Origin of the sequence: Flavobacterium sp., from assembly GCF_043756175.1 — a bacterium.
Lineage (GTDB): Bacteria > Bacteroidota > Bacteroidia > Flavobacteriales > Flavobacteriaceae > Flavobacterium.
On record NZ_JAYURN010000170.1, the window covers coordinates 1 to 57,671 of the forward strand.

Genomic DNA, 57,671 nt, shown 5'->3' on the forward strand with positions numbered 1-57,671 from the left:
TTTCAATAAAAGCATTACCAAAATCCGCCCTAAAAACAGTAGGTTTTATAGGAGTAGGTTTTGGATACGGTTTTGGTACTATTATATGTAGCATTTTTAATTGTGATGCTGGTTGTAATCCTCAATTTATAAACCAAAGTTTGTCACAGTTTATTCATAATTCGATGGGATTCGTAACTTATATGATTGTTCCGTTTTCAATTATACTTATCGGTATTGCTTCTCGAAAATGGAAAAATGGTGCTCAATTATCAACCATAAGTTATCTGGTTTTTATAATAAGTTTTCTATTTGTGATGATTCTTAATGCTAATCTAGATTCTCCTTACAAAGGATTAATTCAAAGAATAATTGAAGGAAGTATTTTATTTTGGATTATTTACAGTTCGTATTCATACAAAAAAATCTTATCAACAAATCGTAATTTGTAATTCATAATTCGTAATTTATATTTTACCTTTGATGCTTTAATAAAAATACGATTATGGTTTACAAATTCAGAGTAATTCTTGACAATGAAGATGATGTTTTTAGAGATATTGCAATACTTGACAACGATACTTTAGAAGATTTGCACAATGCAATTTTCAATTCATTTGGTTTCGACGGAATGGAAGTGGGCTCTTTTTATACCTGCGATGACACATGGAATCAGGAAGATGAAATTTCGCTTTTTGATTCTGGCGATGTACTTGGCGAGATGAAAATCATGAGCGATTACTTGCTTTCGGATATTTTAGACAAGGAAAACAGAAAGATAATTTATGTTTACGATTTTATAAACATGTGGACTTTTCTAGTAGAACTGGCCTCGATTGAAGAATCATCTGCTGGAGCAACTTACCCCGAAACTATTTTCTCGCATGGAGAAATGCCCGATGATTCTGGAGAAAAAAACTTTCTAGCCGATGAAGACGAGGAAAATTACAACGAATTTGAAGATGATTTAGATGAAGATGATTTAGACATGTTTAGCGGTGATGATAGTTTTGAAGATTACGGGTTTGAGGAGAATTGGAATTAGAGTTTGAGGTTCAAAGTTACAAAGGCGCAAAGATTCAAAGGTTTAAAAAAATAAAAAATGAGTACATTTAGAGATTTACTAATTTAGCAAAAATCTATGGCTTTAGTAACTGAGATATACCAATTAACGAATTCATTCCCTAAGGAAGAAATTTACGGATTAACATCACAAATAGGAGAAGTGCCATTTCTATTCCAAGTAATATATCAGAAGGTTATGGAAGAGATGGAAATAAAGATTATTTAAAATTCCTAAACATAGGAATTAGTTCTCTTTTCGAAATGCAAACACAATTAGAAATTGCGTACAATTTAAAATATATCAACGAAATACAATTTAACAAAATAAACGAAGAAAGTAAAGAAATTGAGAGAATGCTAAGTTCATTCATCAGAAAAATAAAAGAAAGAATTTAATTATCTGCTTTTTTCCTCAGCACCTTTGCACCTTTGTACCTTTAAAAAAAAATATGATTAATCTATTCAACACACATATCGAAAGCTTATCTATACATCGTGTAGGAAATGTAAGTCGTAACGAAGAGATGTTTTTATCTGAAAATCCTTATGGGCTAAACGACGAAATCATGCCGTTACTAAAAGAATATTTCTTAAAAGCATTTCGTGATAAGGAAGAAAACTATTTTCAGTTTGCGCACGAAGTAGATTTAGAATATAACGAAATGTTTAAATTTGCTGCCGAAATTTTTGAAAATCCAAGCAAAACTCATGACATTTCAAAAAAAATCACCAAACATCTTTTCGAACAATCAAACCATCCACATATAAAAAACGGGGAAGTTTATGTAACACATTTAACCAATATTTCTATAGATAATAATGTTGTTGATGCTATAGGGATTTTTAAAAGTGAACTAAAAGCAGATTTCCTTCAGTTTGAAGAAAAAGGAACAACACTGGAAATGATTTTGCAACAAGGAATTAATTTGAATAAGCTTGACAAAGGTTGTTTGATTTTTAATTACAAAAAAGAAGACGGTTATAAGATTCTTACTGTAGACAGTAACCGTTATGATGCACGTTATTGGTTAGAACATTTCCTATCTGTAGATGCTTTTCAGGACGAAAATTTTAAGACTAAAAAATATTTAAAATTCTGTCAAGACTTTGCAAAAGAAGTGGTTTTTCCTGCCGAAGACAAAAAAGAAGAAGTGATGTTTATGAATCGAGCTGTAAACCATTTTGCAAAAAATGATCAGTTTGAAGAATCTGTTTTTCTAAACGAAGTCATAGACAATCCAGATTTAATTTCAGAATTCAAAAATTATAAAGTAGACAAAGGTGAAAAATATAGCATAGAAGATTTAACTAGCTTTCCTATTGCAAACGCTGCTGTTTCGGATGCAAGAAGAACGATGAAAAACGTGATCAATTTGGACACCAATATTCAAATAAAACTAGATTTTATCAATCCTGAAAGTGCCGAAAAATTTGTAGAAAAAGGCTGGGACGAAGAAAAACAAATGTATTATTATTTGGTTTACTTTAATAAAGAGCAAAAATCATAGTTTTCATAAATAAATATAAAAACTCTCAATTACTTAAAGTGATTGGGATTTTTTTATATTTGTAATTATTAACCTACATTATTTTTAGATAATAAAAATGAAATTTAAACAATTTGCAGTAATACTTTCTTTTCTTTTAGTACAAAACATAAATAGTCAGTCCCAGTTTATTAATACTAATTTTGGCACGAACGGCTACACTTGCGTAAATCAACCTATTGGTTCGTATGTTTTTGGAGATTTAATAAATGTAAATGATGATTTTTATGCTTTTACCAGTTTTTCGAATTATAGTATAATTAAATTTGATACTAATGGTGACATCGTGCCTTCATTTGGTACAAATGGTATTCGTTCGTTAAATTTATATTCTGGTGGAGGGGAGTTAAATGACAACAGCAATTCTTTTATAAGAAAAACTCCGAATAATGAATTCTTAATGGTTGTTGATAATTACAGTTCAGTTTTTCCGGGCAATTTTATAGCAAAAACCGATATCAACGGAAATTTAATAAATAGTTTTGGTGTGAATGGCTATGTAAATAATTCATTTTTATCAGAAAGTATTGATTTTCATTCTGTAGAAATAATAAATAATGAAATAATTCTAATTGGAAACAATAATTCTTATACTTCAAGTAATCCAAATAAGTATATCATTATTATAAAATTGGATTTAAATGGAAATTTAATTTCCTCTTTTGGAAATAATGGAATATTAAAATTTAATTACAATTATTTAGAATACGATACCTATTTTTCAGTGTTTGATTCAAACCACAATGCTGTTTATACCCTTTTTAAAAAAATAAATAGCGGAAATCAGCATTATATAACTAAATTTAATCTGAACAACAATAGTGTTGATACTAACTTTGGTATTAATGGAAAGCTATTCATTGATAATATAAACAACAGCAGTTATTATATCAGCCCAGATGTTTTTTGCCTAGATGACTATGAGAATATTTATGTTTCAGGTTCATTTAATTATAACGCATCTACATTAGATTATTACATGTTTACAAGTAAATACAATAATACCCAACAACCAGATGCTACATTTGGAAATCAGGGAATGTTTCTAACAAAAATTGAAAGTGGTAATAGCTCTCCAAAAATGTATTCAATAAAAAAATCGTTAAATGAAGTGACATTAACTGGAACAACATATCAATGGGGTAATTATAGTTTCGAAAAATCATTTTTACTAAAACTTAATGATGACGGTACTTTAAAACAAGATTTCGGTTTAGGTGGCAAAATAATAAATTACTTATTTACTAGCGGAAATCACCCATACAAAACTATTGAACAAAATGGAATGTTTACGATTGCTACAAATTCAAGAGCTTGTATAAACGACAACAAACCAACAATAATTCAAATAAATTCAAACAATTCATTATCAATAAACGATAATTCTCATTCAAATGATTTTATCTTATCACCTAATCCTGTTAAAGATTATATGTTTTGTAAGGGTAACGAAGATGTAGTTAAAATAGAAATCATTGACATTTATGGTAGAATTTTAAAGTCAATTTATATCAATGATAATAAAGTAGACTTGAGTGAATTTAAAACTGGTAATTATATTTTAAAATTGCACACAAAATCTAAAATAGTAAATACAATGATAATAAAAGAATAACATCAGTAATCACAAATCTAATTTTGAACATAGACATACTCCGAATTATAATAACGATACTAATTACAATTCTTTTGATAATTATAAGAAGATCAATAAGAAGTCTTGAAAATAAATTAGAATCATAATCCACATCTAAAGTAAGAAAAGTAAAACCCAACGAGTTTGAAACCATTGGAAAACTAATTACAGAGAGAACTTCAAGTTTAGTAGAAATAACATAAATACAATCCTCAATTTTTATTGGGGATTTTTGTTTGTAACAAATTACTAACTCTTTCGTCTTACTTAAATCAATCAAAAAATAAACAGTTTTGGAAACCATTCATACAATTACCAACCTCAACAAAGTTTACAACAAATATGTGCATGCCGTAAAAAACCTTTCACTAGAAATTCATAAAGGCAATGTTTACGGGATTTTGGGACCTAATGGTTCTGGGAAATCGACAACATTGGGAATTGTTTTGAACGTGGTTAACAAAACTTCGGGAACATATAGCTGGTTTGGCGGAAAAATGCAAACGCACGAAGCGCTAAAAAAAGTAGGAGCCATTATCGAGCGACCCAACTTTTACCCTTATATGACGGCGAAAGAAAATTTAGAATTGGTTTGCAAAATTAAGAACATTAATTATACTAAAGTTCAAGAAAAACTTGAATTAGTTGGATTAATGGAAAGAAAAGATAGTAAATTCAGTACTTTTTCATTGGGAATGAAACAACGTTTGGCTATCGCTTCTGCCCAACTTAACGATCCAGAAATTTTAATTCTAGACGAACCTACAAATGGTTTAGACCCACAAGGAATTCACCAAATTCGTGATATTATTAAGCATATTGCATCACAAGGAACGACGATTTTGTTAGCCTCTCATTTGCTCGATGAAGTCGAAAAGGTATGTACTCATGTTTTGGTTTTACGAAAAGGCGAAATGCTATATTCTGGAACTGTAGACGGAATGACCAGTAACGAAGGATTTTTTGAATTGAAATCTAACAATCATCCAATTTTAAAATCAGTTTTAATAAATCATCCAGCTATTGAAAAAGTAGTTGAAGAAGAAGGAAAAGTTTTAGTCTACTTGAAAGGAAATCTGGAAGCAGCAGATTTAAACAAATATTTATTTGACAAAAATATTAGTTTAGAACACCTTGTAAAACGAAAAGTTAGTTTAGAAGAACAATTTTTAGAATTAACGGCTAATCAATAACAAAAGTCAATAGCAATAAGAATTTTGATTCGAAAAATCCTAATTCCCAATTCTCAAATCCTAAATAAAAAATGAAAAGATTATTATCTATAGAATTACAAAAAATCCGGAAAAATAAAGCCAGTCGAGTCTTGACAATAACTTATTTTGTTTTGCTTTCTTTTATCGCATTAATAGCATCAATCAAATTTGATTTAGGGATTTTTAAATTAAATCTTGCCGAAATGGGGATTTTCAACTTCCCTTTCATTTGGCATTTTAATACTTATGTTGCTGCAATATTAAAGTTTTTCTTAGCCATTGTAATCGTTTCTATGATGGCAAATGAATATAGTTATGGCACATTAAAACAAAACCTCATTGATGGAATGAGCAAGAAAGAATTTATTTTATCTAAATTTCTAACTGTTGTATTATTTGCTCTATGCTCTACTATTTTTGTTTTTGTAATGAGTTTAATCCTTGGTTATAGTTTCTCATCTTATACAGAATTGGGAATTGTATTTTCAGATTTAGAATATATTTTAGCCTTTTTTGTGAAATTGGTTGGTTTTTTCTCTTTCTGTTTATTTTTAGGGATTTTTGTAAAACGTTCTGCTTTTGCGATAGGCTTTTTATTTGTATGGAATATTGTTGAAGGAATAGCCAAAGGAATTTTAACTTTCAAAATTTTTCCTGATAATAATATTGCTCAAAATATCACGCAATTTTTCCCATTAGAAGCTATGTCTAATCTAATTGTTGAACCATTCTCAAGATTATCAGTCATCAAAACCATTGGCACACAAATTGGTGTTAATGACATTAAAGATTATAGCGTTCATTTTTCTGCAATTCTCATTGTTTTAACATGGACTGTTATATTTATGTTAATGTCTTATAAAATTCTTAAAAAACGAGATTTGTAGTATATTTGCAGTCTATGAAATTAAGACTCCAAATCCTTGTTTTTAGTGTTACTTTATTATTGTCAGGAAACACTTTTGCACAGTATATTCAGGTAGATGATACATACACCGCAACACAATTAGTACGAAATTTTTTTTCAGGTGGTGGCTGTGCAACTGTAGATAACATTAGCGTTTCTGGAGGAAATTTTGGAACATCGGAACAAAGTTTTGGTTTTTTTGACAAAAGTACAAGTCGCTTTCCTTTCGCAAACGGAATTGTATTAAGCACCGGAAAGTCAACATCGGCAATTGGGCCAAATTCAAGTATATTAAGTGACGGAAACGGCGATTGGGTTGGAGATTCCGATTTGGAAAGCGCATTAGGTGTTTCTAATACAATAAATGCAACGGTTTTAGAATTCGATTTTACGCCCATTACCAATAAAATTAGTTTTGATTATATTTTTTCTTCCGAACAATATTTATCAAATCCATCAGCATCACAGTGTGGTTATACCGATGGTTTTGCTTTTTTATTAAAACCTTTAGGAAGTAGTACTTACAAAAATTTAGCTATTGTTCCAGGAACATCAATTCCTGTTACTGTAAATAATGTGAGAGGTTCTGGCACCCGTTGCTCGACAGCAAATGAAGCTTATTTTGATGCTTTCAATGGTACAGATCATCCTACAAATTTCAATGGACAAACCGTAATTATGAAAGCCGAAGCAGATGTAATTTCTGGCACAACCTATCACATAAAATTAGTAATCGCCGATCAAGGAAATAATTTATACGATTCGGCAATATTTTTAGGTGGAGGTAGTTTTGAAAGCGCTACAGATTTAGGAATTAACCACTTAGTATCTACTAATAATGCATATTGTTCAGGAGAAAACATAACGCTAAACGCAACACAAACTGGAACAAATACCTACAAATGGTTTAAAGATGGGATTGATACTGGTATAACATCACCAACATTTCCGATTACTGATAATACAAACACAGCAGTCGTAGAGTATTCAGTCGAAGTTACCATAAATGGCGCTTGTATTTCAAAAGGAAAAGTGAAGATACAATTTGCTACTTTACCTGTATTAATAAATCAAACATTAGTACAATGTGATGATAATAATGATGGAAGCACCATTTTTAATCTTAACAAACTCGATAATTTGATCAAAAATCCAAATGACACTACATTAAGTGTTGTAATGTATTACGAAACTATTGGAGGTGCCGCAATTCCAAATCCATCAAGATATTCTAGTATTCCTAAAACCATTTTTGCCGAAGTAGCTAATTCTTTTGGATGTAAAAGCATTGCGCAAGTGACATTACAAATTGACAACACAGTCAATTTACCTTATTTACGTGAAAAATGTGATGAAGTAGGAGTCAAAGACGGAAAAACTACTTTTGATTTAAATGCTGAAATCACTCCTAATATTGCTCCAGGATTATTAGTAGAATATTATGCTACCATAAACAATGCGATAATTCAAAATAGTCCGTTACCAAATAATTACCCGAATGTAATTCCTAACGAAGAAACCATTTTTGCCCGAATTGTTAATGGTCCTGATTGTAACGGAATTGTTGAAGTAACGTTGAAAGTCAATTTTTTAAAACCTGCTAATTTTGAAGACAAAACTATTGGTTTGTGCCAAGGATCATCTGTTTTTTTAAATGTTGATCCAGTTTTCTCAAGCTACACATGGAACAATGGTGATGCTGATTTTGAGACTGAAGTATTTACTGCTGGTAATTATTCGGTAGAAGTTACAGATGCAAATGGATGTAAAGCAACTAAAAAATTTATTGTAAATCTTTCGGCACCAGCTACAAATATAGATGCTCTTATAAATGACCTCACAGGAAACAATAATAATATAACCATTACTTATACAGATAATGGTGGCGATTATGAGTTCTCGATAGATGGAAAAATATATCAAGACAGTCCTCAATTTTATAATGTATTGGCTGGAGAATACACCATTTCAGTCAGAGACAAAAATGGCTGTTTACCAACACCTTTTAAAACAATTTACGTATTAGATTATCCTAAATTTTTCACACCTAATGGGGATGGAATAAACGATACTTGGGTGATAAAAAACATTAAAACCAAACCAAATTCTACCATAAATATATTTGATAGATTTGGTAAATTACTAAAACAAATAGACTCAAATTCTCCTGGCTGGAACGGAACTTACAACGGAATAAACTTACCCTCTGGCGATTATTGGTTCGTTTTAACACTTTTTAACAATAAAACAGTAAAAAGTCACTTCACACTTAAGAGATAATTAACTACTTTTGGGGAATTTCTGTAAAAATCCCTATGAAAGCAAAATTTTTATTATTAGCGTTATTTTTAAGTTTTAATGGTTTTTCTCAATTTAGTAAGACACATTATATTCCGCCTGTATCAAATTCTAATACACAAGTGCCATTTGCACAGTTTTTATATATTTCTTGTCCTAGTTTGACGCCCATAAATTTCAGAATAATCCCATTAGGTGGAACAGCTATAAACGGAACAGTATCTAGAGACACTCCTTATGTTTTAGATATCGGAAGTAGTTCAAATTCTCAAATTTTAATTGATCAATCGCAAGCAAATACAATTTTAAATAACAAAGGTTATGTTATTGAAGCTGAAGACCTAGTGTATGCATCTGTAAGAATAGCCGCTACAAATCATGCTGGAAGTATAGTTTCTAAAGGTCTTGCTGCATTAGGAACCCAATTTAGAATTGGTGGTTTTTTAAACAAAGATACTCCGAATTATACAAATAATTATTACACTTTTGCAACCATATTAGCAACAGAAAACAATACAACCATTTCATTTTCGGATATTGCACCAGGAGTTACTTTAGTTAATAATGCAGGCGCTGGTAATTCTCCTGCAAATATCACATTAAATAGCGGACAGAGTTTTGCAATCGCTGTACAAGGACCAAATGCAGCAAATGCAGATGGTTTAATAGGAGCATTAATTACTTCGAACAAACCAATAGCGGTAAACTGTGGTTCGATTGCTGGTAGTAATAGCCCAACTCCAAATTTAGATTTTGGTCTTGATCAAATAGTTTCTGCCGAGCGGACAGGGAAAGAATACATTTTAGTAAAAGGTAGTGGTTTTGATGAAATAGAAAGACCGGTTGTAATAGCTCACGAAAACAATACCGAAGTATTTATAAATGGTAGCGCAACTCCATTCACAACATTACAAGCTGGTGATTATGTCGATTTTAATGGTACTCATTTTACAGCAAATAACAACTTATTTCTTCGTACAACTAAAAATGTGTTTGTATATCAAGCTATTGGTGGAGCCGATCAATTTGGAAGCCCTAGTTATGCCAACCAAAACATGCATTTTGTACCACCATTAAGTTGTGAAACACCAAAGATTATTAATAACATACCGTTTATCAATCAAGTTGGTAGCGACCCTCGTTTTAATGGGACTGTAGATATTGTTACAGAAGTTGGTGCTACATTAAATTTTATTATTGACGGAACAACATACACAATAGCGACACTTCCTGCCGGAATTAGCATAAGTGGGCCAAATACTGTTACAGGAAATACTAATTATGTAACTTATGAATTTGTAGGACTTACAGGAAACGTTTCGGTTTTATCTACAAAATCTGTTTACTTATCATATTATGGTTCTAGCGGTGCAGCAACCTATGGTGGTTTTTATTCAGGATTTACTTTCAAACCAGAAGTAACGCAACAAATTCTGATAGCTGGCCAGTTAAACTGTATTCCAAATGCAAGTTTAACCGTGAGTAGTATTACTGCTTTCGATGTTTTTCAATGGTATTTTAATGATGTTGCTATTCCCAGTGCAACAACAAATCAATATTTGCCAACACAACCGGGTTATTATAATGTACAAGCATCAATATCTACATGTCCATCACCACCATTAATTTCAGACAAAACTCCTGTGAGTTCTTGTCCCACAAATGGTGATAATGATGTTGCAAATGACAATATTGATATTGATTTAGATAACGATGGAATAACAAATTGCACCGAATCTTTTGGAAATCAAATCATAAACACACTTCTTCCAGGTAATACAATTACAATTCCGCAAAGTACAATTACTTATACAGGAACAGTAACCAATACAACTCCTGCAGCTCCTACTCCATTTTTAGGAAATACCGATGGTAGTTTTATCACCGAAGTATTGGCAGGAAAAGGATATAATGTGGTATATAATCTTGATTTTTCGCAACCGACAAATATTAAACTAGAATATCCAACTACAGCGAATACAAGCGATTTACTAAATGCAAATGCTGAATATATTGTAAATTCTGATGTTAATAAAAGCGTAACTGTTTTGAATCCTACAAATCAATTATTAATAGACACTAATTATGACGGAATTTACGAAAGTGGCGTAACCCAATATTCTTCTTTCGAAATTAGATTTAGATTAAACGGTACAGTACCTCTAGCAGCAGGAACAGGAACCTTTAGTTTCCAATCTTTTCAAACAGCTAGTTTCAAAATCACCCACAAAAATCTTACAGACTCAGCTGGAAACAAATCAACATTCAAACTAGTTGCAACTTGTTTATATAAAGACACTGATGCTGACAACATACCAGATTCTTTAGATATTGACAGTGATGGAGACGGAATTTTAGATATAATTGAAGCGCAAGTAAATGCTTCGGTTGCTATTTCAAATACCGATACAAATCTTGATGGACTTGACAATGCATTCGAGCCTGGATTTGCTCCAGTAGATACTGATGGAGATTTAGTTCCTGATTACTTAGATTCTGATTCAGACAATGACGGAATTACAGATTCAAACGAAGGGCCAACAGACACTGATGGTGATGGAATAAAAAATTACAGAGAATTAGACTCTGACAACGATTTATGTTTAGATGTTGAAGAAGCTGGTTATCCTACTGGAACGGCAGACGCTAATGGTGATGGCTTATTTGGACCAACTGCTCCACCTACAGTAAATGCAAATGGTTTAGTAACCAGTGCATCTGCCTATATCATACCAAATGCAAATTGTATAACTTTTGCACCCATTACAATTACAACACAACCTACAATTGCACCAACTTGTAACCTACAAAATGTGACAATCACACTTGTAGATAATGGCGGGAACACTTACCAATGGCAAGTATCTACTAATAATGGTCTAACTTGGTCTAATGTTACGAACGTAGCACCTTATTCTGGAGCAACAACAAACACATTAACAATAACAGCTGTTCCTTTTACTTTTGATGGTTATAAATACAGAGTGCAACTAAACAAAGTAGGTAATTCTTGCGGATTACTTTCGGCAGATGCAACACTTACTGTTTATCCTTTGCCTGTTGTAAATGATGTAACAATTATTCAGTGTGATGATGATTTAGATTTTAAAACTTTATTTGATTTAACCGACAAAAACAATGAAATATTAAGCCCAACACTAATTACTACCGAAGTATTTACTTATTATACTTCGCCATCAGGAGCAATTGCTGGAGGAGCAACAGATTTAATTTCAGATTATACTGTATTCCCAAATACAACATCACCTATGTTAGTCTGGGCAAGAGTTACTAATACAAAAGGATGTTTTAGAACGGCTCAATTAACGTTGATAACTTCTCCATCACAAATACCACTAACATATAGTTATACAGTACCGCCTGTTTGCGATGACACTTTGGCCAAAAATGGAACGGTATCAGGAAATCCAGAAATTAACAAAAGAGACGGTATTAGCAGTTTCAACTTGTTATTGGCTATGGCAGATGTTGAAGCTCAATTACCTCCACCGCTAACTAATTATAATATAAAATACTATCGTAATGAGGCCGATGCATTAGCACAAAATGACATTAATGGTAATTCATTAGCAATATTACCTACTGAATATGCAAATTTCAGAAATGATATTGTAAATACACAAGACATCTGGGTAAGAGTAAATAATAATCTACTTGCCACTTGTAGTGGTTTTGGTCCATTTATAAAACTTTCTGTAGAGAAATTACCATTTGCAAATCCCGTTCCAGAATTCAGACAATGTGATAACGACCTGAACATTCAAGATGGAATATATAATTTCAATACAACTGGTTTAGAAAACACGTTAAAAGGAAGTAATCAAACCTATCCAGTTATTATAACATATTTTGACAATGCTACAAATGCGCCGTTAAGAGATTCTAATGGAGTTTTAATTACAAGTCCATTTCCAAATAGTTTTTCAACAACATCAAAAACAATAAAAGCAGTAGTAACAAATATTACAGCTCAAAAATGTTATGACGAAAAACTTATTGTCTTTACAGTTGATAAATTACCAACTGCAACACCAATATTTCCATTAACTTTTACAGACATAAGAACAGTATGTGATGATGAAGCTGATCCTACAAAACAAGATGGAATTTTCAATTTTATTACACCAAATTTAGAAAGTGATATAAAAGGTTCGCAAACGAATGTTTCAATTACCTATTTTGACAGTCTAGGAAATCCTTTGTTAGATTTTTCTGGAAATCCAATTGTAAGTCCATTTCCTAATACTTTTAAAACTACATCTAGAACAATTAAAGCAGTTGTAACTAGCACAATTACAGGAACTCTTTGTCCTGTAGCAACAGTTGATATTGAATTTAAAGTAAATAAAATCCCAAATATCAATTTAGTGGATACTGGAGTTATTTGCCAAAATTCATCTTCTTTATATATCATATTAGACGCTGGCATCAATGACGGAACATCTCCCACTAATTATACTTACGAATGGTTTAAAGACAACGTGAAAATTATTGGCGAATCTCATTATACACTAACTGATAACAACCCTTTAGGAATAAACCAAGCAGGAATTTATACTGTTGTTGTAAAAACTATCCCTGAAGGTTGTCCTAGCACAAGAACCATAACGGTTGTAGCTTCAGATATGGCTTCGCTTTTATCGCCAACTATTATCGATTTAGCAGATAACAATACCGTTACCGTAAATGTTACTGGTCCTGGAGATTACGTTTATAGTATCGACGAACCTTATGGTCCGTTCCAGGAAAGCAATATTTTTACAAATGTTTCAGCAGGAATACATAAAGTTTATATTAAAGATTTAAATGGTTGTGGTACTGTTCCGCAAGAAATAAATGTATTGGGAATTCCTAAATATTTTACACCAAATGGTGATGGAATTCACGATTATTGGAATGTCGGAGGTGTAACCCCTTCATTTAATGCAAAAACAATTATTACTATTTTTGACCGTTTCGGAAAATTAATCAAACAAATTTCCCCTTTAGACCAAGGTTGGAATGGAACATATAATGGAACTCCATTACCAGCAACCGATTATTGGTATAATATTGAGTTTGAAGATGGGAAAAATGTAAAAGGTAATTTTGCTTTGAAACGATAATAAATTCAATTTTAAATAAGAAAGTCTGGCTAAATAGCCAGACTTTCTTATTTAAAATTGAATCTTTGAATTATTCATCAAATTAGCTTGCCCTCTAATTTTGGTTTGTCAGGTCAGCGATTTATAATTAACTAATCCGATAGAAGCACAAAATAACTAAAGTTAGTTTAATAATTGCTTTAGGATTTTTTAAAATTAGAAGAGTAACTCAAAATTTTATTAAAGCAGTTTATGAAAATGCCGTAGCGGATTTAAAGAAAAGTAACTAACTTTGGTTAATAAAAAAACTTCTTTTAACAAACCACAAATATATTCTTACAATATCATCAAAAATAAAATGATATTAAAATTCTAATTTTTATTTCCATTTTAAGCTTTCCATCAAAATTCGTAAATCATTTTTTATATAATCCGCTGCTGGCAATACAGAATCATAATTGGGTTTTGCATAAAAATAAACAGAACCTACAAGGAAATGTTTAGTACTATCGGTTAAATAAAATTGCGATTGAGAAGCTGCATTTCCGACTACTTCATAAAACATTCCGTACGCTTTTCTTTCTTTATTAGCATAAGGTTGTTCGCTAATTCCATCCGCTTTTATAACATGTTCATAAGTTAATTTTTGAGCATCTCGCAACAGCTCTTTTATATTGTTCTTTACTGGTTTGTAATTCAAATAAACTGTTGCTTTTAGTTTGGGATAATCGATGTCGAAATTGCAATTTCCTTTGTCTACAACTTTTCCAATTGTATTGTATTGAAAACTATAACCACATGTTTTATCAAAATTTGAATAATTTGGCTTTGGATAATCTAAACTCAAATAAGCTTTAGGTTTTGGTAAAACATCATCTTTACAACCAACTATAGCAGCTGTAATTGCAATATATGAAAGAAAAGTAAAATATTTATTAAGCATTGTTTGGGTTTTAAAAAGGCAAATCATTTTCTATAGTCGAATCGAAACTTGTTGTTTTTGGCGCTTCAGAAGTGGTTTTTACATTTTCAGAATCTTTTTTAGTATTCAAAAATGTAAACTCCGTTACTTGAATTTCGGTTGTGTATTTTGTTGTTCCGTCTTCAGCTTGCCATTGGCGTGATTTTATTCTACCTTCTAAATATATTTTATCGCCTTTAGACAAGTATTTTTCGCAAATTTCTGCAGCTTTGTTACGCACCACCACATTGTGCCATTCGGTCGATGTGATTTTTTCGTTGGTCGATTTGTTAATATAAATCTCATTTGTTGCCAACGGAAATCTCCCGATGCAATTGCCTCCTTCAAAATAATGCATTTTAACATCTTCTCCAAGATGACCTATTAACATGACCTTATTTAACGTTCCATTCATTGTGATTTCATTTGAGAGTATCAAAGATAAGGCATTTTAATTAAAACCTATTATTCTCGATAAAATTGTGAAGCACAATAGGAAAAGGAAATTTATTTAAACTTTCAAAATCAAGACCGTTTTCTAGCGTAATTTTTCTTTTAATTTTCCAAAATTTAATATGCAAATGTTGGTGCGTCAGTTTGTGCTTTATTGTTTCCGTTTCCATTAGAGATATTTCGGAAATGTCATCAAATTTATTGCGAATTAATTCTAAAATAACCTCGTCCGCTTCAAATATTTCGGTTTCAACCAAAGGGAATTCATATAAGTTATGCCAAATTCCTTTAGTCGTACGTTGGTTGATTGTCGTTTTGTTCTTGTTATCTAATATATATAGATAGTTCAAAAACCGATTTTTTACTTTCAATGTCTTAATTTTCAAAGGCAACTCACCAACTTTTTTCAAAGAAAGTGCAGCGCAACTTTCATTTAAAGGGCAAATGTCGCAATTTGGATTTTTAGGAACACATTGCAAAGCGCCAAACTCCATAATAGCTTGGTTAAACAAGGCTGGATTATCTTTTAAAATTACTTCTTGAGCCAAAAGTGTGAATTCTTTTTTGGCTTTCGCCGATGCAATGTCAGTTTCCACATTATAATAACGAGAAAGCACCCGAAAAACGTTTCCGTCTACAACAGGAACTACTTCATTATAAGAAAAAGAAGCAATTGCAGCTGCTGTATACTCTCCAACTCCTTTTAATTTGAGTAAATTTTTATAATCTGGCGGAAAAATTCCGTTCAAATCATGAGCAATATGTTTCGCTGTAGCATGCAAATTTCGAGCACGAGAATAATATCCCAAGCCTTGCCAAAGTTTCAGAACTTGTTCTTCGTTGGCATTAGCCAAATCGAAAACTGTTGGAAATTCCTTCGTAAAAGCCTCATAATAAGGTAAACCTTGCGCTACTCGAGTTTGTTGCAGCATGATTTCAGACAACCAAATACAGTAAGGATTGGTTGTTTTTCGCCATGGTAAATCGCGCTTATTTTCTAGATACCACGTGGTTAATGTTTTGCTAAAATTCATTGAAATTATTTGGTTAGCAAAAATAAAATTTTATGTGATTAAATTTTAATCAATTAGCTTGAAATATTGTTTATTTAATTTATATATTTGCAACCTCAAAAAATTACATAAACTTAATTACGTATTAATATGACAAAGGCAGATATCGTAGCGAAAATTTCAGAGAAATTAGGACTAGAAAAAGGAGATGTACAGGCTACAGTAGAAACTTTTATGGAAGAAGTGAAAAATTCATTAGAAACTGGTGATAATGTTTACTTAAGAGGTTTCGGAAGTTTTATTGTAAAAACTAGAGCTGAAAAAACAGGAAGAAATATTTCTAAAAATACAACGATTAAAATTCCAGCTCACAATATTCCAGCATTTAAGCCAGCTAAAGTATTCGTAGAAGGAGTTAAAACAAATAATGAAACAACAAAATAAATTATTAATCAATAAAACTACACATTATGCCAAGTGGTAAAAAAAGAAAAAGACATAAGGTAGCAACGCACAAACGTAAAAAACGTGCTAGAGCTAACCGTCACAAAAAGAAAAAGTAGTTTTAAACTACTTTTTTCTTTTTAAACGTTCATTGAAATTGAGAAAAAGGCAAATAAATAAAAGACGAATAGATAAAAGACAAAAGTTTGTTATCTAGAATATTTTTTATCTAAAAATCTACTTTCTCCCAGGTAAAACCTGTAATGTTTAATCCATCTGTACTAGTTTAATTTTAGATTACAGATTGTAATATTCTAGATTTTTTTAAATCTATTATCTTTCAATCTATTGTCTATTATCTAAAAAATGCAGATAAAAATTTACACATGAATAAAGAATTGATTATTAGATCTAGTTCTGACGCTGTAGATTTTGCCTTATTAAAAGATGGAAAACTAATTGAATTACACAAAGAAGAAGAAACAAGCAATTTTCAAGTTGGCGATATTTTTATAGCCAAAATAAGAAAACCAGTTGCTGGTCTTAATGCTGCTTTTGTAAATGTAGGCTTCGAAAAAGATGCCTTTTTGCATTATCATGATTTAGGACCTAATCTCGCTTCACAACTGAAATTCATAAAACTTGTAACAACAGGTAAAATAAAAGATTTCTCCTTAAAAAGTTTCCAATTTGATAAAGAAATTGATAAAGATGGAACAATTACTGATGTAGTTGCCGTTAATCAATCAATTCTTGTACAAGTAGTCAAGGAACCAATATCTACTAAAGGACCAAGAATAAGCTCAGAGCTTTCTCTTGCCGGAAGATTTATTGTTTTAGTGCCATTTTCAGACCGAGTTTCTATTTCTCAAAAAATAGATTCTAAAGAAGAAAAAGACAGACTAAAACGTCTTGTACAATCTATCAAACCAAAAGGATTCGGTGTTATTGTTCGTACAGTAGCAGAAGGCAAAAAAGTTGCAGAAATAGACAAAGACTTGCAAAACTTGATGGACAAATGGACATCAATGTGCAAAAGAATACCAACAGCCAATCATCCATCAAAAGTGTTAGGAGAACTCAACAGAGCATCATCAATATTAAGAGATGTTTTTAATGATACTTTTAGCGGAATTATTATAGATGACGAAGAACTGTTTAACGAAACGAAAGAGTACATTCAACAAATTGCTCCTAGTAAAGAATCTATGGTAAAGCTTTATCAGTCGAAAGACACTCCAATCTTTGAAAAATACAGTATCGAAAGACAAATAAAAACCTCGTTTGGTAAATCCGTATCCATGAGCAAAGGTGCTTACCTTATTATCGAGCACACCGAAGCCATGCACGTGATTGATGTAAACAGCGGAAACCGCTCGAACAAAGCGACCAATCAGGAAGATACATCTCTCGAAGTAAACATGATTGCGGCTGCCGAGGTAGCAAGACAATTGCGTTTGCGAGATATGGGTGGTATTATATGCGTCGATTTTATAGATATGTCTAATCCAGACAATCGCAAAGTACTGTTCGATTTCTTAAGAGAAGAAATGAGTGACGACAAAGCAAAACACAAAATATTGCCTCCTAGTAAATTCGGGATAGTACAAATTACTAGACAACGAGTTAGACCAGAGGTAAATATTGAAACTCGTGAAGAGAATCCTAATAATGAAAATAGTGACATTGAAGCGCCTATTTTAATCATTGACAGAATTGCTTCCGATTTAGAAAGAATTATAAAGTTGCATAAAAAAGTAGTACTTAACGTACACCCTTTTATAGCTGCTTACCTTGTAAAAGGGTATCCATCCATACGTTCAAAATGGTTTTTTGAATATAAAAAATGGATAAAAATTATTCCACGTGATTCTTACACGTACCTTGAGTATCATTTTAATGACAACCAAGGAATGGAAATTAAAGATTAAATAAAAACCGTCTCATTATTACAATGAGACGGTTTTTTTGTTTCTAGTATTTTCAATAATAATTATCAAAACTTTACGACTCTTTAACTTTGTCATTATGTAACTTCTTCACTATCTTTGCAATCTAAAATCAGTCTGAATAAAGACAAGAGATACGATATGAAATTAGATAGAAAAGAAATACTCAAAGCTTTAGAAACCATTTCTATAGCAGGCGAAGGAAAAAATATGGTCGAAAGTGGCGCTGTAACTAATGTAATCACTTTTGGCGACGAAGTTGTGGTCGATTTAGTGCTTTCTACACCAGCGATGCACATTAAGAAACGTGCAGAAGACGATATCCGTAAACTCATACAAGACACTTTTTTGGCTACAGCCAAAGTAAAAGTAAACATAAAGGTCGAAACCGCTGAAAAAGCAAACGAAATAAAAGGAAAAGCCATTCCTGGAATCAAAAATATTATTGCCGTAGCTTCTGGAAAAGGAGGCGTAGGAAAATCGACCGTTACAGCTAATTTAGCCGTAACATTGGCAAAAATGGGTTTTAAAGTTGGTGTTTTAGATGCTGATATTTACGGACCAAGTATGCCAATTATGTTCGATGTCGAAAACGAAAAACCTATTTCTATAGAAGTTGACGGAAAATCGAAAATGAAACCTGTCGAGAGTTTTGAAGTTAAAATACTATCTATAGGATTTTTTACAGCACCAAGTCAAGCCGTTATTTGGCGTGGACCAATGGCTGCGAAAGCATTAAATCAAATGATTTTCGATGCAGCTTGGGGGGAATTAGATTTCATGTTAATCGATTTACCACCAGGAACAGGAGATATTCACTTATCGATCATGCAATCATTGCCTATAACTGGTGCAGTTGTGGTAAGCACACCGCAAGCAGTTGCGTTGGCCGATGCTAAAAAAGGAGTATCAATGTTCCTGTCAGACAGTATCAATGTTCCTGTTTTAGGAATTATAGAAAACATGGCATATTTCACTCCAGAAGAGTTACCAAACAACAAATATTACATCTTCGGAAACGGTGGTGCAAAAAATCTTGCAGAAGATTTACAAGTGCCATTTTTGGGAGAAATTCCATTAGTACAAAGCATTCGGGAAGCAGGAGATTACGGTCGTCCTGCAGCATTGCAAACTGCATCAATAATTGAAACAATTTTCGAAGAAGTAACAAGAAATGTAGTGAGAGAAACCGTAGCTAGAAACGAAAACTTACCCGCTACCGAAGCAATTAAAATTACTACAATGGCTGGTTGTTCAGCAGTAAAAAAATAGACCATTTAGATTTTTAGACAACTTAGACGAACTAAGAAATCTGAAAATCTAACAGTCTAAAAATCTAATAATCTAAGTAGTCTAAATTATGACACCAGAAGAATTAATATTAAACGTAGAAAAAGCACTAGAAGAAATCAGACCTTTTTTGAATTCCGATGGTGGAGATATTGCATTGGTTTCAATCGAGGACTCTAAACACGTAAAAGTACGTTTGCAAGGTGCTTGTACTTCATGCAGCGTAAGTCAAATGACCATGCGAGCTGGTGTAGAAACCACAATCAAAAAATATGCACCACAAATAGAAACGGTGGTCAATGTAGCATAAAAACTTGAGCGTGACCCCGCTTTTAATGGCGGGGTCGGGTTTTCAGCTATATCTTTTTTTCGTTCCTCAAAAAAGGATGCCGCCTCTACCCCTCACGCAAATCAAACCCATAAATGATAAAAATCATACAATAGAAGTTTTCGTTTTAAGACCTTTATAACTTAAACGAATACACTTTTTACCCTAAACAAATGATTGAAACAGATATACTAATAATCGGAGCTGGTCCAACTGGACTTTTTACAGTATTTGAAGCAGGACTTCTCAAATTAAAATGTCATATAATAGATGGTCTTCCACAACCCGGAGGTCAACTAACAGAATTATATCCTAAAAAACCAATTTTCGATATTCCTGGTTACCCGTCGGTTTTAGCAGGCGATTTAGTCGATAATTTAATGGAACAAATCAAGCAATTTCAACCAGGATTTACTCTAAACGAAACTGCCGAAACAATTGACAAACTGGAAGACGGCACATTTATAGTAACCTCTAACAAAGGAACAAAACACCACGCAAATTCTATTGCTATCGCAGGAGGATTAGGAAGTTTCGAACCTAGAAAACCTATTCTAAAAGATATCGAATTTTACGAAAATGACAGAGGCATTGAATATTTTGTAAAAGATCCTGAGAAATTTCGTGATAAGAAAATAGTAATTTCTGGTGGTGGAGATTCTGCCTTAGACTGGAGTATTTTCTTATCTAATGTTGCTTCCGAAGTAACACTAGTACATCGTAGAAATGAATTTCGTGGCGCTTTAGATTCGGTAGAAAAAGTACAAGAGCTAAAAAATGAAGGTAAAATAAAACTAGTAACTCCCGGAGAGGTAATTGGATTCAGTGGTTCTGAGAAAATCGAATCGGTAGATATTCAAGTGGGTACAGCAAGAACTACAGTTGCTTGTGATTATTTTATTCCGCTCTTTGGACTTACACCAAAACTAGGTGCTATTGCAAACTGGGGATTAGATATTGAAAAAAACGCAATCAAAGTAAATAATGCTTTAGATTATCAAACCAATATTGAAGGGATTTACGCCATAGGTGACGTAAACACGTATCCTGGAAAATTAAAACTCATACTTTGTGGTTTTCACGAAGCTACATTAATGGTTCAAAGTGTTTACCAACGTATGAATCCAGGAAAAAAATATGTTCTAAAATACACTACCGTTTCAGGAATTGATGGTTTCGACGGAACAAGAAAAGAAGCGGAAAAACAAGTCGTAAAAGCCATCGAGTAAATTTTTGTAGTCTGAAAATACGATTTTACAAATAAATTGTAACTTTTTCAACAATCAAACGTAAAAACATAAAAGCAAATTCAACTTAGAAATTGATTACAAATTATTCCCCAGGATTACATAAATTAGTTACTTTAGAAGTTCAAAAAATTGAAAAACTTATTGAAAGCGCAAAATTTGTTGATTATACCGAGTCGATTTTAGAAAAGTATTCACTTGAAAAAGTGGGTATTTCAATTCACGATTTCGAAAACAATAGTTTTACAATTGCAGTTTGTTTAAAAGAATCGCATATTTGTATTCATACTTGGCCAGAATTTAATCAGTTAACACTCGATGTTTATTTATGTAATTATTTACAAGATAATTCACAAAAAGTAAAGACAATTGTAAATGATTATATTCAATTTTTTAATGCGTCAATAATAACTGATCACGAAATTTATAGGTAAGTTTAATGGAATGTACAAAATGCAATCATATAACGAATTTAGAATCTAAAATTAATTTTAGCCATTTTATTTGTCCTAAATGCTATAGTTTATTCCAACTTCAAGAAGAACAATTACTTTTTAAAAATACAATTCCAAAAACCAATTCCGAAAGTTTCTTAAACCTGGGAAAATCTGTTATTATTGAAAATGAAACTTTTTGTATTGCTAATTTTGTGATTAAATGTGCAAATGGCAATGAATATTGGACAGAATATGAATTAATCTCATTGTCAGGTAATAAAAAATATATAATTGAAGAAAATGGAAATTGGATTATTTCGGAACAAGTTGAAGTAAAGAGAGATTCTGATTCTTTAGAAATCCATCATAACGGTATTGATTATAAAATTTTCGAGAAAGGTTTTTCCACTGACGTTAGCGGAGCAGGATTTTTTCAATATAAATTTTCGAAAGATGTTATTGGTTTTAGAGATTATATAAACCCACCATATATATTGTCTGTTGAGATTGAGGACAAAAAATCAGTTTACTATTTAGGAACTCATTATTCAAGAAAAAAAATAAAAAAAATATTTAATATTGAAACACTTCCAAGCAAAGACAGTATTGGAATTGTAGAACCTTTTTATATCAATTTAAAAAATTTAGTTACAATTTTTTGTGTCGCTTCAATTTTAGTTTTGTGTGTTCATATTTTTTACTATCAAACTGCAAAAAACCAATTAATTTATTCAAATGATATTGATTTAATTTCTCAAATTGACAAAGAAATTGAGACTGATGTTTTCGAATTAGAAGGTCCAATTGCATCATTGAATATCTTTATTTCATCCAATGTAGATAATTCTTGGTTGGCGACCGATTTTTCATTAGTAAACGTATCGACAAACGAGTCTGTGTATTTTTCTAAAGATGTAGAACTTTATAGTGGTTACGAAGGTGGTGAAAGTTGGGCAGAAGGAAGTAACAATGAAGAATTTACAATTTGTGGTGTAAGTGCTGGAAAATATAAAATAACATTCAAGTCAAATAAAGATATCGATGATATTAAAAATTCTAGTATGCATCTTGAAGTATATTGGGATAAAAATAATAACTGGAATTTTATGATTGTCTTAATGACTTTTGTCGCAATAACAATATTTTTATATTATTTAAAAAATAATTATGAAAGTAGAAGATGGAACGACAGCGATTATTCAACTTATGACGATAATTAAATGAAAAATATAATTAAATATTGTTTAGAAAATAAAATCGCTTTAATAATTAGCGTCCTGGTTGTTGGAATATATTTGCAAGCAACTTTGGCAGGAAATAGAATTTGCGATTGCGAAAAAACAGAAAAAGATAAAAATACAAGAGTAAATAGATTTTATAATTCAAATAATTACCAACACAAATAAGTTTAAAACATGGAAGATTTTTTATTAAAACCACTCGTTAATTCAATTATTTATTCGTTTTTAGGGTTTGTAATCTTATTGATTTGTTATTTGGTGTTAGAAAAACTAACGCCGGAAAATACTTGGAAAGAAATTGTTCAAAACAAAAATTCAGCACTTGCCATAATATTTGCAGCTTTCATATTGGGCGTTTCTTTTATTATAGGAATGTCAATTCATGGATAAATGAAAATTGAAAGACTCATATTATTTACAATTTTTATAATTTCAACTTGCGGTTTAATTTATGAATTAATTGCTGGCACAATTGCAAGTTATTTATTAGGAGATTCTATTACGCAATTTTCATTGGTTATTGGAATATATTTATTTTCAATGGGAATTGGTTCTTTTTTATCAAAATTCATAACGAAAAACCTAATTAGTAAGTTTATTGAGATTGAATTATTAATAGGCTTAATAGGCGGCTTAAGTGCACCCATATTATTTTTAATATTTAATTATGTAGATTTTTTTGAGTTTTATCTTTATTTTATTGTGTTTTTAATTGGTTGTTTGGTAGGTTTAGAAATTCCTATTTTAATGATTATTTTGCAAGACAAATTCAAGTTTAACACTTTAGTATCTAATGTTTTTACATTCGATTATATTGGAGCTCTATTGGCTTCTATAGCTTTTCCAATTTTTTTTGTTCCTAAATTCGGATTGATAAATACGTCAATAATTTTTGGAATTATAAATGTTATTGTAGGTCTAATCATGTGTTATATTTTTAAAGATCTATTAAAAAATAATTTTTATATAAAAGTGAAAGCTTTCTTAATGCTAATTGTTTTAATTATAACTCTTTTAAATGCTGATAAAATATTGTCCTTTTCAGAAAAAGGTTTGTATGGGGAAAATATAATTTTCGCAAAAACAACAAAGTATCAACGGTTAGTTTTAACGCACGAAAACAGTGATTACAAATTATATTTAAACAATAATTTACAATTTAGTTCTTTTGATGAATATCGTTACCACGAAGCTTTTGTTCATCCTGCAATTTCTTTGTCTAAAAACATAGATAACATATTAATTCTTGGTGGAGGTGACGGAATGGCGGCAAGAGAAATTTTGAAATATAACGATGTAAAAAAGATTACGTTAGTCGATTTAGATTCTGAAATGACAAATGAATTTAAAACTAATAAGCTATTTGTAAAATTAAATGAAAATTCATTAAACAGTCCAAAAGTTAAGACAATAAATAAAGATGCCTTTATTTGGTTGGATAAATATGCGTTCAAATATGATATTATTTTTATTGATTTTCCTGATCCATCTAATTTTAGTTTAGGGAAATTGTATTCTACTAGTTTTTATAAAAAAGTAAAAAGCCACTTAAATGTTAACGGAACAGTTGTTATTCAATCTACCTCTCCTTTTTTTGCTCCTAAATCTTTTTGGTGTATAAATACTACTTTGAAAGATACTTTTGTAAACACAATTCCATATCATGTATATTTGCCCTCTTTTGGAGAATGGGGATTTAATTTGGTTTTTAATGGAAATGAAAAATCGAAAATTATTAGACAAGTACCGAATTTAAAATTTTATGATTTTAAATTCAACAATTTTTGTTTCTTTTCAAAAGATATGCAGTCCAGTGATTTAATAATAAATAGATTAGATAATCAAAATTTGGTAACAATTTTTAATCAAGAATGGAGTAAATATTAAAAGAATTTAAAATAAAAGATTGCAACACATAGTTTTTACCAAAGTGGAAATTTGAGTAAAAAACACTTCTAAACACTACAATCTTGGGGAAATAGATGATTTAAAAGAAGCCAAAAAACAAGTTGTAAAAATCAACAATTAACATGGAATTAAACCACCCCGAATTAGTAGATTTACTTAAAAAAGCCTATTCTGCGGAGAAAGCTGCGGCATTTGCATATCAAGGTCATGCCGCTTCTGTAAAGGATGAAATGGAGAAAAAAGAAATTCGTCAAATAGAAATTGACGAATGGTTACACCGCAAGGAAGTATTGCAAATCATGAATGATTTTAATATTTCTATTTCAAAATATTATGAGTTCAAATTTTATATTATTGGCAAAGTGATTTTCTGCAAGCTGTCATATCATAGGCTGGTTTATGCCTTTTTATTTTGCTGGCAGATTAGAAAGCAGCAATGTTTGCGAGTATTTCAGAATGAGACAATACTTTAATTCACTTGAAATTAGTAATTATGATGAGTTACTATACGATATGGGAATAAAAGAAAAAGAGCATGAAATTTATTTTTTAGAGAAAATCAAAACCAATAAGTTTTTACCATACTACGAAAAATATTTTTCTTGGGGAAACAATCAAAGCTTCAACAATATCGATTTAGACAAAAAATACCCTTTCGAAAACTCTAATCATTATTGTAAGAAATAATAATTAAATTACTTTCTGGTGGCCATATAAACACCTATTAAAATTACAAAAGCACCCAAAAACTGTAAAGGATTAAGCATTTCCCCATCAAGAATTCCCCAACTCATTGCCACAATAGGGATAAAATAAGTTACTGACGAAGCTGTTAGTGGCGATGTTATTTGTACTAATTGAAAGTACAAAATATTAGCAACTCCAGTGCCCAGAACACCAAGTATCATAATAAATAAAACCGAAAATTGAACATCAGTTTGTGTCATTACAGTTGTAAAACCAGAACCAATTAAGATGACAATTGCCGGAATTAATAATACTGCAAAATTTCCTGTTGTAATACTAAGCGGACTAACATCGGACAAGTGTTTCTTTATTAAATTTACATTTAAAGCGTAACAAATCGTGGCTACAACAACTAAAGTTGTACAAAAATAGTTGGTCTGAGCCTGTCCGAAATTTCCATTAACAACTAATAATAAACAGCCGCTAAGCCCTAAAACAACACCTATTATTTGATTTCTTCTAAAAGAAAATCCAAAAGCCAATGCTCCCAAAAGCATAGTATATAAAGGTGTTAAGGAATTTAAAATTCCGCTAACAGAACTTTTTATTCCCGTTTGTGCATAAGCAAATAAGAAAACAGGAAGAAAGGTGCCTAAAAAAGCGGTTAAGATTATAAATCGCCATTTGTCAATTGGTATTTTAGCTAGACTTTTAAAACCTATAATAAGTAGAAATGTAGCTGCAAAAATAATTCGTAACGAGCCTAACTGATAAGGATTTAGACCTACCAAACCTCTTTTTATTAGTATAAATGAACTTCCCCAAATAAGCGAAAGTGCTATTAATAAAACCCATTTATTATCTTTAGTCAGCATAGTCTAATTTTGAATTCCCAAAATTCTGTTATTTTTATGAATATCAAATCCTTTTTTGCATATTTTTGTTAATCAATTTTAATAATTAATTTTTGTACTATGAAAAATATCAAAATAGCATTAGGAATACTAATTGTAACTTCTTCAATATTTGTGAGTTGCAAAAAAGAAAATGTAGAAGATAAAACTGAATCAGCTTCGGTTTCTCCAGCAATTGCAAAAGCGGAAACGACAAGTTTCAATGTTGAAGGAATGACTTGCGCTATGGGTTGTGCAAAAACAATTGAAAATAAATTGGTAAAACTTGAAGGTGTACAAAAAGCTACAGTTGATTTTGACAAAAAAACGGCAACCATACAATATGATGCAACGCTACAAACTCCAGAAAAATTAGTAGAAACTGTTGAAGCTGTCGCCGATGGCAAAACGTATAAAGTTTCTAACGTAAAATCATCTGCTGATAAAGCAATGTTGTATCAAGAAAATCCAGTTCAAGAAAAACCTAAAAAAGTTAGAAAATCTAAAAAGGCAAACCTAGAGGCTAGTACTGAAACTGCAACTGCAACTCCAGTTGTAACTGAAAAGAAAGCGGGATGTTGTGCTGCAAAAAAAGCATGTTCTGAGAAACCAGCGACTATGTAATATATTATTCCTAAGTCTAAAAAAAGCAACTCATATGAGTTGCTTTTTTTATTTGCATTCCTTTCTTAATTAAGTTGACGCGAAATTAATTTAATTCAAGATTAAGTAATTATAACAGAAAAACCATCAACTTACGTTGATGGTTTTCAATATTTTGTAAGATTTTAAATTAGATTTTAAATCTTTTTCTATCCGTTTCTGTCAAATAGATTTTTCTTAAACGAATAGATTTTGGTGTAACCTCAACATATTCATCTTTTTGAATGTACTCTAAAGCTTCTTCAAGAGAGAAAATAATCGGTGGAATAATTCTAGCTTTTTCATCATTTCCAGAAGAACGAACGTTAGATTGCTTTTTCTCTTTGGTTACGTTTACACACATATCATCACCACGAGAGTTTTCTCCAATTACTTGACCTTCGTAAATTTCAGCATTTGGTTCAACAAAAAACTTACCACGATCTTGCAATTTATCGATAGAATAAGGAATAGCTTTTCCTTTTTCCATAGAAATTAACGAACCTTTGTTACGTCCAGAGATTTCACCTTTGTAAGGCTCGTATCCAATGAAACGGTGAGCCATAATAGCTTCTCCCGCAGTAGCAGTAAGTAATTGATTACGCAATCCAATAATTCCACGAGATGGAATATTAAATTTTATAATCATACGCTCACCTTTAGTTTCCATAGAAAGCATTTCACCTTTACGTAAAGTAACAAACTCTACAGCTCTTCCTGAAAGTGTTTCTGGTAAATCGATAGTTAACTCTTCAATTGGCTCACATTTTCTACCATCAATTTCTTTGATGATAACTTGTGGTTGACCGATTTGCAACTCATACCCTTCTCTTCTCATTGTTTCAATAAGAACTGATAAGTGAAGTACTCCACGACCAAAAACCATAAATTTATCAGCCGAATCAGTTTCACCTAACTTCATCGCTAAGTTTTTCTCTAATTCTTTTGTTAAACGATCTCTAATATGACGAGAAGTTACAAATTTACCCTCTTTACCAAAGAAAGGAGAGTCATTAATTGTAAATAACATACTCATTGTAGGCTCATCGATAGCAATTGTTTGTAAAGCTTCTGGATTTTCAGCATCGGCGATAGTATCTCCAATTTCAAATCCTTCAACACCAACAATAGCACAAATATCTCCAGCAATTACTTCTTGAACTTTCTTACGGCCAAGACCTTCAAAAGTATGTAACTCTTTAATTCTAGATTTCATTGTTGTACCATCTCTTTTACACAAAGAAATTGGCATTCCTTCTTTTAGCACTCCTCTTTCTAATCTACCAATCGCGATACGACCTGTAAAAGCAGAGAAATCTAAAGATGTGATCAACATTTGTGGTGTTCCTTCAGAAACTTTAGGAGCAGGTACATTTTCGATAACCATATCTAATAATGCTTCTACATTATCAGTTACGTTTTCCCAATGGTCAGACATCCAGTTGTTTTTAGCTGAACCATAAACTGCTGGAAAATCCAACTGCCATTCTTCAGCACCTAATTCGAACATTAAGTCGAAAACTTTTTCGTGAACTTCTTCAGGAGTACAGTTTTCTTTATCTACTTTATTGATAACTACGCAAGGTTTTAGACCTAAATCTAAAGCTTTTTGTAATACAAAACGTGTTTGTGGCATTGGTCCTTCAAAGGCATCTACAAGTAGACAAACTCCGTCAGCCATGTTCAATACTCTTTCTACTTCTCCACCAAAATCGGCGTGACCAGGAGTATCTATAATATTAATTTTTGTTCCTTTGTATGTAACAGAAACGTTTTTAGATGTAATTGTAATTCCTCTTTCACGCTCTAAGTCGTTGTTGTCTAGAATTAAATCACCTGTGTTTTCGTTATCACGAAATAGTTGACAGTGATACATGATTTTATCAACCAAAGTAGTTTTACCGTGATCGACGTGAGCAATAATTGCAATGTTTCTAATAGATTCCATCTGTGTTTTTTTGTGGGTGCAAAAGTACATAAAAAAATACATAAATCATAGTATTCTTTTATCTCTTTAATTTTGAAGTGAATATGTTAGCGTTTTACTTACATTAACCGACAGTTAAAATCATAAAAAAAGCTCCTAAAAAAGGAGCTTTTATAAAATTTGAACACAAAATATTACAAAGAAGAAACGAATCTAGTTAATTTAGATTTTAAGTTTGATGCTTTGTTATCGTGAATAATGTTTTTCTTAGCTAATTTATCAATCATAGAGATTACGTTTGATAATTTTGCAGAAGCATCAGCCTTCACAGTTGACAATCTTAATGCTTTGATCGCATTACGAGTTGTTTTGTGTTGGTATCTGTTTAACACTCTTTTCTTTTCGTTGCTTCTAATTCTTTTTAAAGCTGACTTATGATTTGCCATTTTCTTTGATTTTTTTAATTGTAATAATTATTTATAAACTATCAGTTAAAAAAGAAAAACCTCCCACAATTGTTTTAGCAATCACTTTGGTTTTAACTAATAAAATAAAAACTCGAGACACCAAGTTTGAATTTTAGAAAACTTATTTACAACTAATTGTAGCCCGTAGGGGAATCGAACCCCTCTTACATGGATGAAAACCATGCGTCCTAACCGATAGACGAACGGGCCTTAGACTTTTTTGTAACCTCAATAACTTATGTAGCCCGTAGGGGAATCGAACCCCTCTTACATGGATGAAAACCATGCGTCCTAACCGATAGACGAACGGGCCATTGCATTATTTTGTAATGCGAGTGCAAAAATACAACTATTTTTTATTCTCGCAATAGTCAAATAACATTTTTTGCAAAATTTTATTTTATTTTAATACGCTTTTGCAAAAAGAACTCTTCCAATTGATGGTTTTCCAGTAAAAACACAGCTTCCTGACTCCTCTACTCTATCCAATGCAATACAACGAATTGTTGCTTTTGTTAGTTCTTTTATTTTTTCTTCAGTTTCAGGCATTCCGTCCCAATGCGCCGAGATAAACCCTGCTTTATTTTCAAGAACTGTTTTAAATTCTTCAAAATCAGAAACTTCAGTAATATGTGTATCTCTATAATGTAATGCTTTGTTGAATAAATCACTTTGAATCTCTTCTAACAAGTCACTTATGTATCTTGCAATTCCGTCTGCTTGTTTTACTTCTTTAGTCAAAGTATCACGACGAGCAATCTCGAAAGTTCCGTTTTCTAAATCTTTTGGGCCAACAGCGATTCTAACAGGTACTCCTTTCAATTCCCATTCAGCAAACTTGAATCCTGGCTTTTGAGTGGTTCTGTTATCAAATTTAACCGAAATATTTAGTTTTTTGAATTGCGCTACTAAATCATTGGCAACAGCCGAGATTTTTTCAAACTCTTCATCAGTCTTAAAAATTGGTACAATCACCACTTGTATTGGTGCCAAATTTGGAGGTAAAACCAATCCGTTATCGTCTGAATGTGTCATAACTAATGCTCCCATTAATCTTGTAGAAACTCCCCATGAAGTTCCCCAAACATATTCTTGTTTTCCTTCTGCATTTGCAAATTTTACATCGAATGCTTTGGCAAAGTTTTGACCTAAAAAATGTGATGTTCCTGCTTGCAAAGCTTTTCCATCTTGCATTAAAGCTTCAATACAATACGTTTCTTCAGCTCCAGCAAAGCGTTCTGTTTCGGTTTTTAACCCTTTTATAACTGGAATTGCCATAAAATTTTGAGCGAAATCAGCATAAACTTGCATCATTTTTTCGGATTCCTCGATTGCTTCATTTCTAGTTGCATGAGCAGTATGCCCTTCTTGCCATAAGAATTCGGCTGTACGAAGAAATAATCTTGTACGCATTTCCCAACGAACTACGTTTGCCCATTGGTTTATTAACAATGGTAAATCTCTATAAGATTGAATCCAACCTTTGTAAGTACTCCAAATAATCGCTTCACTAGTAGGACGAACTATCAGTTCTTCTTCCAATTTAGCGTTTGGATCCACCATTAATTTTCCCGGTTTATCTGGATCATTTTTTAATCGGTAATGTGTAACAATTGCACATTCTTTAGCAAAGCCCTCCGCATTTTTTTCTTCGGCTTCAAACATACTCTTTGGTACAAAAAGCGGGAAATAAGCATTACTATGTCCTGTTTCTTTAAACATTCTGTCTAATTCTGCTTGCATTTTTTCCCAAATTGCATAACCGTAGGGTTTAATAACCATACAACCTCTAACACCGGAGTTTTCAGCTAAATCAGCTTTTACAACCAGTTCGTTATACCATTTTGAATAATCTTCTGCTCTTGTAGTTAAGTTCTTGCTCATTTTGAATAGTTTGGCACAAATGTTGTACCTATGTTAAAAAATAAAATAGTTCGACAAAACTAACTATTTTTGTTATGTCCAACAATAAAAAACCAGATAGATTATGAAAACTTATTATTTTATAACAAAAAATTCATTCCTTAAATCCTTTGTGGTATTATTAGGTCTGACCGCTATATCTTGTGGTTCTTACCAAAATAAATCATATTATGACAATGATGGAATATATGGTGGAGAAAATCAAAAACCAACTACAGAAAGCACAGAACAAGCGCCTAAAACGGTTGAAGCAAACAAATACAAAGATTATTTTGGATCGAATGCTAATAATTATAGTACCGAACAAACTGAAGTTCTTACCGATGTAGAAAATTATTCGAGCGACAATAACCAGGGTGAAAATTCTAATTCCGAAAGTTATTCTAGTTGGGAAAACAGTAATGATCATATTACCATAAATGTTTACGATAATTATTGGGGAAATAACAATTATGGATATTGGAATAACTACTGGGGATACAGCCCTTGGAGAAGCGGCGTTTATTTAGGTTGGAACTCATGGAATTCTGGCTGGTATAATCCGTACTGGGGTTATTATGGATCTAGTTGGGGCTGGAATAATCCATATTATGGAGGATATTATGGCTATAACAACTACTATGGTTACAACAATAATGGTTATTACGGAAACAATTACACCTACAGCAACGGAAGAAGAGGCAGTGCATATAATGATAGATACGGAAATAATAATGGTGGCCGAAACTACACTTCAGGCAGAAGAAATAGTACATCAGTTTCTCCACGTAATAGTGGAGGAATAGACAATCCAAGATCAAACTTTACTCAACCAAGAAGGGAGCCAAGAACTAGAGACAATTCTGGAAATAACAATACTCCTAGAACTAGAGACAACGAACCTAGATCAAATAATAACACTCCTCGACCAAGAGTTGAATCTCCTAGAAGTAACAACAATGTTAATCCTAGAAGCGAAAGCCCAAGAACATACGAATCACCAAGAAGTGAAAGCCCAAGAAGCTACGATTCACCTCGTTCTTCCTACTCATCTGGAAGTAACGGAAGTTCTTCTGGTGGTGGACGTTCAGGAGGAAGAAGATAACAACAATTCATACAACCAATGTATTTATTTATAAATACATTGGTTTTTTATTGACATTAAAAATAAAATAAATGAAAAAATATATTACTCTTTTTGCGATCACACTTTGTTTTTCTGCAATGCAAGCACAAGAAGTTTCTGATGCTTATAGATATGCCCAGGACAATCTTACCGGAACTGCTCGCTTTAGAGCAATGAGCGGTGCTTTTGGAGCGTTAGGAGGCGATTTGTCTGCGCTAAATGTAAATCCCGCAGGATCTGTTGTTTTTGCAAACAATCAGATAAGCGTTACAGCTAGTAATCTTAATACAAAAAACAAGTCGAATTATTTTGGAAAACAAACTTCCGAAGCAAACAATTCACTTGATTTAAACCAAGCGGGAGCCGTTTTTGTTTTTGAAAATAATCGTGAGAATAATGATTGGAGAAAATTCTCTATTGCCGTAAATTACGAAAATGCAAATAATTTTGATAACTCATTATTCTCTTCAGGAACAAATAATAATTCTATTGATAATTATTTTTTGAGTAATGCTAATGGACTAAAATTAAGCATTGTAGACGGAACAGATTATGATTATAGTGAACTAACTTTTCAGGAACAACAGGCATATTTAGGATATACAGCTTATATTATTGACCCTGTTGATCCACTAAACCCAAACAATACTGCTTATGTTTCATTAGTTGCTCCAGGCGGAAATTATCATCAAACAAACACTACCGAAGCTACTGGTTATAATGGTAAAGTAACGTTTAATGCAGCAACGCAATACAAAGAAATATTAATGTTGGGAATTAATTTGAATACTCATTTTATAGATTATAAACGTTCAAGTAGATTTACAGAAACTAACAACAATAACACTTCGGCAGTTAATGATTATGTAAATAGAATTGCTTTCAATAATGATTTATATACGTATGGTTCGGGATTTTCGTTGCAATTAGGAGCAATTTTGAAACCAATAAAGGAACTTAGACTTGGTTTAGCATACCAATCTCCTACTTGGTATAAACTAAATGACGAACTAACACAAAGCCTTACGGCAGTAAGCGGAAACACTACTGGTAATTTACCAGAAGACGTTGCTGATCCTAATGTTACAGTTATTTATCCAGCTTATAAATTACAAACGCCTAGTAAAATTACAGGAAGTTTTGCTTATGTTTTTGGAAAAAGAGGATTGCTTAGTTTCGATTATAGTTTGAGAAATTATGGTAATTTAGAATTTAGTCCTAAAAAAGACGAATATTTTCAGTCATTAAATAATGATATAGCTTCAAGTACTAAAGGAACATCTTCTGAATATAGAATTGGTGGCGAGTACAAGATAAACAAATTTAGCCTTCGTGGTGGTTATCATTTTGAAGAAAGTCCATACAAAAACGGAACTACAATTGGTGATTTGACTGGTTATTCTGGAGGAGTAGGTTATAATTTTGGAAACAAAAAATTAGATTTGGCTTATTCGACTTCGAAAAGAGATTCTAACCAACAGTTTTTCTCTCAAGGTCTTACCGATGCTGCGAGAATAAATACTGCAAAGAATAATTTAACACTAACATTGGCTTTTGAATTGTAAATATTAATTACGAATTACGATTTAAAAATCCATTAATTTTTTTTAAATCTGTGACAAAAAAATAAAATTTGATAAAACCGTTTCGTTCCTAAAAACGAGACGGTTTCTTTTTTTGCCCTGTCCCGATAGCTATCGGGAGAAGCGACATCCTTTTTTCCCGCTTTTTTTGCGGGAGAAAAGATATAGCGTACAGCAGGAAAAAGCTCCTAAAAACAAAAAAACATAGTAATTCAAGAAATAAAAGCGTAATTTTGCACTCCAAAATTTAAGTATATGAGAACCAAATCGTTAAAGAAAAATAAAATCAATGTAATCACTCTTGGGTGTTCTAAAAACGTGTATGATAGCGAAGTGCTGATGGGGCAACTCAAAGCGAGCGGAAAAGACGTGGTGCACGAAGAAGAAGGAAATATTGTGGTGATAAATACTTGCGGATTTATAGACAATGCCAAAGCAGAATCTGTAAATACAATTTTGGAATATGCTGACAAAAAAGAACGTGGATTAGTTGACAAAGTATTTGTAACCGGATGTTTGTCTGAACGTTACAGACCAGATTTAGAAAAAGAAATCCCGAATGTAGATCAGTATTTTGGCACTACTGAATTGCCTGCTTTATTGAAAGCTTTAGGAGCAGATTATAGACATGAATTATTAGGAGAAAGATTAACTACTACTCCAAAAAACTACGCTTATCTAAAAATTTCTGAAGGTTGCGATAGACCTTGCAGTTTTTGTGCGATTCCGCTCATGCGTGGAAAAAATGTGTCACAAACTATCGAAAAATTAGTAAAAGAAGCAGAAGGTTTGGCAAAAAACGGTGTAAAAGAATTAATTCTTATTGCACAAGATTTGACTTATTATGGTCTTGATTTATACAAAAAACGTGCTCTTGGCGAATTGCTAGAAGCGTTGGTAAAAGTAGAAGGTATCGAGTGGATTCGTTTGCATTACGCCTTCCCTACTGGGTTCCCGATGGATGTTCTTGAAATCATGAAACGTGAACCAAAGATTTGTAATTATATAGATATTCCGTTGCAACACATTTCTGATTCTATCTTAAAATCGATGAAACGTGGAACTACAAGAGAAAAAACGACCAAATTATTGAAAGATTTCCGTGCTGCTGTTCCTGGAATGGCAATAAGAACAACACTAATAGTTGGATATCCAGGAGAAACGGAAGAAGATTTTGAGATTCTGAAAGAATTTGTTCAGGAAATGAAATTTGACCGAATGGGTTGTTTTGCTTATTCTCACGAGGAAAACACTGGTGCTTATGAATTAGTTGACGATGTTCCAGACGAAGTAAAACAAGCGCGTTCGTTAGAAATCATGGATTTGCAATCGCAAATTTCTTGGGATTTGAACCAAGAGAAACTAGGACAAACTTTCCGTTGTATTATTGATAGAAAAGAAGGAGGACATTTTGTGGGAAGAACCGAATTTGACAGTCCTGATGTAGATAATGAAGTGCTTATAGATGCTACAAAACATTATGTAAAAACTGGCGAATTTGTAAATATAAAAATCATTGAAGCTACTGAGTTTGATTTGTATGGAGAACCAGCTTAGAAATATTAGATTTTAGAATTAAGATTTTAGATTAAAAACTCCGAAAAAACAAAATGTTTCGGAGTTTTTTTTTGTTGCCTAAATTTAATATTTACTAACTCTGAGTCACGGCAGTTTTTACAGTTCCTTTCAACGTTAAAACTTTTGGAGTTGCATCGGCATTTGTGGTAACTTTTACCGTTTTTGTAAACGCACCAGCATTTGCCGCATTATAAGTTGCTGTTACAATGCCTGATTTCCCAGCTTTTATAGCTTCTTTTGTGTAATCGGTAGCGGTACAACCACAAGAACCTTGCACATTTGTAATAATTACATCTGTTTTTCCTGTGTTTTTAAATTCGAAAATAATGGCTTTTGGTTTGCCTTGTGGAATTTCGCCAACATCGATAGTTTCACTTTTCCAAGTAATTGCCGAAACGGTTGCAAATGACATTAATCCTAATGTGAATGCCAAAAATGAAATTTTAATTGTGTTCATAATTTTAAAATTTAATTGATTAATAAATTGGTTTGTCAAATTTGATAATCCAAAAGTAGATGAAGAAAAGCTTGACTCTTGTTAACCAATTTCAAATGTTTGTTAATGACTTGTTAACAATGATTTTGAATGTGTTTTTTGAGTAAATTTGAACAGATAAAAAATACAATTCACAATTGAAAACTAATAAATTAAATACCATTATAGTTCTTGGACTTATTGCTACTATTGGGATTCTTATAGCGCAATTGTTGTGGACAAAACAAGCATTTACACTTGAAGAAAAGAAGTTTTCGCAAAAAGCACATATCGCTTTGCTCGAGGTTGTAAAGCATTTGTATGAAGGAACAAATCATGAATTACCAGTTGAAAATCCTATCAAAAAAATTGCCAATGATTATTATGTTGTAAATATTGACAATGATTTTGAGGCCGAGATTTTGGAGTTTTATTTGAAATCTGAATTCAAAAAAGCAAACCTTAACACCGATTTTGAATATGCCATGTACAATTGCCAAAGTGACGAAATGGTATATGGGAATTATGTTTCGGCAACGAATAAAACACCTAAAAACGTTTCTGTTTATTTCCCAAAACACAAAAATCTTATTTATTATTTTTCCATTCGTTTTCCTAGCGAGACTTCATATTTGTTCAATTCTTTACGGTTTTGGTTTATATTATCTATAGCATTAATCGTAGTTTTGTTGGTTTATGTATATTCTATTTACACAATTATTCAACAAAAAAAATATTCTGAATTGCAGCGTGATTTCATCAATAATATGACACACGAATTTAAAACGCCATTATCATCAATATTGATTGCTTCAAATTATTTGAAACAACAAGAAAGCATTAAAACTGATGAAAAATTAGAAAAATATACTCAAATCATCATTAACCAAAGTAATAAACTAAACAATCATATCGAGAAGATCTTGAATATTGCAAAATGGGATAACATTCCTATGACGCTAGAAAAACAAAAACTAGAGCTTATTCCAATTCTTGCTGATGTTATTGAAAATATAAAACTAAAATATGAAGGCGTAGATATTAAAACTATTTTACCAACTGTCTTCATCAATGCTGATGAGTTTCATTTTTTGAATTTGGTTTATAATATTATTGAAAATGCGATAAAATACTCCGATGACAAACCTGAAATTATTATAAAAACCTCTATGACAAAAACCCATTTATTATTAGAATTTATTGATAATGGAGCTGGAATTTCAGAAAAAAATTTACCTTTTGTTTTTGACAAATTTTATCGAATTCCGAACAAAAAAAGCCATGAAACAAACGGTTTTGGTCTAGGATTATATTATGTAAAAAAAGTTTGTACTTTGCACGAATGGAAGATTTTCATAAAAAATAATACTGAAAAAGGAATCACAGTTTCAGTACAAATGCAACTTATATAATGGCTAATTTTAGAATACTTTATACCGAAGACGATGAAACTTTAGCATTTTTAACCAAAGATAATTTGGAACAAAATCATTATACAATCACACATTGCAACGATGGTGAAGTTGCTTTAGAAACCTTCAAGAATAACACTTTTGATATTTGTATTCTTGATATTATGATGCCAAAAATTGATGGTTTCGAGTTGGCGACAGCTATCAGAAAATTAAATTCTGATATTCCTATCATTTTTCTTTCGGCAAAAACACTAAAGGAAGATCGCATAAAAGGATTAAAATTAGGAGCTGATGATTACTTAATAAAACCTTTTAGCATTGAAGAATTATTACTGAAAATTGAAATTTTCTTAAAGCGTTCTCAAAAACAAAATTTTGAAGAGAAGAACTTATATACTGTTGGCAAATACCAGTTTGACACTAAAAACTATGTGATTTTTAATGATAATGAAAAAATAAAATTAACCGAAAGAGAATCTGAACTTCTAAAATTATTTTTAGATAATAAGAATGTCGTTTTAAAACGGGAAGAAATCTTAAAGTCACTTTGGGGCGACGATGATTATTTTATGGGACGAAGTCTTGATGTTTTTATTTCTCGTTTGCGAAAAATATTGGCAAATGAAAAAGAAATTATTATCGAAAATTTACACGGAATTGGGTTTCGATTTAGTGTGGAATTGTAAAAAAATCTTTCTATTTAACGGAAATTCACAAAGTTTACACAGACACTCTCCAAGGAAATTTTAAAAAAAACTTTGTGAATCTTCGTGAAACCTTTGTGAATTATAGTGAAATAACCCCTCTAAATTAGAGAATTACATTATAAAGGAAGTGACAATTTTTCTATAATCTGATAAAGCAAGTCTTTTTTTATAGGTTTAGATATGTATCCTGAAAATCCTGCTTTAAAAATCCTTTCTACTTCTTCACTAGATGTGAAAGCTGTTTGCGCGATAATTGGTAATTTAGGTCTCATTTTTTTTATAATTTCAAAAGCTTGATGACCTGAGAGTTTAGGCATTTTTATATCCATTAATATCAAATCAATATCATTATTGTTTGATATAATTTCGACTGCTTTTTCTCCATCTTCGGCACGAATTATTTTGTAGTTTTTTGTTTTTAAAATTTTTTCGATTAGCAAAAAATTAAAGTTATCATCTTCGGCAACTAAAATAGTTACAACTGATTCGTTTTTTGGTAAATTCTCATTAAAACTATTTCCGTTTTGCGGCGCATCATTTCTATCTAATATTAATGGAATAGAAAATTTGAATGTAGAACTTACTCCAAACTCAGATTCTAAAGCAATTTGTCCGCCCAACGATTCTACATAAGCTTTTGCTAAAGTAAGCCCTAAACCTAAACCTCCGCCTCTTATAGAGTGGTCATTTTCTATTTTTATAAATCTTTTGAATATTATTTCGTAGCTATCTTTCTCAATTCCTATTCCCGAATCGATAATATAAAAGTTAATAATTGATGACTGAGAATCTATTTCGTAAAACAAAACTATACTTCCTTTATCAGTAAATTTTACAGCATTAGAGAGCAAATTGGTAAGTATTTGCACTAATTTTGGCTTGTCGGTTATTATTTTTTTAGACAACCCCGTTTTAGATTTTTCAATCTTAATTTCTAATTGCTGGTTTTTAGGAATGGTTTTTTTAATTTCATTTACTACATTTTGTACACATTCATCTAAATCGAAATCGATATATCGTGTTTCCACCTGATTGGCATCAATTTTTGACATTTCTATCAAATCATCAATAATCGAAACTAAATTTTTTCCACTTTTATTAATTATTTTTTTGTATTCTAATTCTTCAGTTTTCGAAAGTTCTTCATTATCTAATAAATCTGAAAAACCCAAAATGGCATTCATAGGTGTTCTTATTTCATGAGAAAGATTGGTTAAAAAAGCCGTTTTTAGCTTGTCACTTTCCTCTGCTTTTTGCTTAGATTTTTGAAGTTGTCGCTTTTGATTCTGATTTTCTTCAAAAAGTTTCCCTATATATCTAAATTCTCCTTTTATATTTTTAAGGGAATTTATAGCGCTTTCATCAGCATTTTCCAGAACTTTTTTTATTAATCTTATGGGTCTTTTTGCCCATTTTACGGCGTAATAATGAAATATCAATACTGACAACAAAAAGGCCAGAACAAAAATTAATAAAATATTTTTTGTGATTCTAAAATCTACTTTATAAATCCTGTTAAACAATAATTTAGAAACGGTTTTACCATTATAATCTTTTAATTCGATTAAGCTATAAACTAAGTTATCTTCTATCTTTTCTTTATCATCATGAAAATTAATATTAGAACTACTTATTTTTTCTAGAGTTGAAAAATAATTATTGTCTAACAATCTGATCATAAAAAAATAACCTGCTGGCGGGTACTTATTTTTAAACGGGTCATCAGATGGTTGTATCGTAGCGCCATAAACTTCGGCAATTCCTTCAGGAATTTTCATGTAAAATTTATCTATTTTTTTCTGATATAATTTAGCAAAAACCTCTTTTGGGATTATGTCTTTAGACTTAATTCTAGTATCCGAAACACTAGTAATAAATACTCCTTTATCATTATATGCAGAAAGATAATCTATTTTGTGGGTATCTAAAATATTGGCTACTGAGCGATTAAACCAATTTAAATCTTTTGTTTTTGTAAACGTAACAAACTCGTCCCAATAAGTGATATCGCTAATTACAGATATGTATGATTCCGAATTTAGGTCATTAAGTGACTTCATTTCGTTTCTATATTGCGCAACAAAATTGTTATAAATTTGTTTTTCCTGTCTTAATGTATAATAGTAAAGTGAGAAAAAAAGTATCGAAAATCCAATGGTTACAACAAATAATACAAATACAACTTTAGAATAAGTTGTTACTAGCCTTCGTTTGTTATTAAAGTTCACTATCATAATTAACTAATAATCATAAATGTAACTAAATTCAGTTAGATATTTAACATGAAAAATGATAAATTTTATTGATAATTAAATTTTGTTCCTAGAATAACAAAATTCCTACCAAATTGTTCTGTGTTTTCCATTGAAGCGTTGTGAATGTAATTTAAGTAAATAGGACATGAGAAATGTTTGTTTAAATCTAAATCTCGAGTCGCTATTATCCCAAAATTCACGAATGAAGGTTTATTGTAATCGCCAGCAGAATAATATTGAGCCTGATTGTTTAGCACCATTCCTATTACTGGTTCTATATTTATATTTTGAAATGTTTTTTTAGATACTTTTTCAAAAATATTTTCGAAAGAATAGCTTAATTCTACATAGGTTGTAAAATTTTGTTTGGGATTGCTTCCGTTACTATCAAACTTAAAATCATTTCCTGCAAGAAGCGTACTAATTGTTGCTTTGAGCGGTTTCCAAATACTCGAAAAATCGAAGAGCAAATTTGCATCGATAGTTTGTACACTATCATTTCCGTAGTTAAAGTATTTATTATTGACCCCTTCAACTTTATCTACAGATGGCCAATAATAATCATAAACTTGAATATTTAGATATTTATTTATCTTGTAAGTCAGACTTAAATCTATTTCCTGATAACTATTTGTAGTAGAGCCATCTGGAAAATAATAGTTTTTCAGGAAATTTGTACTTGCCCAAAAACCGAAAGTTAGCTTTTTATTTATGGCATAATTTAATGATGGTTGAACAGTTATATTATTTCCTCCATAAGATTGTCCTCGCCAAATGTAGCGACTTAAAACATCTAACGATGCCTCCCATTTTTTTTCTTTTTCTTTCGAAATGGTATCTATAGTCCACTTGTTTTCTTGCGAAAAACAACCGAATGAAAAGCATAATAAATTAACTATAAAAAGTATTTTTTTTTTCATTTTTATTATACTTTTTATATTAATTTACACTAATGTTTTAGCAATAATTTGGAATAATTTTTCTTTATTTATTGGCTTAGTAATATAATTTACAAAACCTGCTCGTTTCATTTTTTCTTGATCCTCAGACGAAGAATAAGCGGTTTGTGCAATAATTGGAAGTTCTGGTCTAAAAACTTTTATTTTGGCTAAAGCTTCGTAACCACTTAAAACAGGCATTTTTATATCCATCAGGACTAAATCTATATTTTTGTTATCTCTACAAATTGATACTGCCTCCTGTCCGTTTTTTGCTCTTATTATTTTATAATTTTTTAATCGCATAATTTTTTCGAGCAATAAAAAATTGATATTATCATCTTCAGCGACCAAAATTGTTTGGTTTTCTGCTGTTTCTTCTACAAATTGTTCAATTATTGGTAATGGAATATTTGATTCTTTTTTATCAAAAAAAAGTGGTATGGTAAATAAAAACCTAGAACCAACACCAACTTGTGATTGAAGAGATATTGTTCCGCCAAGCATTTCGACATAGGCTTTAGAAATTGCTAATCCTAATCCCAAACCACCAACTTTTATAGCATAATCGCCATCTATTCTTCTAAATCGGTTAAAAATTATTTCCTGATTTGCTTCATCAATACCTAATCCTGTATCGTTTATTATAAATGAAATTGTTGCGTTTTCGATATTTAATTCATACCCGAAAGTAACAAATCCCTGTTCGGTAAATTTAATAGCATTTGTTATTAGGTTTATTATAATTTGCTTTAGCTTAATTTCATCTGTTAATATTCTATTAGTAATTGGGTTTTCAGATTTGATTAATTCGAAATCGATAGTTTTTTCTTTAGGAATCGTAATTTTTATCTGGTTATACAATTCGTTCAAACAAGATTCTAGATTTACACTCGTGTAATTTGGAGAGATTTGATTGGCATCAATCTTAGACATTTCGACCAAATCATCTATTATATAAACCAGATTACTACCACTTTGCGTAATTACATTTAAATATTCTAATCGTTCTTTATTACTGAGTTTTGGGTTATTTAGCAAATCCGAAAATCCAACAATCGCATTCATTGGCGTTCTGATTTCGTGTGATAAATTGGTTAGAAATGCCGACTTTAAGTTGTCACTTTCTTCTGCCTTTTGTTTAGAAAATTCTAGTTGCTTTTTTTGTTTTATATTCTCTTCAAACATGTTTCCTATATGTCCAAATTCGACCGAACTATTTTTTAATGACTTAACCGCCTTTTTATTTCCCGTTTCTAAAACCTGTGTAATTAATTTTAGCGGCTCATGAATCCATTTTTTTGAAAAATAAAAATGAAAAAACATGCCTATTACGAATGCTATTAAAATTATATAAAGTATATTTTTTGTGGATTTGAAATTAACATTCAAATTTCGTTTGAAACTTAATTTTCCAACAACAACTCCTCTATAGTCTAATAAATTAGTGGTTTTTATTATTGTTTTATAATCGACGATAGTATCATTTTTACCTAAAAAACTAATTTCAGAACCGCTTATTTTTTCTAATTTACTAAAATAACTTTTATCTAAAACCCTAGCTATAAAAAAATAGGCCGAAGGTTTTGTTTTAATTTTTAATGGGTCATTTGAAGTATGAATTGTAGCGCCATAAACTTCAACTATCCCCTTTGGCAATTTTACATAAAACTTTACTAATTTATCTTTATATAGTTTTGGGAAAATTCCTTTAGGTATAAAATCAATTATTTTTATTTTATCGGAAGAAGATTGCATGATAAAATTGGATTGTAAATCATAAATTCCTACATAGTCAATATTATATAACTCTATATAAGTTGACACAGAGTCATCAAACCATTTTTTATCTTTTGTTTTTATAAATTTCACAAGTTCGTCCCAAAAAGTAATGTCTTTTATCGTGGTTATAATTCCTTCTGAATTAAGAACCAATAATGAATTAACCTCATTGTCAAACTGTTCTTTTGATGAATTGTATACTTGTTCTTCCTGTTGAATAGTGTAATAATATAAAGAAAAAAACAAAAGCAAAAAAGCTATACTAGATATAACATTAGAACATAAAATTTTTTTATAGGTAGAAATGTTATTAAATTTTATCATAAAAAAATATAGCTTTTGGAAATAACATATTATAAATTTAGTCAAAAAAAGTAAATAAATTAACACTTAATAATTTTATTTACTAAATAATAACTTTCAGAATTCTATTAATATTAAGAAAAGACTAAAAGTCCAAAATTCCTTAATGTATTTACTGGTTTCGAATACCAAAACAATTCAAAATCATCAAACGTATTTTCAAAATCAGTTTTTAATACTGAAAAAGTAGTTTTTTTGTCATGATGTACTGAAATAGTTTCTAGAGTTTTAATAAGCCAAGCGCCTTTTTCTTTTTCAATATCAATTACAAAAGCTTCTTTTTTGTCATGAAAAGTCATTTTTATCATTTCCCAAGAGTTTCCTTTTTTAGATTTGGTGAAAATTTCTGTTAATGGCTTTCCACCTATCCAAACGATTTTTGCCGATGGTTTGATATTAAAACTTTCTTCTTTTTGAAGTGAATTGTATATAAAATCTGGCTTTACTGTTGTTTTAGGAATCTTAAAATCGAACCAATCTTGCAAAGTATAATCGAAACAAAGTCCATGCATATAATTAAATAATGATTTCTTTAACCCGAAACTAAATTGTTCATGATCTATTCCTGTTTTGTCTCTAAACTGAATATCATTATTAGCGAAAGTAATCTTATTAGTTTGTGGAATTACACCAAATTCGTCAGGAAACATTCCCACTGGCGAATGTGCTGTCATCGCAAATTGATGCCAAAAACCAGATTGCAAAATACCCAATTCGAACAACTGACGAACCATTTCTAAACTATCTACCGTTTCCTGAATAGTTTGTGTAGGATAACCATACATGAGGTAAGCGTGAATCATAATTCCTGCTTCGGTAAAATTGCGGGTTACTTGGGCTACTTGCTCGACAGTTACTCCTTTTTTTATGAGTTCTAACAACCTGTCGGAAGCGACTTCTAATCCACCGGAAACAGCGATACAACCCGATGCTTTTAGCAAAACACATAAATCTTGGGAAAAGCTTTTCTCGAAGCGAATGTTTGTCCACCAAGTAACAACTATTTTTCGTTTAATTATTTCTAAGGCTAACTCACGCATTAATGCTGGCGGTGCGGCTTCGTCTACAAAATGAAATCCGTTTTCGCCAGTTTGCGCAATGAGTTCTTCCATTCTATCTACTAATGTTTTAGCGAGAATGGGTTCATAAACTTTTATATAATCTAAAGAAATATCACAAAAAGTACATTTCCCCCAGTAACAACCGTGTGCCATGGTGAGTTTATTCCATCGACCATCACTCCACAAACTGTGCATCGGGTTTGCGATTTCTATAACCGAAATATATTTATCTAACAACAAATCCGAATAATCCGGTGTGCCAACTTCACTTTGTTTGTAGTCTTTTTGAAGTGTGTCGTTTTTGTAAACGACTTTCTTATTTTCTAATAAAAATGTTCTTTTGAAGTGGACTTCGTCAAGCTCAGTCTGACAAGTATTTTGATATAATAATTCAAGTGGTAATTCACCATCATCTAAAGTAATAAAATCGAAGAATTCAAAAACACGAACATCAGTCAGAGAACGTAATTCGGTATTTGGAAAACCGCCACCCATTGATATTTTTATATCTGGAAAATGACTTTTAATAAATTGTGCACAACGAAAAGCACTATATAAATTCCCTGGAAACGGAACCGAAATACAAACTAATTTGGGTTGTACAATTTCAATTTTCCCTTTTAATATTTTTAAAGTAATCGCATCGATATAAGTCGGTTCTTTTTGCAAATGCGAGTACAAATCATCAAAAGAATTGGCACTTCGTCCCAAACGTTCTGCATAACGACTGAATCCGAAATTCTCATCGATACATTCGACAATAAAATCTGATAAATCCTCAAGATACAAAGTAGCTAAATGTTTGGCTTTGTCTTGCATTCCCATCGATCCAAAAGCCCATTCCATATCATCTAATTGCTCAAATCTAAAGGCTTCTGGCAAGAAATCTCCAGAGCAAATTTGTCTTGCCAATGTTGGATTATTTCCTTGCAGAAACGCAATAACAGCATCGATGGTTTTTATATATTCGTCTTTCAAGGCAAATATTCGTTGAATATTTGGAGAATTTGACTGTCCTTCGACAAGCTCAGAATGACAGAAAATGTCTTCTAATCCTTTTTTCGAAAATAATTCGAGAATGACTTCAATTCCCAAATCCATCTGAAAAGCCGAAATGTTTTTAGTGTTCAAAAAACCTTTTATATAAGCTGTTGCTGGATACGGTGTATTCAGTTGTGTAAAAGGCGGTGTGATGAGAAGCAGGTCTTTCAAAAGGAATTGTTTTTATTTGCAAAAGTAAATGATAATTATAAATTATATCCATTCTGTGGGTATTGTTTCTTCCTCAGGAAAATAAGTAAGATATTGTACCATTCGGGGAAGTTTTCCTTTATTAGGTGTTGCGCAATGAGGCAATGCTTGATGCCAGATTATAAAATCTCCTGCCTGACCAGTAATGGCTTTTGACTGTAATAATTTTGGGGCAATTTCCCTTGGATTTTCATTGGCTTGTAAATTGCTCATCCATGATGAAATATTATCATGAAAACCTGGCACACAATGGAAAGCTCCTTCATTATCATTACAATCAGACAAATAAAGAAGTCCTTGTAATTTATAAGGTATTGGTAATTTTAAACTAACATCCCAGTGAAGATTGCTTCCTAAAAAAGAATAATTTTCTGATATTGGTGGATTAAAGCTGACTTTATCGATCGTTTTGTATATTTTATTTGTTTTGTATAATTGTACATAAGCTTTTTGAATCTTGACAGATTCTCTATTCTTATTAAGCGTTGGGTGATTAGAAAAATTAAGCATTAAACCTCTTTTCTCTTCATGATTCTTATACCATGAAGTTGGATCTTCAGAATTTGCCCTTAAAAAAGTCCAAATCGCATTTTGAGTTGCCTCACAATCAGATCTTGAAATGGCATTTTTAATGACAACATAACCATTTTTGTCCCAAAAATCTAAATCTTCTTTAGTAAGAACCTCATCGATAATGTCATCTGCTTTTTTAATTTCATTCTTATGAAGACTAACCCAATCATTAAAGATTGATAAACTTGGCTTTTCATAATGAAGATAACGAACTGACTCTTCCATACTAATACCATTTTTATAGAGAAACTCAATTTCTTTAGTCCACGATGAATTCTCATCAGAAACAATCTTTGCGTTTGGATTTAGAATACGATTCCAAAAACTTTCAATCTTTACATCCATATAAAAAATCTTAAATTTTAACCAAAAGTAAGAAATTTACAAGCTTCTATTATTTTAAAATCGTTCAATTTATTTAAATGATTTTGGTGGTATTTTGAAAATTAAAAATTAAATCATAAGCCTATGTTAAACCGAATTTAGCTACATTATTTTTATTAATTTAGCAGAAATAAATTTCAATTATGCCAACTGACTGTATTAGTTATCAAAAATCAGGATATTTTTCTAAATTAATTATAGATTATTTAGAAAAAAAACCAGAATTAGAACAGTTATACAATAGTTTTCCTACTATTGAAAATTTTAAAAATCAAATTGAAGAAAAAGAAAAAAACTTTTATGGTATTGAAAAAAGAGAAGTTCTAGTTGATGTTTTAGAAAATCAATACTCTAAAATTGAGATTTCAGAACTAACAAAACAAAACATTTCACTTTTAAAAGACACCAAAACCTTTACAATTACAACTGGTCATCAACTCAATTTGTTTACTGGCCCACTATATTTTTTATATAAAATTATTTCTACTATAAATTTATGCAAACAACTAAAAGGTAATTATCCTGAGTACAATTTTGTTCCTATTTATTGGATGGCGACCGAAGATCATGATTTTGAAGAAATAAATCATTTTAATTTTAAAGGTAAAAAATTTAGATGGAATACCGAATCAAAAGGTCCAGTTGGAAGATTATCGACTGAAGGTTTATCTTCATTTTTTGATGTTTTTAGAACCGAATTGGGCTCTAGTAATAATGCAGAATCTCTAAAAAAACTGTTTTCTGATAGTTATTTGCAACATTCAAATTTAGCAGAGGCTACAAGATTTTTAGCAAATGAATTGTTTGGAGAATATGGTTTAGTAATTTTAGATGGTGATTCGGCAGCATTAAAAAAACAATTTATACCTTATATAAAAGACGAATTATTATATCAAAATTCGAACAAAAAAGTCCAGGAAAGTATTTCCAAACTTAAGGATTATTCGATTCAGGTAAATCCTAGAGAAATAAATCTTTTTTATATTGAAGATAAGCTTAGGGAACGTATTATTTATGAAGGAAACTATAAAGTAAATAATACAAACATCGAATTTTCTGAAACTGAAATATTAAATCTTGTAGAAATAAATCCAGAAAAATTTAGCCCAAATGTTATTTTACGTCCTTTATATCAAGAAGTTATTTTACCCAATTTAGCCTACATTGGTGGTGGTGGTGAGATTGCTTATTGGTTAGAACTGAAAGCGATGTTCGATTTTCATAAAGTAACTTTTCCCATATTATTAGTCAGAAATTCGGTAGTTTTAATTAATGAAAAGCAAGAAACAAAGATGACTAAATTAAATATTAGTTGGGAAGAATTATTCTTGAAACAACAAGTATTAATTGATGCTAAAACAAATGAGTTTTCTGAAATTAACATCGATTTTTCTGAGCAAAAAACACATCTCAAGAAACAATTTGAAGCTTTACATAATATAGTACTTAAAACCGACAAGTCATTTGCTGGAGCTGTAAATGCTCAAGAAAAAAAACAAATAAAAGGCTTAGAAAATCTTGAAAAAAGACTTCTTAAAGCTGAAAAAAAAGTACATACTTCAAAATTAGAAAGTATCGTTCAACTTCAAAATGAATTATTTCCAAACAAAAGTTTACAAGAGCGAAAATTTAATTTCTCAGAATTTTATTTAGAAACTGGAAACCAACTCTTCACAAAGCTAATTAAAGAATTAAAACCTCTTTCGGTATGCTTTTCAACGGTTAAAATCTGATTTTCGTCGATTTTAATATCGAATTAACTGAAAAACATTGTTTTTACTGAAAATAACTCTATTTTCGCACACCGAATTTACGTTTTAATAACAATTTAATAATTATGAGTAAAAAATACTTACTTACAGCAATATCAATATTTACCATTTTTCTTACTTCATACGGACAACAATCTAAAAACCTAGTTATTCAAATGGTTAAAGTAGAAGGTGGGAAATTCTTAATGGGTTCACCTGACGAAAACAAAATTGCCGAAAACGATGAGCAAAAACAACACGAAGTTACTGTAGGAAATTTTGCAATAAACAAACTAGAAGTTTCAGTCTGGGAATGGAAACAATACTGCAAAAAGACTAAAAAGAAAATGCCAGCCCAACAAGTTTGGGGAATAAATGACAATTATCCTATTACAAATATTACTTGGAACGAAGCTATTGCTTATTGTAACTGGTTGAGTAAACAAGACGGATATAATCCTGTTTATACTGTTGCAGGTCCTAACATTGTTTGCGATTTTAGTGCAAATGGATACAGGCTACCTACAGAAGCAGAATGGGAATATACTGCAAAAGGTGGAAAAAAATCTAAAAACAATATTTTTGCTGGCTCAAATATTTCTAGCGAAATTGCGTGGAAACAAAATAATAGCGAAAAAAGACCACATGCTGTAGGAACAAAATTAGCTAATGAATTAGGTATTTATGACATGAGCGGAAACGTTTGGGAGTGGTGCTATGACTGGTACAACAAAGATTATTATAAAAGTGAAGATGGAAACAATCCAAGTGGTCCAATAAGAGGTGAGAAAAAATCGGTTCGTGGTGGTTCTTGGGATAGCAAAGAAAGTTATTTGAGAACTAGTAACCGAATTAGCACAACACCAGATAGAACTTATGAATTTTACGGATTTAGATTAGCTAGAACAGTAAACTAAAAATATATTATACAAAGTAGCCTACAAATTTTACAAAAAAAGACTATTTTTGCACCAAATTTAAAAAAATAAAAATGGCAACGAATAGAACATTCACAATGATTAAGCCTGATGGTGTTGAAAACGGACACATTGGCGGAATAGTAAACATGATAACTGAAGCTGGTTTCAAAATTGTATCAATGAAATTGACTCAATTGACAGTGGCTGATGCACAAAAATTTTATGCAGTTCACGCAGCAAGACCTTTTTACGGAGAATTAGTAGAATTTATGTCTAGAGGTCCAATTGTTGCTGCTATTTTAGAAAAAGAAAATGCAATCGAAGATTTTAGAAACTTAATTGGTGCTACAAATCCTGCTGATGCTGCCGAAGGTACTATCCGTAAAAAATACGCTACTTCTATTGGAGAAAATGCTGTTCACGGTTCAGATAGCGACGAAAATGCTGCTATTGAAGGTGCTTTTCACTTTGCAGGAAGAGAGCAATTCTAATACTAGAAATAGAATAAAATTCAAAATCCCATTTCATAAGAAATGGGATTTTTTTTATACTTAAATTTATCTAAGAACTACATCTTTCACAACTTCTTTCCCCAATTCTTCATTTATCATTTTGATGATTTTGTCTTTCCCATAACTTAACTCTTCTCGCAAAACCGACGAAGTGAGTTCTACATATAAAATATTATTACGCAATGCCACACTTCGAGTATAATTATTCACACCGTTTCCCATCAGGTTCTTCCATGCATCAATAACAAAAACTTGGTTTAATCCTGATTCGAGTTTATTGGTTTTGATAATTTGATTCAAAATATCGCCAACAATGCTTTGATTATTAATTCGTTTTGCCATTTTATTTTTTTGTATTTAAAACGACTTTACTAAAATATAATTTCCCTTTATCGGCAGTTTCTAAAACCAATTCTTTTTCCGAAATAGATTCGATTCTTTCACTATGTTTTCCAAATTTTGATGTAAATTGAATATAAACACCTTCAGAATTATTAGTTATATTTACCGTTTCCGACAAATCATTTACTAAAAAAGTCCCATCAGGTTGCCAATTAACTTTTTTATGAAAACCATTTTTATTTTTTATTTCATAATAATCATACACTTCATTTATGGGATAATCTTTCTTATCTCCATCGATATTTACAGCTTTGGTAATTTGCCAATAGCCATTTAGGTCATCAATTTTCGAAATATCAACTTTTTGAGAACAGCCAAAACAAATTGACATTAGAAATACTAAAATTAAAATCTTTTTCATGTATCGATAATATTTATTTTTTATTGGTCCCGAAAACTATCGGTAGGTATATTTATGAGGAAATCTTTTTCTATGTTCATGATGGGACATCATAAATATTTCATTTTGTAAAAATAGTAATAATACATTAAACCTTTTTGAAAAATTAATGTCTAAATTTGAAATAAACCAATTATTATGAAAGCTATTTTAATTACATTATCCAGCATTTTATTTTTGACTAGTTGTAGTACCGAAACTGTTTTGCCAACACCAATTCCCACTCCTACTCCAATTCATGTTGAAGAAGCTATGTATTATCCAACTATTGGAAGTAGTGTTTGGGAAACAAAAAGCATTCAAACTTTAGGTTGGAATCAATCGGCGGTGCAACCATTGTTAGATTATTTAGCTTTAAAAAATTCTAAATCATTTATCATACTTGTAAATGGAAGAATTGTCATGGAAAATTATTTTAACAGTCACAATGCCGCAGCAAATTGGTATTGGGCAAGCGCCGGAAAAACATTAACTTCTACAGTAACTGGAATTGCACAACAAGAAGGTTTATTAAACATAAATAACAAAGTTTCACAATATATAGGAAGTGGTTGGACAAGTGCTCCGTTGGCTAAAGAAAATCTTATTACTTGCAAAAATTTATTATCTATGAGTTCTGGTTTAGACGATAGTACCGATGCTGTAGATCCCGCAAGCCTTATTTATACTGCCGATGCTGGTACAAGATGGGCTTATTATAATGTCTATGTAAAACTGCAAGATGTTGTAGCGAGTGCTTCCGGACAAACTTGGAGTAGTTATTTCAATACCAAATTAAGAGATAAAATTGGTATGAATGGTGACTGGATTCAAAGCGGAAACAATTCGGTTTATTGGAGTTCAACTAGAAGTATGGCACGTTTTGGGTTACTAATGCTGAATAAAGGAAAATGGAATTCTGACCAAATCCTAAACGAAACTTATTTTAATGAAGCAACTAATACGTCACAAACAATAAATCAAGCTTATGGCTATTTGTGGTGGCTAAACGGGAAATCTAGTTTTCATTTGCCACAAAGTCAATTGCAATTTTATGGAAGTATTATACCTAACGGAGCTAATGATATGTTTATGGCTTTGGGTAAAAACGACCAAAAAATATATGTTATTCCTAGCAAAAAAATGGTAGTTATTAGAATGGGTGATGCTGCAGATACTTCAAATCTTGCTTTATCAGATTTTGATAACATATTATGGCAAAAAATAAATGCACTATATCAATAGTGCATTTATCATTATTTTAATAATATAATTTAGGCTTTAATCCAGCTCACTATTTCGTCATCTATTGGTAAAGTGGTAGGAGCAATTACTTTGAATAAATGGCCTTCAGTATCAATTAAATATTTCTGAAAATTCCATTTTACTTCATTGTCTTCTAATCCGTTTTTAGCTTTTTGAGTTAGGAATTGATATAACAAATGCATATCGTCACCTTTTACTGATATTTTTTCCATCATAGGAAAAGTTACGCCATAATTTTTAGAACAAAAAGTAGCTATTGTAGCATTAGTTCCTGGTTCTTGAGCTCCAAAATTATTTGCAGGAAATCCTATAATTACAAAATTTTTATCTTTAAACTCTGTGTATAATTCTTGCAATTGCTCATATTGTGGAGTTAGTCCACATTCTGAAGCAGTATTTACAACCATTACTTTTTTTCCTTTTAATGAAGAAAAATCGAATTCTTTTCCTTCAATATCTTTTACTTTAAACTGATAAATAGATTCTTGTACCATATTATTTCCTTTTTGTGCATCCGAAGAAGACTGATTTTTAATATTTGATTCTTGATTTTTACAACTCATTAAAATCATTAATGAAAACATCCAAAGTAATTGTTTCATAGTTTTATTTTTTATAATATTTCCTGTATTTAGGATACGTGATTAAACCGATTAATGAAATTGTTCCTAACGAATACCAAATCCAATCTAACGATTTTGCTTCGCCACTTGCGTAAGAATGCAAACCAACTAAGTGAAAATTGACTCCATAATAAGTAAATAAAATAGATACAAATGCAAACATACTCATCAGGTTAAAAAACCATTTTCCTCGCAATGATGGTACAAAACGAGCATGAATTACAAAGGCATATACCATTATACTAATAAGCGCCCATGTTTCCTTTGGATCCCAACCCCAATAACGTCCCCAAGATTCATTTGCCCATTGTCCGCCAAGGAAATTCCCTATCGTAAGCATTATTAATCCTATGGTTAACGCCATTTCATTGATATAAGTTATCTCTTTAATGTTTAAGGACATTTTTGTTTTGTTTTTTTCATTGGTAAAAAAGATAAGCACCAACGACACAAAACCTAAAATCATACCCAATGCAAATGGCCCGTAACTACCCACAATAACCGCAACGTGAATCATAAGCCAATACGAATTAAGTACGGGTTGTAGGTTTGCGATTTCTGGATCGATCCAATTGGCATTGGCCTGCATAAAAATCATTGCGGTAACAAATGCCGCCGAAGCTACAGTTAATTTAGATTTTTTGTCGAAAGCCAAACCAAAAAACATGGTTGCCCAAGCTACATATATAATGGCTTCATATGCGTTGCTCCAGGGAGCATGGCCCGAAATATACCATCTTGCAATTAATGCAATTGTATGAAAACCAAATAAAATACCAATAAATATATGAAAACCATTTACAGTAATTTTTAACCATTTTTTATCGAAGAAAATACTCAACAAGGTAAAAATTAACATTAAAATACTGGCAAAAGCGTAATAATTAAACAACTTTTGTAAGATATTATATTTGTTGTATAGTATTTCTGATGTTATTTTTTCTTCGCTTGGCATGACTTTGCTTCCGTGTTTTTTCTGGTATTTTATAATTCCGTCAAGATAAAAATCTGGTTCCTTATAGTTATTTTTTGCTGCGGCATTTTCTAACGACATTAAATAAATAGGAAGAATTTGCTTTGTAAAAGCAGCATCCATCCCTTTTAAACCCGCATGATTAAGTTCTGCAAACGATGCCCATTTGTTGTTTTCGTCGTTAGGAATTGGAAAAATTTTTAGAATACTTCCTGATAATGCGGAATTCATTAAGTTTATCTTCTTATCTGTTTCTACAAAACCTTTTTCAAAATTATTAGGATTTGCAGCTTTATAAGCAGCATCTAAATATTTTGATAATTTATAATTTCCTATTTCATCAAAAAAATCGATAAATTTTGCTAATTTTTGATTTTTATCAATCCCAATAATACTACGAATACTATCGTTTCCAGGTTTTATATAAATTAACGGGACTTCATACCAAACCGTTGGATATTGTGTCATCGATACAAACACTTGGTCTGAATTCATTTCTTTGTATTTATCAGAATGACTTACTTTTCGTAATAATTCAGACGAAAAGGTATTAATAGGCTTCATTCGTCCGCCCAAATCTTGAATAATTAAACGTCCAAATTTCTCCGCATGTTTTTCGCTAATTTTTCGTTTGTCTAGAACAGAATCTATTTGTTTTTGTGTTGGTTTTATTTCTTTATGATTTTGAGCAAAACCAGATAATGCAAATAATAAAAGAATAACGGTAAGATTGGCTTTTTTAACTTTAACAACCTCTAGTTTTCTTTTAATGTCTGTAAAACGAGAATGTTTTGTAAACATAATTGCCATCATTGCAAAAAACAACATAAAATATCCAATATAAGTGATCCAAGTTCCCCAAAAATCATGACTTACAGAAAGTACTGTTCCTTTCTCATCTGGATCGAAACTTGATTGAAAAAAGCGATAGCCTTTGTGATCTAATACGTGGTTCATAAAAATTTTATAATCAAAATTTGGTTTGTCTTCAACTGTTACTTGACTTTCATAAGAAGAATAACTTTTTTCGGTTCCTGGATATTTTTGAGCAATAAAATCATTTAGTTTTATCTTAAAGGGTAATTCATACGATTTACTTCCAAAAGACAACGTATAATCTAAATTTCCAATTTTAACTGTTTTTGGTTCTCCCATTTTTCCTTTAGAACCTACAAGCGTAACTTCACGTTCTTGTCCTTCTGATTTTATAGCTAAAACAAGAGCATCTTCTTCTCCTTCATTTGCTTTATAATTGTTACTTGATTCGTAACCAATTGCTCCTTTTTTTGCTGGTTCTGGAAACACAAATTGTGCACCACCAACATTGTACAAAGATCGCATCATGAGTGGTTCGGTAGCATCTTTAGTTACTTTTCGTTTCAGTTTGTCAGCCATTCGCATAAAATCACCTTCAAACGGAGTACTTATCGTGTAAGCTCCTAAAGTTGTATTGATGTTTATTGCACCTTTTGTAAATTTATTTAACGAAAACAACACATTATGAATATTTACAACTTCTCCCGATTTTAGGAAATGTTCGTGTCTCGTTCCGCCACCAGATTCGACCATTTTCAAGAAATCGATTCCGTTTTTGTTTTCTATTATGGTTTCTTTTGCACCCATAATAAATTTTTTCAATTCGATTGTAAATGGTGTTTTATCGAAAGATTTATTCAAAGAAAAATAATTATTGGTAGCTTGCGAAAACAAAACAGATTGTTCGAAAGTACGGCGCTTCATTTCGCCTTTATATTCTCCATCGACATTTACAGTTAAAAATGTTTTGTCTGAATAAAAATGATTTTCCGAGGCCCCCTCACGAATAGGCATCATACCTTCGTAGCTGATGTATCTGGTTACAAATGCTCCTAAAAGAATTAATACAAAAGCCAAATGAAGCATAAGTGTTGCCCATTTTTCTTTTTTAAATAACTGATAACGCTTTATATTTCCAACAAAATTTATCATAAAAAAGACCATAATCCCTTCGAACCACCAAGCATTATAAACTAAAATCCTTGCGGTTGTTGTGTTGTATTTACTTTCTATGAATGTTCCTATAGCCATTGTAATTGCAAAAACAACAAACAATATTGCCATTAATCTTGTTGAAAAGAGTATCGATTTTAATTTTTCCATAATAAATTTGGAGTCGTATTTTTTAAGTGCAACAAAAATACTCAAAAATGTTTGTTTCAAATAGAGAAATAGACATAATTTAAGCATAAATTATGATTGGTTTATCAAATTTATAAATTCTAAAAAATTAGTAAATTTTATTTATTTTAGCCAAATGATTCGAGTAGTAATAATAGGTTCGGGAAATGTTGCGCAACATTTGATAAAAGCTTTCGCTAAAAGTGATAATATCGATGTTATTAAAGCATTTTCTCGCAATAAGGAAAACCTTGAAAATATTATCGATTCTTCAAAAATCTCAACCGATTTGAATGATTTAATTGATGCTGATTTGTATATTATTTCGGTTTCCGATAATGCTATTGCAGAAGTTTCTCATCAATTAAATATTGAAAAAAAATTAGTCGTACACACTTCGGGAAGTATTACCATGACTGATTTAAATAACAAAAATAGAAAAGGTGTTTTTTATCCGTTGCAAACATTTTCAAAAAGCAAAGAAGTTAATTTTAATGAAATTCCAATTTGTTTAGAAGCCGAAAATAATGAAGATTACAAATTACTGGAAACGGTAGCCAAATCTATTTCTGAAAAGATTTTTAACATCAATTCAAATCAAAGAAAAGCGTTGCATGTTTCGGCAGTTTTTGTCAATAATTTTGTAAATCATTTGTATAAAATTGGAAACGATATTTGCAATAAAAATAACATTCCTTTCGAAATATTACAACCTTTAATACAAGAAACAGCAAACAAGATTTCTTTACTTTCGCCAAATGATGCGCAAACTGGACCTGCAAAACGAAATGACACACAAACTATTAACTCGCATTTGCAATTTCTAACTAACGAAAACCAGAAGGAAATTTATAAACTATTAACAAAATCTATTATCGATAATGGCAAAAAGCTATAAAGAAATTATGAACGACATCACCACATTTATTTTTGATGTTGATGGCGTACTAACTGACGGAAAAGTACATGTTTCTCCAACCGGAGAAATGCTCCGTGAAATGCACATTCGTGACGGATTTGCTATGAAAGCAGCACTAGAATCTGGTTATAATGTTTGCATTATTTCTGGAGGAAGCAACGAAGGCGTGAGAATCCGATTGAGAAATTTAGGCATTACCGATATTCATCTTGCTGCTCCAAACAAAGTAGAAACCTTTAAAGAATATATCGAATTATACAATATTAAACCCGAACAAGTCTTGTATATGGGAGATGATATTCCTGATTATCATGTTATGAAGTTAGTCGGATTACCAACATGTCCGCAAGACGCTTCCCCAGAAATAAAAGGAGTTTCAAAATATATTTCGCACATAAATGGAGGAAATGGTGCTGTTCGTGATGTGATAGAACAAGTAATGAAAGTGCAAGGAAAATGGCTTACTTATTTTGATGGAAAACACGATTAAAAATGTCACATTGAGCCTGTCGAAGTGATTTTTAGAAAAGGTCTTCGACAAGCTCAGACTGACAAACAAAAAATAAAAAAAATGAAATACCTAAAACTCATTCGATACAAAAACTTAATTATGATTGCATTAATGCAACTTATTCTTTTGTACGGATTTTTAAAATTACAAAATATAGATCTTGCTTTGGCGATTTGGCAATACTATTTATTAATAGTTTCAACGGTTTGCATCGCTGCTGGTGGATA

Annotated in this window: 49 protein-coding genes, 2 tRNA genes and 1 pseudogene (1 of these 52 running past the window's edge); 33 read left to right on the forward strand and 19 right to left on the reverse strand. The window is 31.1% G+C overall.

The features are described 5' to 3' along the window. The 9 genes and pseudogenes from ACH2BP_RS13080 to ACH2BP_RS13120 form a co-directional block, all read left to right on the forward strand. Nucleotides 1-431 (forward strand): DUF998 domain-containing protein (locus tag ACH2BP_RS13080; protein ID WP_395060596.1); only part of this gene is annotated, 431 nt, incomplete at its 5' end. Nucleotides 432-484: 53 nt separating this feature from the next. Beyond that, nucleotides 485-1,024, forward strand: a complete 540-nt coding sequence (locus tag ACH2BP_RS13085; protein WP_395060598.1) for a hypothetical protein — start codon at nt 485-487, stop codon at nt 1,022-1,024. A gap of 96 nt (nt 1,025-1,120) precedes the next feature. Beyond that, nucleotides 1,121-1,440: pseudogene (locus ACH2BP_RS13090) on the forward strand (four helix bundle protein). A 53-nt stretch (nt 1,441-1,493) separates the two neighbouring features. After that, the gene (locus ACH2BP_RS13095) at nt 1,494-2,552 is read left to right on the forward strand and encodes a nucleoid-associated protein (RefSeq protein ID WP_395060600.1); all 1,059 of its coding nucleotides are present in this window, start codon (nt 1,494-1,496) and stop codon (nt 2,550-2,552) included. 97 nt (nt 2,553-2,649) lie between these two features. Then, nucleotides 2,650-4,206, forward strand: a complete 1,557-nt coding sequence (locus ACH2BP_RS13100; RefSeq protein ID WP_395060602.1) for a T9SS type A sorting domain-containing protein — start codon at nt 2,650-2,652, stop codon at nt 4,204-4,206. Between the two features lie 314 nt (nt 4,207-4,520). Beyond that, entirely contained in the window at nt 4,521-5,420 is a 900-nt protein-coding gene (locus ACH2BP_RS13105; protein ID WP_395060604.1) for an ABC transporter ATP-binding protein, read from the forward strand. A 71-nt stretch (nt 5,421-5,491) separates the two neighbouring features. Beyond that, complete coding sequence (locus ACH2BP_RS13110; RefSeq protein ID WP_395060606.1) at nt 5,492-6,328, forward strand: ABC transporter permease; 837 nt, start codon at nt 5,492-5,494, stop codon at nt 6,326-6,328. A 14-nt stretch (nt 6,329-6,342) separates the two neighbouring features. Next, nucleotides 6,343-8,628: a choice-of-anchor L domain-containing protein gene (locus ACH2BP_RS13115; RefSeq protein WP_395060608.1), complete on the forward strand. Its 2,286-nt coding sequence runs from the start codon at nt 6,343-6,345 to the stop codon at nt 8,626-8,628. A 35-nt stretch (nt 8,629-8,663) separates the two neighbouring features. Beyond that, on the forward strand, nt 8,664-13,772 hold the full coding sequence (locus ACH2BP_RS13120) for a T9SS type B sorting domain-containing protein (protein WP_395060610.1): 5,109 nt from the start codon (nt 8,664-8,666) through the stop codon (nt 13,770-13,772). A 358-nt stretch (nt 13,773-14,130) separates the two neighbouring features. Here the strand turns inward: ACH2BP_RS13120 and gldD are convergent, their stop codons facing one another. Genes gldD through mutY form a run of 3 tightly spaced genes read right to left on the reverse strand, consistent with a single transcriptional unit; the run spans nt 14,131 to nt 16,199 of the window. Then, nucleotides 14,131-14,694 carry a gliding motility lipoprotein GldD gene (gene gldD, locus ACH2BP_RS13125; protein ID WP_395060612.1) on the reverse strand — a complete coding sequence of 188 codons (564 nt, stop codon included), beginning with the start codon at nt 14,692-14,694 and terminating at the stop codon, nt 14,131-14,133. Nucleotides 14,695-14,704: 10 nt separating this feature from the next. Further along, the gene (locus tag ACH2BP_RS13130; protein WP_395060614.1) at nt 14,705-15,127 is read right to left on the reverse strand and encodes a single-stranded DNA-binding protein; all 423 of its coding nucleotides are present in this window, start codon (nt 15,125-15,127) and stop codon (nt 14,705-14,707) included. 40 nt (nt 15,128-15,167) lie between these two features. Beyond that, nucleotides 15,168-16,199 (reverse strand): A/G-specific adenine glycosylase, encoded by a 1,032-nt coding sequence (gene mutY / locus ACH2BP_RS13135; protein WP_395060616.1) that lies wholly within the window; start codon nt 16,197-16,199, stop codon nt 15,168-15,170. Nucleotides 16,200-16,328: 129 nt separating this feature from the next. Between mutY and ACH2BP_RS13140 the strand changes: the two genes are divergently transcribed. The 11 genes from ACH2BP_RS13140 to ACH2BP_RS13190 all read left to right on the forward strand — a co-directional run bounded on the left by ACH2BP_RS13140 (nt 16,329) and on the right by ACH2BP_RS13190 (nt 25,709). Further along, complete coding sequence (locus ACH2BP_RS13140) at nt 16,329-16,622, forward strand: HU family DNA-binding protein (RefSeq protein ID WP_348076710.1); 294 nt, start codon at nt 16,329-16,331, stop codon at nt 16,620-16,622. Nucleotides 16,623-17,008: 386 nt separating this feature from the next. Continuing rightward, on the forward strand, nt 17,009-18,553 hold the full coding sequence (locus ACH2BP_RS13145) for an Rne/Rng family ribonuclease (RefSeq protein WP_395060618.1): 1,545 nt from the start codon (nt 17,009-17,011) through the stop codon (nt 18,551-18,553). 159 nt (nt 18,554-18,712) lie between these two features. Beyond that, nucleotides 18,713-19,843 carry a P-loop NTPase gene (locus tag ACH2BP_RS13150; protein ID WP_395060620.1) on the forward strand — a complete coding sequence of 377 codons (1,131 nt, stop codon included), beginning with the start codon at nt 18,713-18,715 and terminating at the stop codon, nt 19,841-19,843. An 88-nt stretch (nt 19,844-19,931) separates the two neighbouring features. Further along, the gene (locus tag ACH2BP_RS13155; RefSeq protein ID WP_395047566.1) at nt 19,932-20,171 is read left to right on the forward strand and encodes a NifU family protein; all 240 of its coding nucleotides are present in this window, start codon (nt 19,932-19,934) and stop codon (nt 20,169-20,171) included. 191 nt (nt 20,172-20,362) lie between these two features. After that, on the forward strand, nt 20,363-21,418 hold the full coding sequence (locus tag ACH2BP_RS13160) for an NAD(P)/FAD-dependent oxidoreductase (protein ID WP_395060622.1): 1,056 nt from the start codon (nt 20,363-20,365) through the stop codon (nt 21,416-21,418). Nucleotides 21,419-21,510: 92 nt separating this feature from the next. After that, nucleotides 21,511-21,870: an S-adenosylmethionine decarboxylase family protein gene (locus ACH2BP_RS13165; RefSeq protein ID WP_395060624.1), complete on the forward strand. Its 360-nt coding sequence runs from the start codon at nt 21,511-21,513 to the stop codon at nt 21,868-21,870. Between the two features lie 5 nt (nt 21,871-21,875). Continuing rightward, the gene (locus tag ACH2BP_RS13170) at nt 21,876-23,093 is read left to right on the forward strand and encodes a hypothetical protein (RefSeq protein WP_395060626.1); all 1,218 of its coding nucleotides are present in this window, start codon (nt 21,876-21,878) and stop codon (nt 23,091-23,093) included. 195 nt (nt 23,094-23,288) lie between these two features. Further along, on the forward strand, nt 23,289-23,504 hold the full coding sequence (locus ACH2BP_RS13175) for a DUF350 domain-containing protein (protein WP_395060628.1): 216 nt from the start codon (nt 23,289-23,291) through the stop codon (nt 23,502-23,504). Further along, on the forward strand, nt 23,505-25,001 hold the full coding sequence (locus ACH2BP_RS13180) for a polyamine aminopropyltransferase (protein ID WP_395060630.1): 1,497 nt from the start codon (nt 23,505-23,507) through the stop codon (nt 24,999-25,001). A 143-nt stretch (nt 25,002-25,144) separates the two neighbouring features. After that, nucleotides 25,145-25,495, forward strand: coding sequence for a hypothetical protein (locus ACH2BP_RS13185; RefSeq protein WP_395060632.1), 351 nt, complete (start codon nt 25,145-25,147; stop codon nt 25,493-25,495). Continuing rightward, nucleotides 25,479-25,709 (forward strand): hypothetical protein, encoded by a 231-nt coding sequence (locus ACH2BP_RS13190; protein ID WP_395060634.1) that lies wholly within the window; start codon nt 25,479-25,481, stop codon nt 25,707-25,709. Before ACH2BP_RS13185 ends, ACH2BP_RS13190 begins: the two co-directional genes overlap by 17 nt. 8 nt (nt 25,710-25,717) lie before the next feature. Here the strand turns inward: ACH2BP_RS13190 and ACH2BP_RS13195 are convergent, their stop codons facing one another. Then, entirely contained in the window at nt 25,718-26,584 is an 867-nt protein-coding gene (locus ACH2BP_RS13195; RefSeq protein ID WP_395060636.1) for a DMT family transporter, read from the reverse strand. 99 nt (nt 26,585-26,683) lie between these two features. Here ACH2BP_RS13195 and ACH2BP_RS13200 point away from each other — a divergent pair, with 99 nt between their 5' ends. Then, nucleotides 26,684-27,226 (forward strand): heavy-metal-associated domain-containing protein, encoded by a 543-nt coding sequence (locus ACH2BP_RS13200; protein ID WP_395060638.1) that lies wholly within the window; start codon nt 26,684-26,686, stop codon nt 27,224-27,226. Nucleotides 27,227-27,395: 169 nt separating this feature from the next. On the opposite strand, the gene typA is transcribed toward ACH2BP_RS13200, so the two are convergent. The 5 genes from typA to proS form a co-directional block, all read right to left on the reverse strand. Next, entirely contained in the window at nt 27,396-29,192 is a 1,797-nt protein-coding gene (gene typA / locus ACH2BP_RS13205) for a translational GTPase TypA (RefSeq protein WP_395060640.1), read from the reverse strand. 173 nt (nt 29,193-29,365) lie between these two features. Next, nucleotides 29,366-29,617 (reverse strand): 30S ribosomal protein S20, encoded by a 252-nt coding sequence (gene rpsT / locus ACH2BP_RS13210; RefSeq protein ID WP_091472866.1) that lies wholly within the window; start codon nt 29,615-29,617, stop codon nt 29,366-29,368. 159 nt (nt 29,618-29,776) lie between these two features. Further along, a tRNA-Glu gene (locus tag ACH2BP_RS13215) sits at nt 29,777-29,848 on the reverse strand. A 31-nt stretch (nt 29,849-29,879) separates the two neighbouring features. Further along, nucleotides 29,880-29,951 (reverse strand) — tRNA-Glu (locus tag ACH2BP_RS13220). 92 nt (nt 29,952-30,043) lie between these two features. Continuing rightward, entirely contained in the window at nt 30,044-31,522 is a 1,479-nt protein-coding gene (gene proS, locus ACH2BP_RS13225; RefSeq protein ID WP_395060642.1) for a proline--tRNA ligase, read from the reverse strand. Between the two features lie 103 nt (nt 31,523-31,625). On the opposite strand from proS, the gene ACH2BP_RS13230 reads away from it, so the two are divergent. The 3 genes from ACH2BP_RS13230 to rimO all read left to right on the forward strand — a co-directional run bounded on the left by ACH2BP_RS13230 (nt 31,626) and on the right by rimO (nt 35,806). After that, nucleotides 31,626-32,645, forward strand: coding sequence for a hypothetical protein (locus ACH2BP_RS13230; RefSeq protein ID WP_395060644.1), 1,020 nt, complete (start codon nt 31,626-31,628; stop codon nt 32,643-32,645). Nucleotides 32,646-32,716: 71 nt separating this feature from the next. Next, nucleotides 32,717-34,231, forward strand: coding sequence for an OmpP1/FadL family transporter (locus ACH2BP_RS13235; RefSeq protein WP_395060646.1), 1,515 nt, complete (start codon nt 32,717-32,719; stop codon nt 34,229-34,231). A 273-nt stretch (nt 34,232-34,504) separates the two neighbouring features. Further along, complete coding sequence (gene rimO, locus ACH2BP_RS13240) at nt 34,505-35,806, forward strand: 30S ribosomal protein S12 methylthiotransferase RimO (RefSeq protein ID WP_395060648.1); 1,302 nt, start codon at nt 34,505-34,507, stop codon at nt 35,804-35,806. 94 nt (nt 35,807-35,900) lie between these two features. On the opposite strand, the gene ACH2BP_RS13245 is transcribed toward rimO, so the two are convergent. Further along, a complete protein-coding gene (locus ACH2BP_RS13245) occupies nt 35,901-36,284 on the reverse strand; it encodes a DUF1573 domain-containing protein (protein WP_395060650.1) in 384 nt (127 codons plus the stop codon). A gap of 176 nt (nt 36,285-36,460) precedes the next feature. On the opposite strand from ACH2BP_RS13245, the gene ACH2BP_RS13250 reads away from it, so the two are divergent. Both ACH2BP_RS13250 and ACH2BP_RS13255 read left to right on the forward strand, forming a co-directional pair. Continuing rightward, a complete protein-coding gene (locus ACH2BP_RS13250) occupies nt 36,461-37,714 on the forward strand; it encodes a sensor histidine kinase (RefSeq protein WP_395060652.1) in 1,254 nt (417 codons plus the stop codon). Further along, the gene (locus ACH2BP_RS13255; protein ID WP_395060654.1) at nt 37,714-38,403 is read left to right on the forward strand and encodes a response regulator transcription factor; all 690 of its coding nucleotides are present in this window, start codon (nt 37,714-37,716) and stop codon (nt 38,401-38,403) included. The genes ACH2BP_RS13250 and ACH2BP_RS13255 overlap by 1 nt, the downstream gene beginning before the upstream one ends. Before the next feature lie 137 nt (nt 38,404-38,540). On the opposite strand, the gene ACH2BP_RS13260 is transcribed toward ACH2BP_RS13255, so the two are convergent. The 5 genes from ACH2BP_RS13260 to ACH2BP_RS13280 all read right to left on the reverse strand — a co-directional run bounded on the left by ACH2BP_RS13260 (nt 38,541) and on the right by ACH2BP_RS13280 (nt 46,872). Further along, nucleotides 38,541-40,658 (reverse strand): response regulator, encoded by a 2,118-nt coding sequence (locus ACH2BP_RS13260; protein ID WP_395060656.1) that lies wholly within the window; start codon nt 40,656-40,658, stop codon nt 38,541-38,543. 65 nt (nt 40,659-40,723) lie between these two features. Next, nucleotides 40,724-41,599, reverse strand: coding sequence for a TorF family putative porin (locus ACH2BP_RS13265; protein WP_395060658.1), 876 nt, complete (start codon nt 41,597-41,599; stop codon nt 40,724-40,726). 24 nt (nt 41,600-41,623) lie between these two features. Further along, nucleotides 41,624-43,723, reverse strand: a complete 2,100-nt coding sequence (locus tag ACH2BP_RS13270) for a response regulator (RefSeq protein WP_395060660.1) — start codon at nt 43,721-43,723, stop codon at nt 41,624-41,626. A gap of 113 nt (nt 43,724-43,836) precedes the next feature. After that, entirely contained in the window at nt 43,837-46,035 is a 2,199-nt protein-coding gene (locus tag ACH2BP_RS13275) for a B12-binding domain-containing radical SAM protein (protein ID WP_395060662.1), read from the reverse strand. A gap of 42 nt (nt 46,036-46,077) precedes the next feature. Continuing rightward, nucleotides 46,078-46,872 carry a phytanoyl-CoA dioxygenase family protein gene (locus tag ACH2BP_RS13280; RefSeq protein WP_395060664.1) on the reverse strand — a complete coding sequence of 265 codons (795 nt, stop codon included), beginning with the start codon at nt 46,870-46,872 and terminating at the stop codon, nt 46,078-46,080. 302 nt (nt 46,873-47,174) lie between these two features. Between ACH2BP_RS13280 and bshC the strand changes: the two genes are divergently transcribed. The 3 genes from bshC (at nt 47,175) to ACH2BP_RS13295 (ending at nt 50,193) form a co-directional block, all read left to right on the forward strand. Further along, complete coding sequence (gene bshC / locus ACH2BP_RS13285) at nt 47,175-48,764, forward strand: bacillithiol biosynthesis cysteine-adding enzyme BshC (RefSeq protein WP_395060666.1); 1,590 nt, start codon at nt 47,175-47,177, stop codon at nt 48,762-48,764. A 104-nt stretch (nt 48,765-48,868) separates the two neighbouring features. Beyond that, nucleotides 48,869-49,699 (forward strand): formylglycine-generating enzyme family protein, encoded by an 831-nt coding sequence (locus ACH2BP_RS13290; protein WP_395060668.1) that lies wholly within the window; start codon nt 48,869-48,871, stop codon nt 49,697-49,699. A 74-nt stretch (nt 49,700-49,773) separates the two neighbouring features. Continuing rightward, nucleotides 49,774-50,193: a nucleoside-diphosphate kinase gene (locus ACH2BP_RS13295; protein ID WP_395060670.1), complete on the forward strand. Its 420-nt coding sequence runs from the start codon at nt 49,774-49,776 to the stop codon at nt 50,191-50,193. Between the two features lie 66 nt (nt 50,194-50,259). Here ACH2BP_RS13295 and ACH2BP_RS13300 read toward each other — a convergent pair whose 3' ends face one another. Both ACH2BP_RS13300 and ACH2BP_RS13305 read right to left on the reverse strand, forming a co-directional pair. Further along, nucleotides 50,260-50,556: a DUF721 domain-containing protein gene (locus tag ACH2BP_RS13300; protein ID WP_395060672.1), complete on the reverse strand. Its 297-nt coding sequence runs from the start codon at nt 50,554-50,556 to the stop codon at nt 50,260-50,262. A 1-nt stretch (nt 50,557) separates the two neighbouring features. After that, a complete protein-coding gene (locus ACH2BP_RS13305; RefSeq protein ID WP_395060674.1) occupies nt 50,558-50,977 on the reverse strand; it encodes a lipocalin family protein in 420 nt (139 codons plus the stop codon). 177 nt (nt 50,978-51,154) lie between these two features. On the opposite strand from ACH2BP_RS13305, the gene ACH2BP_RS13310 reads away from it, so the two are divergent. Next, a complete protein-coding gene (locus tag ACH2BP_RS13310; RefSeq protein WP_395060676.1) occupies nt 51,155-52,240 on the forward strand; it encodes a serine hydrolase domain-containing protein in 1,086 nt (361 codons plus the stop codon). A gap of 29 nt (nt 52,241-52,269) precedes the next feature. On the opposite strand, the gene ACH2BP_RS13315 is transcribed toward ACH2BP_RS13310, so the two are convergent. Both ACH2BP_RS13315 and ccsA read right to left on the reverse strand, forming a co-directional pair. Then, nucleotides 52,270-52,863, reverse strand: coding sequence for a glutathione peroxidase (locus tag ACH2BP_RS13315; RefSeq protein WP_395060678.1), 594 nt, complete (start codon nt 52,861-52,863; stop codon nt 52,270-52,272). Between the two features lie 4 nt (nt 52,864-52,867). Beyond that, complete coding sequence (gene ccsA / locus ACH2BP_RS13320) at nt 52,868-55,996, reverse strand: cytochrome c biogenesis protein CcsA (RefSeq protein ID WP_395060680.1); 3,129 nt, start codon at nt 55,994-55,996, stop codon at nt 52,868-52,870. 154 nt (nt 55,997-56,150) lie between these two features. Here ccsA and ACH2BP_RS13325 point away from each other — a divergent pair, with 154 nt between their 5' ends. The 3 genes from ACH2BP_RS13325 to ACH2BP_RS13335 all read left to right on the forward strand — a co-directional run. Further along, the gene (locus ACH2BP_RS13325; RefSeq protein ID WP_395060682.1) at nt 56,151-56,912 is read left to right on the forward strand and encodes a Rossmann-like and DUF2520 domain-containing protein; all 762 of its coding nucleotides are present in this window, start codon (nt 56,151-56,153) and stop codon (nt 56,910-56,912) included. Then, nucleotides 56,896-57,423 carry a KdsC family phosphatase gene (locus ACH2BP_RS13330; protein ID WP_395060683.1) on the forward strand — a complete coding sequence of 176 codons (528 nt, stop codon included), beginning with the start codon at nt 56,896-56,898 and terminating at the stop codon, nt 57,421-57,423. The genes ACH2BP_RS13325 and ACH2BP_RS13330 overlap by 17 nt, the downstream gene beginning before the upstream one ends. A gap of 81 nt (nt 57,424-57,504) precedes the next feature. Further along, nucleotides 57,505-57,671, forward strand: partial view of a geranylgeranylglycerol-phosphate geranylgeranyltransferase gene (locus ACH2BP_RS13335; protein ID WP_395060685.1) — the 5' end (the start) only. Its footprint extends 757 nt past the window's final position; only the first 167 of its 924 coding nucleotides appear in the window; its start codon is at nt 57,505-57,507; its stop codon lies off the right edge, out of view.

What these genes read in the sequence shown, in the direction of transcription:
- rimO (WP_395060648.1), top strand. Translation starts at nt 34,505, where the DNA reads ATGAGAACCAAATCGTTAAAGAAAAATAAAATCAATGTAATCACTCTT.
- ACH2BP_RS13295 (WP_395060670.1), top strand. Translation starts at nt 49,774, where the DNA reads ATGGCAACGAATAGAACATTCACAATGATTAAGCCTGATGGTGTTGAA.
- ACH2BP_RS13330 (WP_395060683.1), top strand. Translation starts at nt 56,896, where the DNA reads ATGGCAAAAAGCTATAAAGAAATTATGAACGACATCACCACATTTATT.
- ACH2BP_RS13260 (WP_395060656.1), bottom strand. Translation starts at nt 40,658, where the DNA reads ATGATAGTGAACTTTAATAACAAACGAAGGCTAGTAACAACTTATTCT.
- ACH2BP_RS13140 (WP_348076710.1), top strand. Translation starts at nt 16,329, where the DNA reads ATGACAAAGGCAGATATCGTAGCGAAAATTTCAGAGAAATTAGGACTA.
- proS (WP_395060642.1), bottom strand. Translation starts at nt 31,522, where the DNA reads ATGAGCAAGAACTTAACTACAAGAGCAGAAGATTATTCAAAATGGTAT.
- ACH2BP_RS13265 (WP_395060658.1), bottom strand. Translation starts at nt 41,599, where the DNA reads ATGAAAAAAAAAATACTTTTTATAGTTAATTTATTATGCTTTTCATTC.
- ACH2BP_RS13190 (WP_395060634.1), top strand. Translation starts at nt 25,479, where the DNA reads ATGAGACAATACTTTAATTCACTTGAAATTAGTAATTATGATGAGTTA.
- ACH2BP_RS13115 (WP_395060608.1), top strand. Translation starts at nt 6,343, where the DNA reads ATGAAATTAAGACTCCAAATCCTTGTTTTTAGTGTTACTTTATTATTG.
- ACH2BP_RS13305 (WP_395060674.1), bottom strand. Translation starts at nt 50,977, where the DNA reads ATGAAAAAGATTTTAATTTTAGTATTTCTAATGTCAATTTGTTTTGGC.
- typA (WP_395060640.1), bottom strand. Translation starts at nt 29,192, where the DNA reads ATGGAATCTATTAGAAACATTGCAATTATTGCTCACGTCGATCACGGT.
- ACH2BP_RS13315 (WP_395060678.1), bottom strand. Translation starts at nt 52,863, where the DNA reads ATGAAACAATTACTTTGGATGTTTTCATTAATGATTTTAATGAGTTGT.
- gldD (WP_395060612.1), bottom strand. Translation starts at nt 14,694, where the DNA reads ATGCTTAATAAATATTTTACTTTTCTTTCATATATTGCAATTACAGCT.
- ACH2BP_RS13255 (WP_395060654.1), top strand. Translation starts at nt 37,714, where the DNA reads ATGGCTAATTTTAGAATACTTTATACCGAAGACGATGAAACTTTAGCA.
- ACH2BP_RS13230 (WP_395060644.1), top strand. Translation starts at nt 31,626, where the DNA reads ATGAAAACTTATTATTTTATAACAAAAAATTCATTCCTTAAATCCTTT.
- ACH2BP_RS13175 (WP_395060628.1), top strand. Translation starts at nt 23,289, where the DNA reads ATGGAAGATTTTTTATTAAAACCACTCGTTAATTCAATTATTTATTCG.
- ACH2BP_RS13110 (WP_395060606.1), top strand. Translation starts at nt 5,492, where the DNA reads ATGAAAAGATTATTATCTATAGAATTACAAAAAATCCGGAAAAATAAA.
- ACH2BP_RS13170 (WP_395060626.1), top strand. Translation starts at nt 21,876, where the DNA reads ATGGAATGTACAAAATGCAATCATATAACGAATTTAGAATCTAAAATT.
- bshC (WP_395060666.1), top strand. Translation starts at nt 47,175, where the DNA reads ATGCCAACTGACTGTATTAGTTATCAAAAATCAGGATATTTTTCTAAA.
- ACH2BP_RS13150 (WP_395060620.1), top strand. Translation starts at nt 18,713, where the DNA reads ATGAAATTAGATAGAAAAGAAATACTCAAAGCTTTAGAAACCATTTCT.
- ACH2BP_RS13300 (WP_395060672.1), bottom strand. Translation starts at nt 50,556, where the DNA reads ATGGCAAAACGAATTAATAATCAAAGCATTGTTGGCGATATTTTGAAT.
- ccsA (WP_395060680.1), bottom strand. Translation starts at nt 55,996, where the DNA reads ATGGAAAAATTAAAATCGATACTCTTTTCAACAAGATTAATGGCAATA.
- ACH2BP_RS13245 (WP_395060650.1), bottom strand. Translation starts at nt 36,284, where the DNA reads ATGAACACAATTAAAATTTCATTTTTGGCATTCACATTAGGATTAATG.
- ACH2BP_RS13290 (WP_395060668.1), top strand. Translation starts at nt 48,869, where the DNA reads ATGAGTAAAAAATACTTACTTACAGCAATATCAATATTTACCATTTTT.
- ACH2BP_RS13145 (WP_395060618.1), top strand. Translation starts at nt 17,009, where the DNA reads ATGAATAAAGAATTGATTATTAGATCTAGTTCTGACGCTGTAGATTTT.
- ACH2BP_RS13200 (WP_395060638.1), top strand. Translation starts at nt 26,684, where the DNA reads ATGAAAAATATCAAAATAGCATTAGGAATACTAATTGTAACTTCTTCA.
- ACH2BP_RS13280 (WP_395060664.1), bottom strand. Translation starts at nt 46,872, where the DNA reads ATGGAAGAGTCAGTTCGTTATCTTCATTATGAAAAGCCAAGTTTATCA.
- ACH2BP_RS13185 (WP_395060632.1), top strand. Translation starts at nt 25,145, where the DNA reads ATGGAATTAAACCACCCCGAATTAGTAGATTTACTTAAAAAAGCCTAT.
- ACH2BP_RS13180 (WP_395060630.1), top strand. Translation starts at nt 23,505, where the DNA reads ATGAAAATTGAAAGACTCATATTATTTACAATTTTTATAATTTCAACT.
- ACH2BP_RS13095 (WP_395060600.1), top strand. Translation starts at nt 1,494, where the DNA reads ATGATTAATCTATTCAACACACATATCGAAAGCTTATCTATACATCGT.
- mutY (WP_395060616.1), bottom strand. Translation starts at nt 16,199, where the DNA reads ATGAATTTTAGCAAAACATTAACCACGTGGTATCTAGAAAATAAGCGC.
- ACH2BP_RS13155 (WP_395047566.1), top strand. Translation starts at nt 19,932, where the DNA reads ATGACACCAGAAGAATTAATATTAAACGTAGAAAAAGCACTAGAAGAA.
- ACH2BP_RS13325 (WP_395060682.1), top strand. Translation starts at nt 56,151, where the DNA reads ATGATTCGAGTAGTAATAATAGGTTCGGGAAATGTTGCGCAACATTTG.
- ACH2BP_RS13160 (WP_395060622.1), top strand. Translation starts at nt 20,363, where the DNA reads ATGATTGAAACAGATATACTAATAATCGGAGCTGGTCCAACTGGACTT.
- ACH2BP_RS13085 (WP_395060598.1), top strand. Translation starts at nt 485, where the DNA reads ATGGTTTACAAATTCAGAGTAATTCTTGACAATGAAGATGATGTTTTT.
- rpsT (WP_091472866.1), bottom strand. Translation starts at nt 29,617, where the DNA reads ATGGCAAATCATAAGTCAGCTTTAAAAAGAATTAGAAGCAACGAAAAG.
- ACH2BP_RS13270 (WP_395060660.1), bottom strand. Translation starts at nt 43,723, where the DNA reads ATGATAAAATTTAATAACATTTCTACCTATAAAAAAATTTTATGTTCT.
- ACH2BP_RS13130 (WP_395060614.1), bottom strand. Translation starts at nt 15,127, where the DNA reads ATGAATGGAACGTTAAATAAGGTCATGTTAATAGGTCATCTTGGAGAA.
- ACH2BP_RS13195 (WP_395060636.1), bottom strand. Translation starts at nt 26,584, where the DNA reads ATGCTGACTAAAGATAATAAATGGGTTTTATTAATAGCACTTTCGCTT.
- ACH2BP_RS13310 (WP_395060676.1), top strand. Translation starts at nt 51,155, where the DNA reads ATGAAAGCTATTTTAATTACATTATCCAGCATTTTATTTTTGACTAGT.
- ACH2BP_RS13100 (WP_395060602.1), top strand. Translation starts at nt 2,650, where the DNA reads ATGAAATTTAAACAATTTGCAGTAATACTTTCTTTTCTTTTAGTACAA.
- ACH2BP_RS13235 (WP_395060646.1), top strand. Translation starts at nt 32,717, where the DNA reads ATGAAAAAATATATTACTCTTTTTGCGATCACACTTTGTTTTTCTGCA.
- ACH2BP_RS13120 (WP_395060610.1), top strand. Translation starts at nt 8,664, where the DNA reads ATGAAAGCAAAATTTTTATTATTAGCGTTATTTTTAAGTTTTAATGGT.